This window comes from Nocardioides cremeus (assembly GCF_030518195.1).
Taxonomy (GTDB): Bacteria; Actinomycetota; Actinomycetes; order Propionibacteriales; family Nocardioidaceae; genus Nocardioides; species Nocardioides cremeus.
This window is the reverse complement of sequence record NZ_JAULSC010000008.1, coordinates 1-56731: the sequence shown is the minus strand read 5'-3', so window position 1 is coordinate 56731 and position 56731 is coordinate 1. Positions and strand designations below refer to the sequence as shown.

Sequence of the window (56731 nt, the reverse complement as noted above, 5' to 3'; positions counted from 1 at the left end):
TAGTGACTCGGGTGCGGAATCTGTAGGGGTTGTCGCTCATCGGCACGGAATCAGTCGTCGCGGACAGGCAGAACTGCCTGTCTCATCCTCCGTGGACCGACTCCCCGTCGACCCAGGTCGAGACCACCCGGGACGCGCCCACCTCGGCGGGAGGACCGGCGAAGGGGTCCCGGTCGAGCACCACCAGGTCGGCGACCGAGCCCGGACGCACCGTGCCGGCGTCGTCGCGGTGGCAGACCCAGGCGCTGCCGGAGGTGGCCGCCGCCATCGCGGTGGTGAGGTCGAGCGCCTGCTCGGGCAGGAACGGCTCGGAGCCGGCGGGACCGGGCTCACCGAGCGCCCACCGGTTGACCGCGACGTGGAGCGCCGCGAGGGGGTCGGGGGTCGACACCGGCCAGTCGCTGCCCGCGACCAGCCGCGCCCCGGCGCGGTGCAGCCCACCGAAGGGGTACTGCCAGGTGGCCCGCTCCGGGCCCAGGAACGGCAGGGTCAGGTCGACCATCTGGTCGTCGAGGCAGGCCCACAGCGCCTGGATGTTGGCCGCGACACCGGCAGCGGCGAAGCGGGGCAGGTCGGCGGGGTGCACGACCTGGAGGTGGGCGACGTGGTGGCGCAGGTCGTGGACGTCGGGGCCCGCCGCCTCGAACGCGTCGAGCACCTCGCGCACGCCACGGTCGCCGATCGCGTGCACGTGCACCTGGAAGCGCTCGGCCGCCAGGGCCGCCACGGCCGCCGCCAGCGCCTGCGGCGTCAGGAACGAGTGGCCGGCGTCGGCGGTGGCGTGCCCGCAGCGGTCGAGGTACGGCGCCCCGAGCGCGGCCGTGGCGTTCTCCGCCACCCCGTCCTGCATGATCTTGACGCTGGTGGCGCGGAAGCGCCCGTGCGTGTACGCCGCCCGTCGCTCGACCAGGTCGCCCACCTGCTCGACGCCGCGGGTGCGGTCCCACCACAGCGCCCCGACCACCTGGCCGGTCAACGCGCCCCGCTCGGCGGCGCGCCGGTAAGTCGGCCCGGGGTCGTCCATGCCGGCGTAGGCGCCGACGATGGCGTCCTGCCACCCGGTGACCCCCAGCGAGTGCAGGTAGGACTGGCCCTCGACCAGGGCGGCGTCGAGCTCGGCGTCGGTGACCGGCGGCAGCAGCCGGGTCACCAGCTCCATCGCCCCCTCGTGCAGCGTGCCGGTCGGCCGCCCGTCGGCGTCGCGCTCGATCCGGCCGTGCGGCGGGTCGGGGGTGTCGCGGGTGATGCCGGCCAGCTCGAGGGCGCGGGAGCTGACCCAGGCGCCGTGGTGGTCCCGGTTGGGCAGCAGCACCGGACGCTCACCCACGACGCGGTCGAGGTCGGCCGCGACGGGGGTGCCGCCGGGGAAGGCCGCCATCGACCAGCCGCCGCCGAGGATCCACTCCCGCTCGGGGTGGTCGGCGGCGTAGCGGTGGACCCGGGCCAGGTGCTCCTCGCGGGTGGACAGCTCGCTCAGGTCGCAGCGGATGCGCTCGAGGCCGCCCTGCACGGCGTGCACGTGGGCGTCGACGAAGCCCGGCGCCAGCAGCCCGCCCGCCAGGTCGACCTCCCGCGCACCCCGGGGCACCTCGACACGCTCGCCACCGGTCGCCACGGCCGCGACCCGCCCCGCGGTCACGAGCACCTCGGCAGGGCCGGCGTACCGGTGGCCGTCGAAGAGGGTGCCGTCGCGGAACACCGTGGACGTCATGACCGCTTTCTATCAGAGCGCTCCGATCCGCGTTTGACTGCGGATTCAGTGTCCTCCAAAGGATATGACCACTGATTCGCTTGCAGAAGTGCGTTCGGTCAGCGCACCATGGGCCCATGGACCACGACCACCTGCAGCAGGCCGCCAAGGACCACCTGTGGATGCACTTCACCCGCCACGGGCAGTACGACGAGTCCGACGTCCCGATCATCGTCAAGGGTGAGGGCGCCTACATCTGGGACGCCAAGGGCCGGCGCTACCTCGACGGCCTGGCCGGGCTCTTCGTCAGCCAGCTCGGCCACGGCCGCACCGACCTCGCCGAGACGGCCGCCAAGCAGGCCTCCGAGCTGGCCTTCCACCCGTTGTGGTCCTACGCGCACCCCACCGCCATCGAGCTCGCCGCCAAGATCGCCGAGAAGGCCCCCGGCGACCTCAACCGCGTCTTCTTCACCAGCGGCGGCGGCGAGGCGGTCGAGACCGCGTGGAAGCTGGCCAAGAACTACTTCAAGCTCACCGGCAAGCCGATGAAGCACAAGGTGATCAGCCGCGCCATCGCCTACCACGGCACCACCCAGGGCGCGCTGTCGATCACCGGGCTGCCGGGGCTCAAGGCCCAGTTCGAGCCGCTGGTGCCCTCGACCTTCCGGGTGCCCAACACCAACGCCTACCGCGCCGACGAGATGACCGGCGGCTTCCTCGACGGCAGCGACCCCGAGGCCTTCGGGCGCTGGGCCGCCGACCAGGTCGGGATCGCCATCGAGAACGAGGGCGCCGACACCGTCGCCGCGGTCTTCCTCGAGCCGGTGCAGAACGCCGGCGGCTGCTTCCCGCCGCCCCCGGGCTACTTCCAGCGGGTCCGCGAGATCTGCGACGAGCACGACGTGCTGCTGGTCTCCGACGAGGTGATCTGCGCCTTCGGCCGCCTCGGCCACATGTTCGGCGCCGAGCGCTACGGCTACCAGCCCGACATGATCACCTGCGCCAAGGGCCTGACCTCCGGCTACTCCCCGCTCGGCGCGATGATCGCCTCCGACCGGCTGATGGAGCCGTTCCTGCACGGCTCCGAATCCTTCGCCCACGGCTACACCTTCGGCGGCCACCCGGTCTCCACGGCGGTGGGCCTGAAGAACCTGCAGATCTTCGAGGAGGAGCAGGTCCTCGAGCACGTCCGCGACAACGAGGGCGCCTTCCGCTCCACCCTCGAGCGCCTCAAGGACCTGCCCATCGTCGGCGACGTGCGCGGCGACGGGTTCTTCTACGGCATCGAGCTGGTCAAGGACAAGGCCACCAAGGAGTCCTTCACCCACGAGGAGTGCGAGCGGCTGCTCTACGGCTTCGTCTCCAAGCAGCTCTTCGCCGAGGGCCTCTACTGCCGCGCCGACGACCGCGGCGACCCGGTCGTCCAGCTCGCTCCCCCGCTGATCTGCGACCAGTCGCACTTCGACGAGATGGAGCAGGTGCTGCGCGTGGTCCTCGACAAGGCCGGCACCCTCGTCTAGCCCTGACCCGGCCCGAACTTCCCGCCCACCCGGCCCGAACTTCGCGTCGACCCGGCCCGAACCTCCCCCAGGAGTCCTGTGAGCACCCTCGTCCCGCACTGGCACGCCGGAGCACGCTGGCCGGGGCTGGGCCCCGAGCCCGAGCGGTACGCCGACGTGCACGACCCGGCGACCGGCGCCACCACCGGCCGCGTCGCCCTGGCCTCGGGGGCCGAGGTCGACGAGGTCGTGACCAACGCCGTGGCCGCCGGCCGCGAGTGGGCGCAGGCCTCGCTGTCGCGGCGTACGTCGGTGCTGTTCGCGTTCCGCGAGGCGCTGCACCGCCGGCGCGAGGAGGTGGCCGCGGTCATCACCGCCGAGCACGGCAAGGTCCTCGACGACGCGCTCGGCGAGGTGCAGCGCGGCCTCGAGGTCGCGGAGTTCGCGTGCGGGGCGCCGCAGCTGCTCAAGGGCGGCTTCAGCGAGGGCGTCTCCAGCGGGGTCGACGTGCACTCGATGCGCCAGGCGCTCGGCGTGGTCGCGGTCATCTCGCCCTTCAACTTCCCCGCGATGGTGCCGCTGTGGTTCGTGCCGGTGGCCATCGCGTGCGGCAACGCGGTGGTGCTCAAGCCGTCGGAGAAGGACCCGTCGACGTCGCTGCTGCTTGCCGAGATCTGGGCCGAGGCGGGCCTGCCCGACGGCGTGCTCAGCGTCGTGCAGGGCGACAAGGTCGCCGTCGACGCGCTGCTGACCCACGACGACGTGAAGGCCGTCTCCTTCGTCGGCTCGACCCCCGTGGCGCGCTACGTCTACGAGACCGCCACCGCGCACGGCAAACGGGTCCAGGCGCTCGGCGGCGCGAAGAACCACATGGTCGTGCTCCCCGACGCCGACCTCGAGGCCGCCGCCGACGCCGCGGTCTCCGCAGGCTTCGGCTCCGCCGGCGAGCGCTGCATGGCGATCTCGGCCCTGGTCTGCGTCGACCCGGTCGCCGACCGGCTGGTGCCGCTCATCGCCGAGCGGATGGCCGGGCTGGTCACCGGCGACGGTCGGCGCGGCAGCGACATGGGCCCGCTGGTCAGCGCCACCCACCGCGACAAGGTGGCCTCCTACGTCGACGCCGGCGAGAGCGAGGGCGCCACGGTGGTGGTCGACGGCCGCGAGGTCCACCCCGACGGCGACCGGGGTGGCTTCTGGCTGGGCCCCACGCTGCTCGACCACGTCCAGGCGACGATGTCGGTCTACACCGACGAGATCTTCGGGCCGGTGCTGTCGGTGCTGCGGGTGCCGACGTACGACGCCGCGCTCGCGCTGGTCAACGCCAACCCCTACGGCAACGGCACCGCGATCTTCACCCACGACGGCGGTGCGGCCCGGCGCTTCCAGCACGAGGTGGAGGTCGGGATGGTCGGCGTCAACGTGCCCATCCCGGTGCCGATGGCCTACTACTCCTTCGGCGGCTGGAAGAGCTCGCTCTTCGGCGACTCCCACGCCCACGGCACCGAGGGCGTGCACTTCTTCACCCGCGGCAAGGTCGTCACCTCGCGCTGGCCCACCCCCGACCTGCCGCGCGCCGGCATCGACCTGGGCTTCCCCCAGCACCACTGACCACACCCCGACCCGGCCCATACTTCGCGTCGACCCGGCCCGTACGTCGCGGTGAGCCGGCCCGGACCGTCACAGGTAGTGCCGTCGACGGTTGCTGGTGATGCTCTCGTGCAGCGCCCGCAGGCGACGCTGGACGTCCTGCTCGGGGCCGAAGACGCAGCGGCGCCGGAAGACCTCGATCGTCCACGCGGCCTGGTGCAGCCAGGCGCGCCGGCCCAGGTCGTGCTCCCGCTGCTCGGGCGAGGAGTGGAAGTCCTCGCCGTCGTACTCCGCACCGGTCTTCTCCTCGGCCAGCCCCATGTCGACCCGGTACGCCGCCCCGTCGTCGCGCGCCACCTCGAGCTGCGTGACCGGGCGCGGCAGCCCGGCCTCGTGCCACCGCAACCGCAGGGCCGACTCGCCGAACGACTCGGACCCGCCGTCGGCCATCCGGACCAGGGCCCGGAGGGCGACGACGCCGCGCTGGCCGGCGAAGCGGTTGACACCGGCCAGCAGCTCGTCGTGCTCGAAGACGCCGAGCGAGAGCATCGAGTCCATGCCGTGCAGGCGCACGTCGTTGGACCTGGGCAGACGCCCGAGGTCGAGCGCAGTGCGCAGCGGCGTGGTCGTGACCAGGCCGTGGACCTCGACCAGGTCGCTGTCGCGCACGGCGCGCTCGCCGCTGCGCACGGTCGACCGCTTCAGGCGCCCGGCCCGCCGGAAGCAGGCGAGATCGGGGGTGGCGAGGTGGTCGTTGGGCGCCAGCGCACGGTCGCCCGCGTGCAGCCAGGCCGCGGTGTGGTCGCAGAGGAACGCGTCGTCGGGCACCACGAGCCTCAGCACCGCGCACCTCAGCTCGAGGGTGTCCTCGAGCGCGCCGACGACGTACACGCCGCGCGCGGGTCGACGCAGCCACCCGTGCTCGACCATCCGCCGCAGCTGGCGGTCGCCGAGGCCGCGGTCGTAGGCCTCAGCGGTGGTGAAGGGACGGTCCAGCGGCAGCGAGTGCCCGAGGTCGATGATCTGTGCCATGCCCCCAGGCTGCGCCTGCGGTGACCCGGGCGCCAGCGGCCCTGCCCCGACCTGTGGAGAACCAGGAGCGGCCCGGAACGTCCGGGCCGGCTCGACGGGAAGTTGAGGCCGGGCCGACGGGAAGTTCAGGCCGGGTCAGCGGGAAGTTCAGGCCGGGTCAGCGGGAAGTTGGGGCCGGGTGGGCGGGAAGTTGGGGCCGGGTGGGCGGGATGTTGGGGCCGGGTCAGGAGTCGAAGCCGAGGCCGGCGGCGTCGAGGCCGCGCAGCCACAGGTTGCGCCGCCCGCCGCGGCGGTCGGCGCGGTCGAGCGACCAGCGGGTCAGGTTGATGCCCACCGAGCGCAGCGGCTCGGGCGGGAAGGGCAGCGGGCGCTCGCGCACCATCCGCAGCCGGGTCCGCTCGGTGTCGGCGCCGTCGAGGAGGTCGAGCACCACCTGGGCACCGAACCGGGAGGCGCCCACGCCGAGCCCGGTGTAGCCCAGCGCGTAGCCGACCCGGCCCGAGACCGCGGTGCCGAAGAACGCCGAGAAGCGGGTGCAGGTGTCGATGACCCCGCCCCAGCGGTGCGTGAAGCGGATGCCGGCCAGCTGCGGGAACGTCTCGAGGAAGTGCTCGGCCAGCATCCGGTGCGTCTGCTCGCGCTGCTCGAGCGAGGCGTCGATGCGGCTGCCGAAGTGGTAGACGGCGTCGTAGCCGCCCCACAGGATGCGGTCGTCGCGGGTCAGGCGGTAGTAGTGGAACTGGTTGGCCGCGTCGCCGATGCCCTGGCGCCCCGACCACCCGATCGAGGCGAGCTGGTCGGCGGTGAGCGGCTCGGTCATCAGCACGTGGTCGTAGACCGGCACGGTCATCAGCCGCAGCCGGCGCAGCAGCGGCGGGAAGGCGTTGGTGGCCAGGGCAACCCGCCCCGCGCGCACCCGCCCCGCCCCCTGCGGCCCCAGGGTCGCCAGCTCGACGCCGACCCCGGAGCGCTCGAGGCCGACCACCCTGGTCGACTCGTGCACGACCACGCCGGCCTCCAGGCACGCGCGCCGCAGCCCCCACGCCAGCCGGGCCGGCTCGACGAGCGCCAGGCCGGTGGGCTCGCTCAGCGCCCCGAGGTACGTCGGTGACGCGACCTGCGCCTGCGCCTCGGCGGCGTCCAGCCAGCTCGCCTGGCCACCGTGCTCGACCAGCGCGGCGGCCAGCTCCTGCAGCTCGGCGACGTGGTGGGGCCGGGTGGCGACGCTCAGCTCGCCCACCTCGCGCCAGTCGCAGTCGATGCCGAGCGCGGCGATGCTGGCCCCGATCTCGCGCAGGTTCTCGGCCCCGAGCCGGTCGAGGACGTCCAGCTCCTCGGGCCAGCGCTCGAGCCCGTTGCCGAAGCCGTGGGTCAGGCTGGCGGAGGCGAAGCCGCCGTTGCGCCCACTGCCCTGGCCGCCGCACTCGCCCGCCTCGAGCAGCAGCACGGTCGCGGAGGGGTGGCGGGCCCGGGCCAGCAGGGCGGTCCACAGCCCGGTGTAGCCGCCTCCCACCACGACGAGGTCGGCGCGGGCCCGCCCGGCCAGCGGTGGCGCCGTCGTCGGGCGTGCGGGGTCGTCGAGCCAGTACGTCCGCGGCTCGGCGTGCGCGAGGGCCCGCTCGGCGGTGGTGCTCACCGCCCGGCCCGCCTCCGGCTGCCGAGCTCGCCGACGAGCACGACGCTCATCGCGACGAGGAACATGATCGTGCCCACGACGTTGATCTGCGGCGGGATGCCGCGTTGCGCCGCGCCCCACACGAACATCGGGAAGGTGACCTCCTGCCCGGCGTTGAGGTTGGTGATGATGAAGTCGTCGAAGGACAACGAGAAGCTCAGCAGCGCCGCCCCCAGGATGCCCGGGAAGACCAGCGGGAAGCTGATCCGCCAGAACGTCTGCCACTCGTTGGCGTACAGGTCCATCGCCGCCTGCTCCAGGCGCGGGTCGAGCCCGGCCAGGCGCGCCTTGACGGTGACCACGACGAAGGACAGGCAGAACAGCACGTGCGCGACCAGGATGGTCCAGAAGCCGAGGAAGCCGGCCACGCCGACATTGACGAACAGCGCCAGCAGCGAGGAGCCCATCACCACCTCGGGCGTGGCCATCGGCAGGAAGATCAGCAGGTTGGCGGCGCTGCGGCCCCGGAAGCGGTGCCGGACCATCGCGAAGGCCATCAGGGTGCCCAGCAGGGTCGCGCCCAGGGTCGCCAGCAGGCCGATCTGCAGGCTGGTCACCAGTGACTCGCACAGCTGGTAGGGCCCGCAGACGTCGGTCCAGTTGGCGAGGGTGAACCCGTCGAAGCTGTAGCTGTTGCGGCTGGCGGGGTCGTTGAACGACATCAGCATCACCACGAGCACCGGCACGGTCATGTAGACCAGCACCAGCAGCCCGAGGACCAGCACGAGGTGGTCGGCCAGCCACCGGCCCGGACCCCGGCCAGCACCCCGGCCAGAGCCCCGGCCGGTGCGGCGCGCGGTCGCGGTCGCGGTGCTCACACCAGCTCCTCGGTGCCGGAGCGGCGCACGTAGACGAAGACCAGCAGCACGATGGCGGCCATCAAGGTGACCGACAGCGCCGAGGCCGTCGGGTAGTCACCGGCGGCGAAGAGGTCCTGGATCTCGTTGCCGACCATGCGGGTCTGCGGGTTGCCGAGCAGCTCGGAGTTGATGTAGTCGCCGGCCGAGGGGATGAAGGTCAGCAGGGTGCCGGCGACCAGCCCGGGCATCGCCAGCGGCAGGGTCACGGTGCGGAAGGCGGTGAACGGCGAGGAGTAGAGGTCGGCCGCGGCCTCGAGGAACCGGTGGTCGATCTTCTCCAGCGAGGCGTAGAGCGGCAGCACCATGAACGGCAGGAAGTTGTAGGTCAGCCCGGTCACGACCGCGAACGGGGTGGCGAGCAGGTGCCCGTCCTCCCCCAGCACCCGGACCGCGCGCAGGAACGAGACCAGTGCCTCGTTGTCGCCGAGGATGTACTGCCACGACAGGGTGCGCACCAGGAAGCTGGTGAAGAACGGCGCGATGACGGCGACCAGCATCAGGTTCTTCCACCGCCCGGCCTTGAACGCGATCGCGTAGGCCAGCGGGAAGCCGAGGACGACGCAGGCGAGCGTCGCGGTGCCGGCGTACACGAAGCTGCGCACCAGCTGGGGCGCGTAGTCCTGCAGGGAGTCGGCGTAGTTCTGCACGTGCCCGGTCATCCGGTAGCCCAGCTGCAGCGACCCGCTCGGGTCGTAGAGGCTGGTCGCGACCAGGGTCGCGGTGGGCACCACGAAGAAGAGCGCCAGCCACACGCCGCCGGGCAGCAGCAGCAGATAGCCGCTCAGGCCGCCGCGGCGTCCACCGGGCGCGGGTGGTGGCGCGGACGGCTCGGCGGTGCGCAACGGTCCGGCCACGCTCACCGGTCCTCGGGCTCGACGCCGGCGGCGGCGTCCTGGGAGGCGTCGAGGCAGAAGGTGTGCGCCGGCGACCAGTGCAGGTCGACCGCCGCGCCGGTGCGCAGCCTCTCGTGGTGGCCGGAGTTCTGGGAGAAGGCCGTGAGCTCCTGGCCCCACGGCATCCGCACGAGGTACTGGGTGCTGACCCCGACGAAGCTGACGTCGCTGACGACCCCGCCGCGCAGGCAGTTGCCCGCGGGCTCGGGCGGCGCGACGCCGGCCGGCGCCAGGACCACCTTCTCGGGCCGTACGCCGACCCAGACGTCGCCCTGCGCGACCACGGCGCGGGCGCGGTCGGCGCGCACCGTGGCGCCGTGCACGTCGAGGACGACGTCACCCCCGTCGCCCCCGCCGCTGACGCCGCTCCCGCCGACGACACGGCCCGCGACCAGGTTGGACTGTCCCAGGAAGTTGGCGACGAAGGTGGTCGCCGGGCACTCGTAGAGGACCTCGGGCGGACCGAGCTGCTCGATGCGCCCCGCGTTCATCACCGCGACGGTGTCGGCCATCGTCATGGCCTCCTCCTGGTCGTGGGTGACGTGCACGAAGGTCAGCCCGACCTCGGTCTGGATCCGCTTGAGCTCGATCTGCATCTGCCGGCGCAGCTTGAGGTCGAGCGCGCCCAGGGGCTCGTCGAGCAGCAGCACCCGGGGCTGGTTGATCAGGGCGCGGGCGAGCGCCACCCGCTGCTGCTGGCCACCGGACAGCTGGGCGGGGCGGCGGTCGGCCAGGCCCGTGAGCTCGACCAGGTCGAGCATCCGCTCGACGTCCTCGGCGACCTGCTTGCGACCGCGCCGCCGCAGGCCGAACGCGACATTGGCGGCGATGCTGAGGTGCGGGAAGAGCGCGTAGCTCTGGAAGACCGTGTTGACGGGGCGCTTGTAGGGCTTGAGGTGGGTGATGTCGTCGGTGCCCAGCGTGATCGTGCCCGCGGTCGGCTCCTCGAGGCCGGCCACCATCCGCAGCGTGGTGGTCTTGCCGCACCCCGAGGGCCCCAGCAGGGCGAAGAAGGAGCCCTGGGGCACTCTCAGGTCGAGGTCGTCGACGGCGGTGAACGTGGCGAAGCGCTTGGTCAGGCCGCTCAGCACCAGGTCGGCACCGGCCCCCTGCGGTGCGCTCTCCTGGCTCATCGTGCCTCCGCTCGGGACGCTCGTCCGGATCGCCATCAGGCCCCGATCACCCGGGCGAAGTCCTTGTCGTACTGCTGGCGCGTGGACTCGTCGAGCTCCATGAACCCGTAGGCGTTGGCCAGGAAGTCCTCGTCGGGGAAGATCAGCGGGTTGTCGACGAGCGAGGGGTCGACCTGCTCCATCGCCTCCTGGGCGCCCTCGACGGGGCAGATGTAGTTGACCCAGGCGGCGAGCTGGGCGGCGATCTCGGGCTGGTAGTAGAAGTCCATCAGCGCCTCGGCGTTCGCCTTGTGCTCGGCCTTGTTGGGCACCAGCATGTTGTCGGACCACAGGGAGAGCCCCTCCTCGGGCACCACCCACTTGATGTCGGGGTTGTCGTACTGCATCGCGATGACGTCGCCCGACCAGGCCTCGCAGGCCACCACGTTGCCGGCGTTGAGGTCGCGGATGTAGTCGTTGCCGGTGAACCGACGGATCTGCCCGGAGCCGACGTACCCCTCGAGCCGGCCGAGCGCCCCCGACCACTGCTCCTCGGTGAAGTCCTCGGGGTCGGCGCCCTCGAGCAGCAGCATGAAGAGCATCGTGTCGCCCATCTCCGAGAGCAGGCTGACCTTGCCCTTGAGGTCGCTGCGGGTCATCAGCTCCTCGAAGCTGCCGACCTCACCGGTGTACTTGGCGTTGTAGGCGATCCCGGTCAGCCCGCTCTGCCACGGCACGCTGTAGCTGCGGTCGGGGTCCCAGGTGGGCGAGCGCAGGTCGGACTTGAGGTTGGCCTCCACGTGGGGCATCGCGCCCATGTCGAGCTCCTGCACCCACCCGAGCGCGACCATCCGCGCGGCCATCCAGTCGGTCATGGTGATGATGTCGCGACCGATCGGCTCACACCCGCCGAGCTGGTCCTTGACCTTGCCGAAGAACTCGGTGTTGTCGTTGATGTCGGTGTTGTAGGTGACCGAGATGCCGCTGGTGGTCTGGAACTCCTCGAGCGTGGGCATCTTCTTGCCCTTGCGGTCGATGTACTCGGGCCAGTTGGAGAAGACCAGCGCCTTCTCCGCGGCCGAGCGGTCCTCGGACGTGCAGGACTCGGCGGTCTGGACCTGGGACTCGGTGCCGCAGGCGGCGAGCAGCCCCGGCACGCCCACCGCCAGCGCCGAGACCGAGGCGCCGCGCAGGAAGGAGCGGCGTCCGACACCGCGCACACCGCCGGCACGGGCGGCACGCACGAGCTCGTCGAGGCGGTCAGGATGGACGGTCATCTGGTACCTCCAGGGTCGGGCTGGACTCGGATCGTGTCACCGCAGACGCCCCCAGGACAAGGGAAACGGTTGATCTGAAACAAGTCTGCAACGAAATCCATCGCCAACGGCGGCGCACCGCACCGTTCCGTTCCTCGACCACCGCGATAGGTTGCTGGCATGAGCCCCCGCAGCGAGCGCACCACCACTCCCCTCGACGACGTCTCGAAGGCCATCATCGAGCAGCTGCAGCAGGACGGACGACGCTCGTACGCCGCCATCGGCAAGGTCGTGGGCCTCTCGGAGGCCGCCGTGCGCCAGCGGGTGCAGCGCCTCGTCGAGGGTGGGGTGATGCAGGTCGTGGCGGTCACCGACCCGCTCGAGCTCGGCTTCGCCCGCCAGGCGATGGTGGGCATCCGCGCCAGCGGCCCCCTCGAGCCGGTGGCCGACGCGCTGGCCGAGATCGCCGAGGTCGACTACGTCGTCATCACCGCCGGCTCCTACGACCTGCTCGCCGAGGTGGTCGCCGAGAGCGACGAGGGCCTGCTCGAGCTGATCTCGCAGCGGATCCGCACCATCGAGGGCGTCGTGGCGACCGAGACCTTCATGTACCTCCGGCTGCGCAAGCAGACCTACTCCTGGGGTGTGCGCTGAGCAGGCCCGTCTCCCCCACCGAGGACTACCGGTCGCTGTCGTTGTGGCACGCCACGGCCGGCGACGACTGGGCGCCGCGGGCCCCGCTGCGCGGCGACCTCGACGTCGACGTGGCCATCGTGGGCGCCGGCCTGACGGGGCTGTGGACGGCGCACTACCTCGCCGAGGCCGACCCGGCCCTGCGGATCGCGGTGCTGGAGGCCGAGGTCGCCGGCTACGGCGCGTCGGGACGCAACGGCGGCTGGTGCTCGGCGCTCTTCCCCGCCTCGCTCGACACCCTGGCGGGGCTGCACCGCCCCGACGGACGCCGGCACGGGCGGGCGGCGGCCCTGGCCCAGCACGCCGCGATGCGGGCCAGCGTCGACGAGGTCGCCCGGGCCGCGGCCGGGGAGGGCATCGACGCCCAGCTCGCCAAGGGCGGCACCATCGACCTGGCCCGCAGCCCCGCGCAGCTGGCCCGGGCCCGCACCGAGGTCGAGCACGCCCGCGCCTGGGGCCGCGGTGACGACGACCTGCGCCTGCTCGACCGGGCCGGGGCCGAGGCGGTCGTGCGGGCCAGCGGCACCGTGGGCGCGACGTACACGCCCGACTGCGCCGCGCTGCACCCGGCGCGGCTGGTGCGCGGCCTGGCACGGGCTGTGGAGCGCCGCGGTGTGCGGGTGCACGAACGGACCCCCGTCACCGCGATCGCGCCCGGGCGCTGCGAGACGCCGTACGGCGTGGTGCGCGCCGACGTGGTCGTGCGCGCCACCGAGGGCTACACGCCGCGCCTGCCCGGGCACGAGCGCGACGTCGTGCCGGTCTACTCGCTGGTGATCGCCACCGAGCCGCTGCCCGAGGCGGTGTGGGAGGAGATCGGCCTGGCCCGACGCGAGACGTTCAGCGACCACCGCCACCTCGTCGTCTACGGCCAGCGCACCGCCGACGGCCGCCTGGTCTTCGGCGGCCGGGGCGCGCCCTACCACCTCGGCTCGGCGATCCGGCCCGGCCACGACCGCGACCCGCGCGTGCACGCCCGGCTGCTGGCGACGCTGCACGAGATGTTCCCGGTGCTGGGTCGCGGGGCCGGGGTGCGGGTCACCCATGCCTGGGGCGGCGCGCTGGGCATCCCGCGCGACTGGTGCGCCTCGGTGGGCCTGGACCGCGCCAGCGGGCTGGCCTGGGCGGGCGGGTACGTCGGCGACGGCGTCGCCACCGCCAACCTCGCCGGGCGCACCCTGCGCGACCTCGTGCTGGGCCACGAGACCGCCCTGACGGCGCTGCCCTGGGTGGGCCACCGCTCACCGCGGTGGGAGCCCGAGCCGCTGCGCTGGCTGGGCATCAACGCCGGCCTGCGTGCGATGACCGCCGCCGACGCCGAGGAGTCGTTGACGCGGCGTCCCTCGCTCGTGGCCCGGGCCGTCGCGCCGCTGCTCGGCTGAGCAGCGGTGCCGGGGCAGGATGGGCCCATGAGGAAGCTCGCCCTGGTCCGCCGTCCCGGCCCGCGCCTGGCCGACGGCATCGTGACCCACATCGACCGCTCCCCCGTCGACCTCGACCTGGCGCTGCGCCAGTGGGAGGCCTACGTCGCCGCGCTGCACGACAAGGGCTGGGAGAGCATCGAGGTCGACCCGGCCGACGACTGCCCCGACGCGGTCTTCGTCGAGGACACCGTCGTGGTCTACGACGACCTGGCGGTGATCGCCCGTCCCGGCGCCGACGAGCGCAGGCCCGAGACGCCCGCGACCGAGGACGCGCTGCGCCGGCTCGGCTACCGCATCGCCCGCATCGAGGCGCCCGAGACCCTCGACGGCGGCGACGTGCTCAAGCACGACGGCACCGTGTGGGTCGGGCTCGGCGGGCGCACCACCCCCGGGGCCGTCGACCAGCTGCGGGCCCTGCTGGCCCCGCTCGGCGCCCGCGTGGTCGGCGTACCGCTGGCCAAGGTGCTGCACCTGAAGTCGGCGGTCACCGCGCTGCCCGACGGCACCGTCGTGGGCTGGGACCCGGTCGTCGACGACGCCTCGGTCTGGGCCTCCTACCTGCCCGTGCCCGAGGAGCCCGGCGCCCACGTCGTGCTGCTCGACGAGGCCACGGTGCTGATGTCGACCAGCGCACCGCGCACCCGGGCGCTCCTCGAGGAGCGCGGGCTGCGGGTCGTCGCGGTCGACATGAGCGAGTACGAGAAGCTCGAGGGCTGCGTGACCTGCCTGTCGGTGCGCCTGCGCGGGGCGCCGACGGCCTGAGTCGGCGGCTGCGGCCTCGGGACCGGGACCCCCTTCCAGGTTCGTCGACCGGTTGACCAACGCGCGGACCCGTTGATCAACCGGTCGACGAACCGGCGACGGGGGGTCCCGGGCGGGGTGGAGGCGAAAACCCGTTGCACCGCGCCGGCCCGACCATCCACCCTGGACCGGAGCAGCACGGCGTACGAGCCGTGCGACGTCGAGAGGAGCGTTACATGTCGACGACTGTCCCTGGCCTGCCCGCAGACCACCCCCTCTTCTCCCGATGGAGCACCCACCGTGACGTACGACGTCTCCCAGCAGACCCAGCACCCGCAGGACCGCACCACCACTGATCCCACCACCGGACCCACCCACCTGACCTTCGACTTCCGCCCGCTCGAGGACCTCGAGGACGACCAGCGCTGGTCGACCTGGCTCGAGGTCGAGCCGCTCTCGCGCGGGCCCCAGCCCCGACCCGAATGGGTCGTGAGTAGCCAGGCCGCCGTCGACACCGAGCTCGGCGCCCTGAAGACCGGCAAGGAGGCCGACGCGTTCCTGCTCGAGCGCGCCGTGCCCGCCACCGACCCGTCCTACGTGCCGGGCGCGCCCGGGCAGTCGGCCGTGATGGTCGCCAAGCGCTACCGCGGCGAGGAGCACCGCTCGTTCCACCGCTCCGGTGCCTACACCGAGGGCCGCCGGGTGCGGAACACGCGCGACGCCCGGGCGATGGCCAGGAAGACCGGCTACGGCCGCCAGGTGGCGGCCGGGCAGTGGGCGGGGGCCGAGTGGCTGGCGCTGACCCGGCTCTGGACGCTGGGTCTGCGCGGGGGGCTCGCCGTCCCCTACCCCGTGCAGGTCGACGGCACCGAGCTGCTGATGGAGTGGATCACCGTCGAGGGCGAGCACGGCCCCGAGACCGCGCCGCGCCTGGCCCAGGCGAGGCCCGCCCCGGCGCTGCTGGCGTCGTACTGGGAGCAGGTGCGCGAGGCGATGGCGCTGATGGCGCAGGAGGGCATCGTGCACGGCGACCTGTCGCCGTACAACGTGCTGGCCGCCGGTGACCGGCTGGTCGTGATCGACCTCCCGCAGGTCGTCGACCTGGTCGGCAACGTCAACGGGATGGACTTCCTGCTGCGCGACTGCCGCAACATGGCCACCTGGTTCCGCGCCCGCGGGCTCGACGTCGACGAGCACGAGCTCTTCGCCGACCTGGTGGCGCACGCGTTCTGAGCACCGAGCGACAGGGCTACCCGAGCACGGTGCGGGTGCTGGCGGCGTTCACCGCCCGGATGCGGGAGAACGCCGCCAGGTCGATGTCGAGGCCGGTGTGCGCGCCCCGGTAGACGACCGGGTCACGGTCGTGGTCGACCCCGCCGTCCTCGACCGCGGCGATGATCGCGGCCAGGAAGCAGCCGGCCACGGGACCGTTCTTGAACTGGTTGCCGCTGGTCCCCATGGCGACGTAGAACCCGTCGGCGTCGGTGCGGTCGTAGATCGGTGTCCAGTCGTCGGCCACGTCGTAGACACCGACGACCCCCGAGGGCCGGTTGGGCACCCGCAGCTCGGGCAGGCGGCGCGCGGCACGGGTCACCTGCGACTCGTAGCGGGCCAGCGAGACGTGGTCGTCGACGGCGTCGGGGTCCTCGATCCAGTCGAAGGGGTCGCACTCGGGCTCGGTGCCGCCGATCACCCACGCCTGCTGCGGGCCGGGGCGCATGTAGGTGCCGAGGTCGATGTCGAAGACCCCCGGGCCAGGCGCCTCCTCCGTGCCGTAGCCCACCGGCTGGGCCACCTGGTGCACCTCCTGGCGCAGCGGCCGGACGCCGACGGTGAACTCGGCCCCGACCCCGGCCATCCGGTTGAACGCCCCCGACCAGGGGCCGGCCGCGTTGACCACGACCGGTGCCTCGACGCGGCGGCCGTCGGCCAGCGAGAGGTGCCACACCGGGCCGCGCCGCTCGGCCGCGACGACCTGGGCCCGGTAGGTGGTGCGCGCCCCGTGGAGGCGTGCGGCGTAGGCCAGGTTGTCGGCGGCCAGGCGCGGGTCGTCCATGTAGCCGGCGTCGGGGGTGTGGATCGCGCCGAGCCGGGCGTCGGCGTCGTCCCAGAACGCGTCGTCGGCGACCGGCTTGTTGGGCCAGTAGGCGCCGGTGTCGAGGTGCGGGAACCGCGCGGCGAGCTCGTCGGGGCCGAGGTGCTCGCAGGGCACCCCGGCCGACTCCAGCAGGCGCATGCCCTCGGTCCACGGCACGGCCGGGACGTCGAGGTGCAGCATCCCGGTGCGGTGGAAGCGCGAGAGCACCGGCGGGTCGGCCAGCGGCTCGAAGCCGGGCAGCCCCAGGTGGTCGGCCCACTGCTCCCACATGAACTTGGCCTCCCACGACGTCGCGACCGTGTCGTAGGTGGAGTAGAGGAAGCGGATGACCGCGCTCGAGGCGCAGGTCGAGCCGTGCCCGGGCCCGCCCGCCTTGTCGAGGACGAGCACGTCGCGTCCGGCGCGGGCGAGCTCGAGGGCGACGGCCGAGCCGATCACCCCCGAGCCGACGACGACCGCGTCGGCGGTCAGGGTGGTGGTCACAGGTCTCTCCCTGGCTGGCTGGTCGGTGGGACGGCGGGGTCAGGCGTCGACGACGATGTCGCCGTCGGGGGTGGAGCAGCAGGGCAGGAACTTGTCCTGGGCGATCTCGCGGGGCCGGATGCCGCCCTGGTGCACCATGTCGACCCGGCCCTCGAGCAGGGTCGACTTGCAGGTGCCGCAGAGCCCGGCCGAGCACGACGAGGGCAGGCGTACGCCGGCCTGCCGGGCGGCCGCCAGCACCGTGGTGCCCGGCGGGCACACGACCTCGCGGTCGCTGCGCCCGAAGCGCACCCGAGCCCCGGGCACGACCTCGGGCACTGTCGCCTGTGGCGGCGCGGCCTCCTGCGCGACCGGGGCGCCCGGGGCGCCGAGCACGAAGCTCTCCTCGTGGCAGCGCGCCGGGTCGGCGCCGACCTCGGCCAGCACGGCCCGCACGCCGGCCATGTAGCCGGGCGGCCCGCAGGTCAGCGCCTCTCGGCGGGGCGCGTCGGGCACGGCGGCGAGCAGGATCTCGGCGTCGAGGCGGCCCCGCCAGCCGGTCCACGCGCCGGGGCGGCCCGGCGCGTCGTCCTCGCACACCCACACCACCCGCAGCCCCTCGTGGGTGGCGGCCAGGTGCTCGAGCTCGTCGCGGCGGACCAGGTCGTCGGGGGTCCGGGCGCTGTGCACGACCACGACGTCGAGGGCGCCGTCCCCGATCTCGGCCAGGTCGGCCATCGTGCGCAGGGTGGCGAGGGTCGGGGTGATGCCGCTGCCGGCCGAGAGCAGCAGGTAGCGGCCGGCCGGGTGCTCGGTGACGCTGAACCCGCCCAGCGGCCCGGTCGCGCGCAGCGGGTCGCCGACCGCGAGCCGGTCGTGCAGGTACGGCGACAGCGCGCCGCCGTCGACCCGCTTGACGCTCACCTGGAGCAGGTGCGGGCGGGTGGGCGGGGACGAGATCGTGTAGCAGCGCTCGACCTGCTGCCCGTCGACGTCGACACCGAGGGTCAGAAACTGGCCCGGGTGGAACGCGAAGGTGGCCGGCCGGGTCGGCTCGAGGACCAGCGACACCACGTCGTGGGTCTCCTGCACCCGGGCACGCAGCACCAGCTCGACGTCGAAGCCCTCCCCCTGCGACGGGTCGGGGAGGACCCCCTCGCCCAGCGGACGCACCGGTCGCCACGTGTCGGGCACCACCCGCAGCGCTGGGCCGGGCGGCTCGGGCGGCCCGGCCTGGACCTCGTGGGTCCGCAGGGTCGGCTGCATCTCGCTCATCGCCCGACCGCCTCGCGCACGCGGGCGTCGTACCAGGCCACGAACGCCTCGACCTGCTGCTCCGCCTCGGAGTAGGGGCCGGGCAGGTAGCCCGGGTCGGCGACCCCCGCCTGGGTGCCCGCGACGAACGCGGCGTCCTGCTCGTTGGTCGCGCGCCAGGTCGCGGTGAGCTCCTCGACCTCGTAGTCGACGCCCTCGACGGCGTCCTCGTGCACCAGCCAGGTGGTGCGCACCAGCGTGCGGTCGACGGCCAGCGGCAGCGCCGCGAACGTCACCACGTGGTCGGCCTGGAAGTGGAACCAGGCGTTCGGCTGGGTGTGCAGCCCCAGGTGGCCCAAGCGCGCCTCGGGGAGGTCGCCGAGCAGCCGGCGCACCAGCCGCGTGCCGTCGGGGCTGAAGGACTCCCCCGCACCGTCGAGCGGCTCGCGCTGGACCCGGAAGCCCAGGGGCCGCTCGACGAGGTCCTCGACGAGGCCGTGCGGCAGCCCGAGGTCGTCGCTGCGCCGCTCGAGGTCCACCAGGGCCGCGAGGTAGCGGTCGTGGTCAGCGCGCATCGCGTCGGGGACCTGGTCGTCGCTCAGCCCCCAGGTCGGGAAGAACGTGCAGCGCAGCTCGGGGTGGCCGTCGCAGTGGTAGCACTCCCGGTTGTTCTCCATGGTGAGCTTCCAGTTGCCGTCCTCGACGAGGTCGACCTGGGCGGCCACCTTGGTGCGGCCCAGCTGGTGCGGAGCGACGTACGGCGCCACGACGCGCGCGACGTCCTCGATGTCCTCGGGCGGCTCGTCGCCCAGGCAGACGAAGAGCAGGCCGGCGACCTCACGCAGGTGCACCGGGCGCAGCCCCAGCCCTCCCGGGTCGACGCCCGGCGGCAGCTGCGGGGCGTGCAGCAGCCGGCCGTCGGTGCCGTAGGTCCAGTGGTGGTAGCCGCACACGATGTTGCCCACGCAGCCGTGGGAGCCGCTGACCAGCCGCGAGCCGCGGTGGCGGCACACGTTGCGCAGGGCGCGCACCTGCTCGTCGTCGTCGCGCAGCACCACGACGGAGGCGGTGCCGACGTCGACGGTGAGGAAGTCGCCGGCCTCGGGCACCTCCGCGACCGTGCCGACGAAGAACCACTGCCGCTGCCAGACCAGGCGCAGGTCGACCTCGTGCAGGGCGGGGTCGGTGTAGCAGGGCCCGGGCAGCGAGTGCGCAGGCGCTCGCGCGTCGAGGAGCTCCAGCAGCCGGGCCTCGTCGGGCCGGGGCTCGTCGGGCCGTGGCTCGTCGGGGCTGGGGCGGACAGGACGTAGGTCGGGGGCCGGGCGGGTGATCGTCATCGGTTCCTCCTGCGCGGGCGGGTCAGACGGTGACGCACAGTCGCAGCGCGTCGTAGATGGCGGCGTGGATGGAGCGGCTCGCGACCGCGTCGCCGATGCGGAAGAGCTGGTAGGTCCCGTCGGGGTGGGTGGCGACCTCCTGGGCCCTGCCGGCGAGCAGGGCGGGGTGGTCGACCTCGCCGAGGTTGCGCGAGCCGGGCACCAGGTCGAGGTAGAGCTCGTCGTTGGGCACGGTGCCGTGCTCGACGACCACGTGGTCGACCACGCGCTCCTCGACCACGTCGGCATAGTCGCTGCCGAGCACCGCGACCAGCGGCCCGTCGCGGTCGGGCCCGGCGCGCCGCACCGAGCGCAGCCGGCGGGCCACCGAGAGCGCCACCCCGTGCTCGGCGAAGGCCCGCAGGTAGGCCGGGCTGTTCATCGCGCCGACCGAGATGCCGACCATCCGCTCCGGGGTGACCAGCTCGACCCGGGCGCCGCGGCGGGCCAGGTGCTCGGCGGCGTCGAGGGCCGGCTCACCACCGTGGTCGTCGTAGACCAGCACCCGCTCGCCCGCCTGCGGCCCGGAGCCGCCCAGCACGTCCCAGGTGTCGAGCACCAGCTCCTCCCCGCCCCCGGCCACCGAGCGGTCCGGCACCCCGCCGGTCGCGACCACGACGAGGTCGGGCTGCTCGGCCAGGACCGTGGCGGCCTCGGCGTACACGCCGTAGCGGACCTCGACACCGCTGTGCTTGAGCTCGGCGACCCGCCAGTCCACGATCCCGACCAGGTCGCGGCGTCGCAGCGTCGAGGAGGCCAGCAGCAGCTGGCCGCCGGGACGGTCGGCGGCCTCGAGGAGCACCACGTCGTGCCCGCGCTCGCCGAGCACCCGGGCGGCCTCCAGCCCGGCCGGTCCCGCGCCGACCACGACCGCGCGCCGACGACGGCCGAGCGTGGGGGTGATGACGTGCGGCAGCGACTGCTCGCGGCCGGTCGCGGGGTTGTGCACGCACTTGGCGTCGCCCGACTCGTAGATCGCGTCGAGGCAGAAGCTCGCGCCCACGCACGGTCGCACCCGGTCCTCCTCGCCACGCGCGACCTTGGCGACCAGGTGGGGGTCGGCGATCTGCGGGCGGGTCATCCCGACGAGGTCGAGCAGCCCGTCGCGGATCGCGTGGCGCGCGGTCGCGACGTCGCCGATGCGCGCGGCGTGCATCACGGGGACCCCGAGCTCGCGGCGCACGGTCCCGGCCAGCTCGAGGAAGGGCGCCGAGGGGGTGCCCATCGACGGGATCGTCGCGGCCAGCCGGGCGTCGCTGTCGAGCCCGCCCTTGATGACGGAGAGGAAGTCGACGCCGTGCTCGAGGTAGCGCCGCGCGATCGGCAGCGTGTCCTCGAGCCCGAGCCCGTCGGGCAGGTCCTCGTCCATCGCCATCCGCAGGCCGACCACGAAGTCGGGCCCGACGGCGCGTCGTACGGCGTCGAGGACGCGCAGCGGGAAGACCAGGCGCGCCTCGGGGTCGCCGCCGAACGCGTCGGTGCGCAGGTTGGTGGCCGGCGAGGCCCAGGCGTCGAAGAGGTGGCTGTAGGACTCGATCTCGATGCCGTCGAGGCCGGCGGCCTGGCAGCGGGCCGCGGCGTCGGCGTAGTCGCGCACGATCCGGTCGACGTCCCAGGCCTCGGCGACCTTGGGGAACGAGCGGTGCTGCGGCTCGCGCAGGCGGGAGGGGTAGACCAGCGGCAGCCAGTCGCCGCTGGCGCTGCTGGTGCGCCGCCCGAGGTGGGTGACCTGGCACATCACGGCCGCGCCGGCCTCGTGCACGTCGTCGCAGAGCCGGCGCAGCCACCCGACGACCTCGTCGCGGTAGAGCAGCATGTTGCCGAAGGCCGGCGGGCTGTCGGGCGAGACGACGGCCGAGCCGCCGATCATCGTCAGCCCGACACCACCGCGGGCCTTCTCGAGGTGGTAGAGCCGGTAGCGGTCCTTCGGCATCCCGTCCTCGGTGTAGGCGGGCTCGTGCGAGGTGCTGACGACGCGGTTGCGCAGGGTGGTCCCGCGGAGGAGGTACGGCTCGAGGAGCGGGTCCAGCTGGTGCACACGACCATGGTGTGGGTCACACTCGCTCAAAGAAAAGCGCACGATTTCCCCACTCATCGTGCAATCTGGTCACATGATCGATCGTCGCCTCAAGGTGCTCGGCGTCGTCGCCGAGCGGGGCACCGTCTCCGCCGCGGCCCAGCACCTCGGCTACACGGCCTCGGCCGTGTCGCACCAGATGCGCACCCTGGCGCGCGACCTCGGGGTGAGCCTGCTGGAGCCGGACGGGCGCCGGGTCCGGCTGACCCCGGCAGCCCTGACCCTGCTCGCCCGCTGCGACGACCTGTTCGCCCTGTGGGAGGAGATCCGCACCGAGGTGCAGAGCACCTCGAGCACCGGGACCGGGCAGCTGCGCCTCGCCGGGTTCTCCACGGCCGCCTCGGCCCTCCTGCCCGCGGTCGCCGTCGAGGTGTCGCGGGTCTTCCCCCGCTCGACGGTGCGGATCACCGAGGCCGACCCGCAGGTGTGCTTCGAGATGCTCCTGGCCGACCGGGTCGACCTCGTGGTGGTCGTGGTCACCGACCTGCTGCCCTCCACCGACGACGCCCGCTTCGAGCAGCACCCGCTGCTGGCCGACACCCTCGACCTGCTCGTGCCCACCGGGCACCGGCTGGCCGGCCGCGCCTGGGTCTCCCTGACCGAGCTGGCCCGCGAGGCCTGGATCATGGACCGTCCCGGCCGGCCGCACCACCAGATGGTGACCACGGCCTGCGCGGCCGCGGGCTTCACCCCGCACCAGGTCCACGAGGTCGTCGAGTGGGACACGGGCGCGGCGCTGGTCGCGGCCGGCTTCGGGGTCGCCCTGGTGCCTCGCCTGGCGCGGCTGCCGGCCGACGAGGACCTCGTGCGGGTGCCGCTGCGCGGGGTCGCCACACCGATGCGTCACCTGCGCACGGCGGTGCGCCGCGGCACCGCCGCCCAGCCCGAGATCGCGCTGGCCCTCGCCGAGCTGCAGCGCCTGGCCGCGGCGGTGGGCCGCGGCGAGCAGGTCGGCTAGGTTGCCGCGGTGAGGCACACCCGCGGACGCACCGTCGACATCACCACGCTCGAGGAGCTCGACCACCGGCTGCGGGCCGGGGCGCGCACCCTCTCGGGGTGGCGGGTGCGCTCGGTCGACCTCAGCGAGCGCGGCGCCGAGCTGGGCCGCTGCCGGCTCGCCGGCGCCACCTTCCTGGGATGCCGCTTCGCCGAGGGGGACGCCGCGCGCGTCGAGGCCGCCGGTGCGCTGGTGCTCCCGCAGATCCCCGACGTGCCGGTCGACGTCTACCGCCACGAGCTCTACGACGCCCGCGAGCTCTTCGACGCGCTGCGCTGGAGCGACTCCCTCGACGGCCGCGCCTACGCCTGGTCCAAGCCGGGTGCGGGCGAGGGCGCCGAGGTCTCCACCGAGGTGCCGCTGGCCCGCACCTTGCACGACCACGCCATCGACCTGGCGCTGGACCGCTGGCGCGAGGGCCGCCGCGTCGTCGGCGTGATGGGCGGGCACGCCGCCTCGAGGGGCACGACGCTCTTCGCCGACGCGGCTCGTCTCGGGCACCGGCTCGGCGCGGCCGGGCTGACGGTCGCCACCGGCGGTGGGCCCGGGGCGATGGAGGCCGCCAACCTCGGGGCGCGGCTCTCCTCCCGCGACGACGCGGTGCTGCAGGAGGCGCTGCGGATGCTGGCCGCGGTGCCGTCGTACCGGCCCTCGGTCGACGCCTGGGTGCTCTCGGCCTTCGACGCCCTCACCGCCCTCGACCCGCCCGACGCCGACGGCGGCCCGGTCGCCAACCTCGGCATCCCGACCTGGCACTACGGCCACGAGCCACCCAACGTCTTCGGCACCGCGATTGCGAAGTACTTCCGCAACGCCACCCGCGAGGCGATCCTGCTCGAGGTCTGCGACGCCGGCATCGTGTTCCTGCCCGGTGCCGGTGGCACGGTGCAGGAGGTCTTCCAGGACGCCTGCGAGAACTACTACGCCGACGAGGCGTCGGTCGCGCCGATGGTGCTCGTCGGGCGCGAGCACTGGACCGTCGAGCTGCCGGCCTGGCCGCTGCTGCAGGCGCTCGCCTCGGGACGCGCCATGGAGCCGCACGTGCACCTGGTCGACACCGTCGAGGAGGCGCTCGAGGTCGTGACAACGGCGCGGTAGTGCTCGACGAGGGCCTCGTCGAGCACCCGCCACGACCGGTGCCGCACGCTGCGGCGAGCCGCCAGCGCCGTACGCCGCAGTGCGAGGTCGTCGTGCAGCAGCCGGGCCACGCAGGCCTCGAGGTCGGCGGCGTCGCCTGGCTCGAAGAGCAGCCCGGCGCTGCCCTCGTCGACCAGGTCCTCGGCCACCCCGTTGCGCGGCGCGACCACCGGCACCCCCGAGGCGAGCGCCTCCAGGCCGGCCCGCACGAGACGCCCGCAGGTCTCGCGGCGGGCGGTGTGCACGAGCACGTCGAGCGAGGCGTACGCCGCCGCCAGCGCGTCGCCGCGCAGGTCGCCCAGGAAGTGCGCGTGCGGCAGCAGCCGCCGCAACCGGGCCTCGTCGGGGCCGCTGCCGACCAGCACCAGCCGGTAGCGCTCGTCGTGGTCGAGACCCGTCAGCAGGTCGACCTCCTCGACGCGCTCCAGCGGCCCGACGTGGCCGACCAGCCGCCGGCCGTCCGGAGCGAGCGAGCGGCGCCACGAGTCGCTGCGCCGGCTGGGGTGGAAGGCCGTGAGGTCCACCCCGCACGGCCACAGCGCCAGCCGCCCCACCCCGAGGGCCTGCACGTCGCGCAGGGCCGCCGTCGACCCGGCGAGCACCCGGTCGGCCCGCGCGAGCACCCGCGACGGCGGGCCGCCCTCCCCGGTGGGGCCGGTGGGTCCCACGTCGAGCACGACCGGCACCCCCAGGCCCGAGGCGACCAGCACCGCGCGTCGACCCAGCCGGTCGAGCCCGGCCACGTGCACCACGTCGGGTCCGAAGCGCCGCAGGGTGGCACGCAGCCGGGGCCCCGCGGGCCAGCCGTGGGTGCGCCGCACCGGGAAGCCGGCGTACGTCGTGGGGCCGGTGTGCGTGACGAGCTGCGCCTCGTGCCCCTGCGCGGCCAGGTGCGCCAGCACCCGGGGCACGCTGCCGGAGCCGGGCTCGAAGGTCTCCGCGACCACCAGCACCCGCAGCCGCACCGGGCGCGCGGCGGCGGGCCGGTCGGCTGCAGGTCGGGGCTGGCTCATGGGCCCACGGTGCTCCGCGCGCGCCAGCACACGGCGAGCACCCGGGGCGCGACGGTGGACCATCGGGTGAACAGCGCACCAACCGACCCGGCCGCCCGCGGCGCGATCCGCCTTCTCGCCTGGGTCATCTCGGACGAAAGCGCCACCTGACCCGCGTCGTCGGCCCTACTGTGTGCCCGACCGCCACGCCCCGGGGAGGGACCTTGTCGCCGGAGCCACGCGAGCCCGCCGCACCACGCACCGAGCACCACCCGCCGCTGCGCTCCGTCGGACGACGCCGCCTGCTGGGCGCCGGCAGCGCCCTCGCGGTCGCCGGCGCGCTCTCCGGCCTCGCGGGGCCGGCCCGTGGCGCCGCAGGTGCGCTGGCCGGGCAGGCCGTCGCGGGTGTGGCTCGTGCACGGGTCCGTGGGCGCACCACGCTCGACATCGTGCTGCGCCGCGGCGAGCCCGGCCCCACCGGCTGGCGCGGCATCGTCGCCGGACCCGGCGAGCGGCACCGGCTGCGCCTCGACCTGGCCGCGCGGCCACGACGCGGGCGGCGCCGTCGGCGCCGCCCGCTGCTGGGCTTCGTGCAGATCTCCGACGTGCACGTCGTCGACGCCCAGTCACCGCTGCGGGTGGAGTGGACCGACCGGTACGACGACCCCGACTCCCCGTTGGCCCCCGGGCTGTTCGGCTCCGCCTACCGGCCCCAGGAGATGCTGACGGCCCAGGTCGCCGAGGCGATGGTGCGCCAGGTCAACGCGATCCGGCGCGGCCCCGCCACCGGTCGTCGCCTCGACCTGGTCGTGCAGACCGGGGACAACTCCGACAACAGCCAGCTCAACGAGATCCGCTGGAACATCGACCTGCTCGACGGCGGCCGGGTGACCCCCGACTCCGGCGACAGGACCCGCTACGAGGGGGTCGCCGACGACGACCCGTCGTCCTACGACCGCAGCTACTGGCACCCCGAGGGCACTCCCGCCGGCGCCCGGGACGACCTGCCGCGCAGCCGCTACGGGTTCCCCGTGGTGCCCGGCCTGCTCGACGCCGCGCGAGCACCGTTCCGCGCCCAGGGCCTGCGCCTGCCCTGGTACACCTGCTTCGGCAACCACGAGAGCCTGGTGCAGGGCAACTTCCCGCACGCCGAGCTCTTCGACGGCGTCGCCCGGGGCGGCCTCAAGGTCATCACGCCACCACCGGGCCTGTCGTCCGACGACGTGCTCGAGTCGCTGTCCACCGGCCGGGTCGAGGAGCTGCTGGCCACGCTGGCCGCCGGCCCGGGCACCAAGCAGGTCACCCCCGACGACGCCCGGCGCCTGCTCTCGCGCGCCGACCTGGTCGAGGAGCACTTCCGCACCAGGGGCCTGCCGGTCGGCCACGGGTTCACCGCGCGCAACCGCGCCGACGGCACGGCCTACTACTCCTTCGTCCAGGGCCGGTTCCGCTTCGTCGTGCTCGACACCGTCAACCCCAACGGCGAGTCCGGCGGCTCGATCGATGCGACGCAATTCGCCTGGCTCGAGGCGCTGCTCGCCCGGTCCGGCGACCGCTACGTCGTGGTGGCCAGCCACCACTCCTCGACGTCGATGGACAACGCCCTGGTCGGCACCGGCGGCGACGTCGAGCCGCGGGTGCTGGGCCCGGAGGTGGTGGCCGCGCTGCTCGCCGCCCCGACCGTCGTGGCCTGGGTCAACGGGCACTCGCACCGCAACCGGATCACCCCGCACGCCCGCGAGGGCGGCGGCGGCTTCTGGGAGGTCAACACCGCCTCGCACATCGACTGGCCCCAGCAGTCGCGCATCCTCGAGGTCGCCGACAACCGCGACGGCACCCTGTCGATCTTCACCACGGTCCTCGACCACGCGGCGCCGCTGGGCGGCCCCGGGACCGACTCACCGCTGGCGCTGGCCGCGCTGTCGCGCGAGCTGGCGGCCAACGACTGGCAGGAGGCCACCGCCGAGCGCAGCGGCACGCCTCGCGACCGCAACTGCGAGCTGGTGCTGCCCCGCCCCCGCCTGCGCCGCTGACGGCTCAGACGTCGGTGGCGGCGAGCTGGCCGCAGGCCCCGTCGATCTCCGAGCCGCGGGTGTCGCGCACGGTGGTGGGGATGCCCTTGGCCTCGAGCCGGCGCACGAACTCGCGCTCGTCGGCGGGGTCGGAGGCGGTCCACTTGCTGCCCGGGGTGGGGTTGAGCGGGATCAGGTTGACGTGCACCCAGCCCCAGTCGCCGTAGCCGCGCAGCACGTCGGCGAGCAGGTCGGCACGCCAGGCCTGGTCGTTGATGCCGCGCATCATGGCGTACTCGATGGAGACCCGGCGCCGGGTGACCCGGGCGTAGTCCCAGGCCGCCTCGACGGTCTCGGCGACCGAGGAGCGGGTGTTGATCGGCACCAGCTCGTTGCGCAGCTCGTCGTCGGGGGCGTGCAGGCTCAGCGCGAGGGTGACCGGGATGCCCTCCTCGGTCAGCTGGCGGATGCGCGGGACCAGTCCCACGGTCGAGACCGTGATGCCGCGCGCCGACATGCCCAGCCCGTCGGGCGAGGGGTCGGTGAGCCGGCGTACCGCGCCGATGACGGCCTTGTAGTTGGCCAGCGGCTCGCCCATGCCCATGAAGACGACGTTGTTGACGCGGCCGCGGCCGCCGGGCACCTCGTCGCGGTCGAGGGAGCGCGCGCCCGCGACGACCTGCTCGACGATCTCGGCGGTGCTCATGTTGCGCTGCAGCCCGCCCTGGCCGGTCGCGCAGAAGGGGCAGGCCATGCCGCAGCCGGCCTGGCTGGAGACGCACATGGTGGTGCGGCCGGGGTAGCGCATCAGCACCGACTCGACCAGGGCGCCGTCGAAGAGCTTCCACAGCGTCTTGCGGGTGGTGCCCTTGTCGGCCTCGAGGGTGCGCAGCGGTGTCATCAGGTGCGGCAGCAGGGTGCCGACCAGCTCGGCGCGCTGGGCCGCCGGCAGGTCGGTCATCTGCTCGGGGTCGTCGACCAGGCGGCTGAAGTAGTGCGTGGAGAGCTGCTTGGCCCGGAAGCCCGGCAGGCCGTTGTCCTCGAGCAGCTGCTTGCGCTCGGCCGCGGTCAGGTCGGCCAGGTGGCGCGGCGGCTTCTTGCGGCCGCGGGGCTCCTCGAAGACCAGCGGGAGCGCGGTGACGCCCTCGGCCGGCTCGGGGGCACGGGGCGGGACGGCGGCGGAGGCGGGCACGGGGGCGGCGGTGTCGTCGGGCATAGCACGCCCAGTCTCCCACCCGCCCGGGCACCCGGGCGAACTCCCGGCCCGGCTCAGGTCAGCGGCACCACGTCGGGCGCCCCGAGGCGTGCCGCGTCGGCGGTCTCGTCGTCGGGCTGCTGCTGGCTCTCGCGCTCGGCCGCGACCCGCGCCCGGTAGTGCTCGATCTCGAGGTCGACCTGCTCCTTGCTCCAGCCCAGCGGCTCGCTGACCAGGCCCGCCACCTCCTCGACGACGCCCAGGCCGCGGTCGAAGGTCTCGATCGAGATGCGGGTGCGCCGGGTCAGGACGTCGTCGAGGTGCCGCGCGCCCTCGTGGGTGGCGGCGTAGACCGCCTCGACTCGCAGGTAGTCCGACGCCCCGGCCAGCGGCTCGCCCAGCGAGGGGTCCTCGGCGACCATCGCGAGCAGCTCGTGGACCAGCGAGCCGTAGCGCTGCAGCAGGTGCTCGATGCGCACCTCGTGCAGTCCCGACTGCGCCGCCAGTCGGTGCCGCGCGTTCCACAGCGCCTGGTAGCCCTCGGCACCCAGCAGCGGCACCTTCTCGGTCACCGACGCCGGCACCTGGCGGCCCTCGTGGCGCTCCAGGCCGTAGACCGCCTCGTCGACGACGTCCTTGGCCATCACCCGGTACGTCGTGTACTTGCCGCCGGCGATGACGACCAGGCCCGGCGCGGGGTGGCCCACCGCGTGCTCGCGCGAGAGCTTCGAGGTCGCCTCCGACTCCCCCTCCAGCAGCGGGCGCAGCCCGGCGTAGACGCCCTCGACGTCGTCGCGGGTCAGCGGGGTCTCCAGCACCGCGTTGACGTGGTCGAGCAGGTAGTCGATGTCGGCCTCGCTGGCCGCGGGGTGGGCCTTGTCGAGCTCCCAGTCGGTGTCGGTGGTGCCGATGATCCAGTGCCGCCCCCACGGGATCACGAAGAGCACCGAGGTCTCGGTCCGCAGGATCAGCCCGGTCTCGGAGCGGATGCGGTCCTTGGGCACCACCAGGTGCACGCCCTTGCTGGCCCGCACCCGGAAGGCGCCGCGCTGCCCACCCAGCGACTGCGTCTCGTCGGTCCACACGCCGGTGGCGTTGACGACCTGGCGGGCGCGCACGGTGATGGTCTCGCCGCTCTCGAGGTCGTCGACCACGGCGCCGGTGACCCGCTCGCCCTCGCGCAGCAGCTCCACGACGCGGGCCCGGGAGGCCACCTTCGCGCCGTAGGCCGCCGCGGTGCGGGCCAGGAACATCGTGTGGCGGGCGTCGTCGACCTGCGCGTCGTAGTAGTGCAGCGCCCCGACGAGGGCGTCCTTGCGCAGCGCCGGCACCAGCCGGCGCGCCCCGCGCCGGGTCAGGTGCTTGTGCAGCGGCAGCCCGGAGCGGCCCGAGATCCGCGAGAGGGCGTCGTACAGCGCGACGCCGGAGCCGGCGTAGAGCCGCTCCCAGCCGCGGTGCTGCAGCGGGTAGAGGAAGCCCACCGGGCGCACCAGGTGCGGAGCGAGGGTCTGCATCAGCAGCCCGCGCTCCTTGAGCGCCTCGGCGACCAGCGCGAAGTCGAGCATCTCGAGGTAGCGCAGGCCCCCGTGGATGAGCTTGCTGGAGCGGCTCGAGGTGCCCGAGGCGAAGTCGCGGGCCTCGACCAGGCCGACCTTGAGCCCGCGGGTGGCGGCGTCGAGCGCCGCGCCGCTGCCGACCACGCCTCCCCCGACCACCAGGACGTCGAGCTCCTCGGCGGCCATCTCCCTCAGGGACGACGCGCGCAGCTGCGGGGACAGGGCGACAGGTCTCATGGTCCTACTCTCCGTGGCGGGTCAAGGCGGACGCGCGCAGCTCAGTCGACGTCGACCCAGTCGAGGGTGCGCTGCACGGCCTTGGTCCACTGCGCGTGGCCCGCGGCGCGCTGCTCGTCGCTCCACTGCGGCGACCAGCGCCGGCCCTCGTTCCAGTTCTTGCGCAGCTCGTCGGTTCCCGACCAGAAGCCCACCGCGAGCCCGGCGGCGTACGCCGCTCCGAGGCAGGTCGTCTCGGCGAGCACCGGCCGGCTCACCTCGACCCCGAGGGTGTCGGCCTGGATCTGCATGCACAGCTCGTTGGCCGTCACGCCGCCGTCGACCTTGAGCACCTCGAGCTTCACGCCGGAGTCCTGCTCCATGGCCGCGGCCACGTCGCAGCTCTGGTAGGCGATCGCCTCGAGCGTGGCCCGGGCGACGTGGGCGTTGGTGTTGTAGCGCGAGAGCCCGACGATGGCGCCGCGGGCGTCGGAGCGCCAGTGCGGGGCGAAGAGGCCGGAGAAGGCGGGGACGAAGTAGACGCCGCCGTTGTCCTCGACCTGGCGGGCCAGCGACTCGCTCTGCGAGGCGCCGGAGATGATGCCGAGCTGGTCGCGCAGCCACTGCACCGCCGAGCCGGTCACCGCGATCGAGCCCTCCAGCGCGTAGACCGGGGCGTCCTTGCCGAAGCGGTAGCACACGGTGGTCAGCAGCCCGTGCTCGGAGCGGATCAGCTCGGTGCCGGTGTTGAGCAGCATGAAGTTGCCGGTGCCGTAGGTGTTCTTGGCCTCGCCCGGCTCGAAGCAGACCTGCCCGACGGTGGCGGCCTGCTGGTCGCCGAGGATGCCGGTCAGCGGCACCTCGCCGCCGAAGGGGCCGTTCGCCCGGGTCGTGCCGTAGCCGTCGGGCTCGCTGGAGGAGCGGATCTCGGGCAGCATCTGCCGCGGGATGTCGAAGAGCCCGAGCAGCTCGTCGTCCCACTCGCAGGTCTCGAGGTCCATCAGCATCGTGCGGCTGGCGTTGGTGACGTCGGTGACGTGCACCCCGCCGTCGGTGCCGCCGGTGAGGTTCCAGATCAGCCAGGAGTCGGTGGTGCCGAAGATCGCGTCGCCCGCCTCGGCTGCCTCGCGCACCCCGTCGACGTTCTCGAGGATCCACTGGATCTTGCCGCCGGCGAAGTAGGTGGCCGGCGGCAGCCCGGCGCGGTGCCGGATCAGGTCGCCGTGGCCGTCGCGCTCGAGCTTGGAGGCGATCTTGTCGGTGCGGGTGTCCTGCCACACGATCGCGTTGTAGTAGGGCCGGCCGGTCCTCCGGTTCCACACCACGGTCGTCTCGCGCTGGTTGGTGATCCCCACCGCGCACAGGTCGTCGGCCTGCACCCCGGCCTTGCCCATCGCCTTCTGGATCACCGAGCGGGTGCGCTCCCAGATCTCCACCGGGTCGTGCTCGACCCACCCGGCCTGCGGCATCACCTGCTCGTGCTCGAGCTGGTGGCGCGCGACCTCCTCGCCGCCGTGGTCGAAGATCATGAAGCGGGTGCTCGTGGTGCCCTGGTCGACGGCGCCGACGTACTCGATCTTGTCCTGGGCCTCGGTCACGGGTCTCTCCTCGTCGGTGCGGATCGGTGCGGGTCGGTGCGGGTCGGTGGGTCAGCCGGCGGCGGGCTGCGCCTGGCGCTCGGGCTGTGCCTGGGGCTCGGGGATGGGCTCGCCGACGGCCTCGCGGCCGCCGTCGGGGGTCACCTGCTCAGTCTGCTCCTCGTCGGGGTCGGTGAGGTGGTCATCCACCAGGAGCTTGAAGAGCGCGCCACCGACGAGACCGCCGAGCAGCGGCGCGACGATCGGCAGCCAGAAGTAGAGGTAGCCGTTCTGGTCGCGCATCGCTCCCCCGTAGCCGGTGATCAGCGAGGCGATGCGCGGCCCGAAGTCGCGGGCCGGGTTGATCGCGTAGCCGGCGTTGGCGCCCCAGGCCATCCCGATGGCCACCACGACCAGCCCGATCACGAAGGGCCCCAGGTTGGCCATCGGCGGGTTGTTCCACGCCGAGGTCAGCGCGAAGATCAGGAAGACCAGCAGGGCGGTGCCCACCACCTGGTCGACGAACGCGCTGGTGATGCTCACGTCGGCCACCCCGTTGCCGGGCAGGGTCGAGAAGATGCCCTGGGTGGCGATGGTGTGCTCGGGGTCGATGGCGGCGATCAGGTCGGCGTACGACGCACGCACGATCAGCGCGGCCACGAACGCACCCAGCGTCTGGGCGAGGGTGTAGGGCAGCACCTTGCGCCACGAGAAGCCCTTGAAGACCGCCAGCGCCAGGGTCACGGCCGGGTTGAGGTGGGCCCCTGACAGCCGCGCTGCGACGTAGACGCCGAGGGTCACGCCGAGCCCCCACGCCCAGGCGATCGAGTCGTGGTCGCCCAGCACCCCGTCCTGGCTGGTGGCGACCTGGGCGACGACGCCCACACCGAAGAGGATGAGGATCATGGTGCCGGCGAACTCGGCACACATCTCCCCCACGAGAGCGGGTCTCCTGCTGCGCGACATCGTGGCCTCCGAGTAGGGCGATGCAACCGGGTGTGGTGGTGGTCACACCCGTCTACCCACCCCGAGCACCGGTCACACCTGCCGCGAGCAGGGCGCGCTCAAGCGCGGCTGACCAGGAACCAGACCACCAGCGCGGCCACGCCCAGCACCACCACCGCAGTGGAGACCACGCCCAGCAGCATGTAGCGCCCGAAGCGGCGCGTGTGCGGCGCGATCGCCAGCCCCACCGGCAGGGCCAGCGCCACCAGGACGAAGGGGAACAGGCGCGAGGTCGTCTCGTCGTCGGCGAGCGCGCTGAGCACGCCCGCGTAGACCGACGGCACCAGCAGCACGAAGAGCAGGCCGGCGAAGAAGCCGGCCAGCGGCGTGAAGACCGGGTGGTCGCGGTGCCACCAGCTGGGCCGCGACGCCGTGTCGCCCGCCGGCGGCGCAGCCTGGTCGTCCGTGGTCACCATGACCTCATCCTCCCACCCGGGCGCTGCCGGGCCCCTCAGGCACGTCGGGCACCACCAGCACGTCGGGCATCGCGAGGTCGCGCCAGCGCTCGAGGTCGGGCGGGCGCCCGGTCAGCTCGGCCACCGCCAGGGTCCAGGCTGTGCCGTGCCCCACCAGCACGACGTCCTCGTCGCGGTGCACGTCGGCGATGCGGCGCACGGCGGCGCCCACCCGCTCGCGGCAGCGCGCCAACGGCTCCCACCCGTCGTACGCCGCCCGGTCGGGCTCGGCGAAGGCCCGCTCGACCGTGCCGGCGAAGTCCTCGACCCAGCCGGCCCCGCGCTCGTGCTCGCGCAGGTCGTCGACGACGCCGACCTCGCCCTCGGTGAGCAGCTGGGCGGTGGCCACCGCCTTGGGCTCGGGCGAGCAGAACCAGACCGCGTGCCGCGGCAGCCGGCCCGACTCGCGCAGCGCCCACACGTCGTCGAAGCCGGCCGGGTCGAGCTCCCAGCGGGCGGCGGGCAGGGCGGGCTCGACCAGGGGGCGCCCGTGGCGGACCAGGTGCAGGCTCACGCCCGGAAGACCAGGTGGTACAGCAGCAGCCACACCGGGGCGATCGTGGCCAGCAGCGAGTCGAGCCGGTCCATCAGCCCGCCGTGGCCGGGGATCACCTGGCTCATGTCCTTGATGCCGAGGTCGCGCTTGACGACCGACTCGCACAGGTCGCCGAGGGTGGCCATCACCGCGACGATGAGGCCGAGGAAGATGCCGACCCACCAGCGCCCGTCGAGCAGCCAGACCATCGCCACGATGCCGGCAGCGACACTGAAGACGACCGAGCCGGCGAAGCCCTCCCACGACTTCTTGGGCGAGATCACCGGGGCCATCGGGTGCTTGCCGAAGAGCACCCCGAAGGCGTACCCGCCGGTGTCGGAGAGCACCGTGACGGCGATGAAGACGATGATGCCGCGCACCCCGTCGTTCTCGAACCCGCCGCCGTAGAGCCCGCCCTCGCGCAGCAGCAGCGCCACGAAGGCGCCCAGGAACGGCACGTAGACCAGGGTGAACAGCGAGGCGGTGGCGTTCTGCACGTAGCCGTCGATGCCGCGGCGCAGCAGCCACAGCATGGTGACCAGGGCGGTGACGGCGGTGGCCGTCACCAGGGCGTCGGCCCCGAAGACGTAGGCGACCACGACCATCACCGCGCCGCCGAGCATCAGCGGCTCCTCGGGCAGGTCGATGTCCTTGGCGCCCAGCCCCCGGCCCAGCTCCCAGATGGCCACCACGACCGCCGCGACCACGATCACCATGAAGGCGGTCTTCCACAGCAGCAACGAGGCGAGGATCGCCCCGATCAGCAGGAAGGCCGAGGTGAAGGCGGCGCGCAGGTCACGGCCGGCCCGGCCGTGGTCCTTGACGGGCGGCGTGCCCGTGGGCGCGCCGGACGGAGGCGTGGGGTTCGTCATCGGCATCGGGAGCAGGGAGGTCTCAGACCTCCAGCAGCTCGGCTTCCTTGTTCTTGAGCATCTCGTCGATGGCGTCGGTGTGCTTCTTGGTGGTGACGTCGAGCTTCTTCTCCGCGCCCGTGACGTCGTCCTTGCCGACCTCGCCGTCCTTCTCGAGCTTCTCCAGGCCCTGCTTGGCCGAGCGGCGCAGGTTGCGCACCGCGACCCGGCCGTCCTCGGCCTTGGTGCGCGCGACCTTGATGTACTCCTTGCGGCGCTCCTCGGTCAGCTCCGGGAAGTTGCAGCGGATCACCTTGCCGTCGTCGGCGGGGTTGACGCCCAGGTCGGAGTCGCGGATAGCCCGCTCGATAGCCTTCATCGCGCTCTGGTCGAAGGGCGCGATCAGGATGACGCGCGCCTCGGGGGCGGTGAAGGAGGCCAGCTGCTGCAGCGGCGTCGGCGAGCCGTAGTAGTCCACGACGATCTTGGAGAACATCGAGGGATGGGCACGCCCGGCGCGGATGGCAGCGAACTCCTCGCGGGTCGCCTCCACCGACTTGCTCATCTTGGTGTCGGCCTCGTTGAGGATGTCGTTGATCACGGCTGCTCCTGGGTTCGTCGCGTACGTCGGGCTGGGCGGGAGAGGTCAGTCGGCGCTGACCAGCGTGCCGATCTTCTCACCCTTGAGCACGCGGGGGATGTTGCCCTCGGGCTCCATGCCGAAGACCACCATCGGCAGCTTGTTCTCCGCGCACAGGGTGAAGGCGGTCTGGTCGACGACCTCGAGGTTGCGCTGGATGGCGTCGGCGTAGGTGATGGTGTCGAACTTGGTCGCGCCCGGGTCCTTGCGCGGGTCGGCGTCGTACACGCCGTCGACGCCGCTCTTGGCGAAGAAGACCGCGTCGCAGCGGCTCTCGAGGGCGCGCTGGACCGCGACGGTGTCGGTGGAGAAGAACGGCATGCCCATGCCGGCGCCGAAGATGACCACGCGCCCCTTCTCCATGTGCCGGATCGCGCGGCGCGGCACGTAGGGCTCGGCGACCTGGCCCATCGTGATCGCGGTCTGCACCCGGGTCTCGACGCCCATCTTCTCGAGGAAGTCCTGCAGCGCCAGGCAGTTCATCACGATGCCGAGCATGCCCATGTAGTCGGCGCGGACGCGGTCCATGCCGCGCTGCTGCAGCTCGGCGCCGCGGAAGAAGTTGCCGCCGCCGGTGACGACGGCGATCTGCACGCCCGAGCGGGCGACCTCGGCGACGTCGGTGGCGATCTTCTGCACCACGTCGGGGTCGACACCGACCTTGCCGCCGCCGAAGACCTCGCCGGAGAGCTTGAGAAGAACACGCTGGTACTGCTGGGTCATCGGGGTTCCCTTCATAGGGGTGTGGGCACAGCACGAAGGCCGGCCCGTTGATCCATCTGGTGGGGGATCAAGCGGACCGGCCTCCTTGGCGTCAGGTGCAACCTAGCGGATCATGCGCCTCTCAGGCACCGACCTCGAAGCGGGCGAAGCGCTTGAGGGTGGTGCCGGCCTCCTTGAGGACGGCCTCCACGCTCTTCTTGGCCTCGGTCACCGACGGCTGCTCGAGCAGGACGACCTCCTTGAAGAAGCCGTTCACCCGGCCCTCGGTGATCTTGGCGATCGCCTGCTCGGGCTTACCCTCCTCGCGCGACTTCTGCTCGGCGATGGAGCGCTCCGACTCGACGACGTCGGCGGGGACCTCGTCGCGGCTGAGGTACTGCGGACGCATCGCGGCGATCTGCATCGCGGCGCCGCGCGCGGCCTCGTCGGAGCCGTCGTACTCGACCAGGACGCCCACGGCGGGCGGCAGGTCGGCGGCACGCTTGTGCATGTAGGTTACGACGGGGCCCTCGAAGTAGGCCACGCGACCGAGCTCGATCTTCTCGCCGATGGTGATGGCGAGCTGCTCGACGACCTCGCCGACGGTCTTGCCGTCGAGCTCGACGGCCTTGAGCGCCTCGGTGTCGCCGGCCTTGGCGGCGTCGGCGGCGGCGGCGATCTTCTCGGCGGCCGCGACGAAGTCGTCGTTCTTGGCGACGAAGTCGGTCTCGGAGCGCATCTCGACCAGCGCGTTGCCGGAGGTGACGACCAGGCCCGAGGAGGCCTCACGCTCGGCGCCGCGCTTGGCGGCCTTGGCCTCGCCCTTGACCCGCAGGATCTCGACGGCCTTGTCCAGGTCGCCGTCGGCCTCGGTCAGCGCCTTCTTGCAGTCCATCATGCCGGCGCCGGTCTGCTCGCGGAGCTTCTTGACGTCGGCCGCGGAGATGTTCGTCATTGACGTTCCGTCCCTCGAAGAGAAAGTGGTGGAGTAGCGGGGAGATCCCCGGCGTGCCGCCGTCCGCGAGCCCCGGAGGGCCCGCGGACGGCGGTCAGCACGGAGAGGTCAGGCCTTGGCCTCGTCCTTGGACTCGTCCTTGGTCTCGTCCTTGGCGGGCTCGGCCTCGGTGGCCTCGGGGGCCACGGGGGCCTCGGTCGCCTCGGCGGCGGCCTCGTCGGAGGCAGCGGCCTCGGACGACGCGCCGGTGGCCTCGGAGGCCGCGGTGTCGTCGGCCTTGGTGGCGCTCTCGGCGGCCTTCTCGGCCTCACCGGCGAGGAGCTCGCGCTCCCACTCGGCCAGCGGCTCGTCGGTGGTGCCGGAGGCGGCACCCTCGCTCTTGCCACCGCCGCGGGCGATCAGGCCCTCGGCCACGGCGTCGGCGATGACCCGGGTCAGCAGGCCGACCGCACGGATCGCGTCGTCGTTGCCCGGGATCGGGAAGTCGACCTCGTCGGGGTCGCAGTTGGTGTCCAGGATGCCGATGATCGGGATCCGGAGCTTGCGGGCCTCCTCGACGGCGAGGTGCTCCTTCTTGGTGTCGACGATCCACACGGCGGAGGGCACGCGGCCCATCTCGCGGATGCCGCCCAGGGTGCGGTCGAGCTTGTCGCGCTCCCGCTTCATCTGCAGGAGCTCCTTCTTGGTGCGACCCGAGCCGGCGACGGCGTCGAAGTCGACCTCGTCGAGCTCCTTGAGGCGGTTGATCCGCTGGTGCACGGTCTGGAAGTTGGTGAGCATGCCGCCCAGCCAGCGCTGGTTGACGTAGGGCATCCCGACGCGGGTCGCCTGCTCGGCGATCGCCTCCTGGGCCTGCTTCTTGGTGCCCACGAACATCACGGTGCCGCCCTTGGCGACGGTCTCCTTGATGAAGGCGTACGAGCGGTCGATGTAGCTCAGCGACTGCTGCAGGTCGATGATGTAGATGCCGTTGCGCTCGGTCATGATGAAGCGCTTCATCTTGGGGTTCCAGCGACGGGTCTGGTGCCCGAAGTGGACGCCGCTCTCGAGGAGCTGGCGCATGGTCACGACTGCCATGGTGGTGATCTCCTGTGCTGGAGCCGGCACCGCTGGTGGCGTCCTTGGTGCCTTGCGGCCAGGACGCACCGGTGTCGTGCTCCGGTGGTGGTTTACGGTTCGATGCGGCCGGCGGGTGCCGGTCGCCCTGACGTCTGCGCGCGACCCGACCCGGCTCTCCAGGCTCGCGCCTGTCGGTCCGGGACCGAGGATCGTCGCCCACGGGTGGCCACCCCTCCTCGCGGAGGCGTGTCGCGGTCTGCGGACGTGCGAAGTCAATCCCTGAGGATTGCGTCCGCCAGCGTACGCCAGCCCGGGCCCCACCAGCGAATCCGTCGCGGGCCGGCTCGCGTGCACAGCCCGACCATCCTGCCGCACCGTCCCCACCCCGGTCCCGGCCCCGCGCGGCCGGCGCTCCCCGCGCCCACCCTGGCCCGGTGATCTCGTCTCTTGTCGCCGCCCTGCTCGCCGTTCTCCTCACCACCCTGCTGCCCGCCGCGGGCCACGCCGTCGAGCCCGATCCGGTGGGCACCTGGCCGCTGCGCCCCGACCCCGAGGTGGTCGCCGGCTTCGAAGCCCCGTCCTCGCCCTACGGCCCCGGCCACCGGGGCGTCGACCTGCTGGGCCGGCCCGGCCAGCCGGTGCGCGCGGCGCTCGCGGGCGAGATCTCCTTCTCGGGACGGATCGCGGGCCGCGGCGTCGTCGTGGTCGCCCACGGACCGACGCGCACGACGTACGAGCCGGTGGCGGGCAGCCTCGCGGTGGGCGAGCCGGTGGCCGCCGGCGAGGTCCTCGGCCGGCTCGAGGTCGCCCCGTCGCACTGCCTGCCGCGCACCTGCCTGCACTGGGGCTGGATCGAGAGCGGCCCGGCCGGCGACACCTACCTCGACCCGCTGCGCCTGGTCGGCCTCGGCCCGGTCCGCCTGCTCCCCCTCTGGACCGCAGCCCCCGCGCCGGTTCCGTTCGACACCCCGTACCGAGCCGTCCTGGACCGCCTCGCTGCGCTCGGGTGACCGCGAGCCGGCACCAGTTCCTCGCGAGCCGGCGCCAGTTCCTGGAACTGGCGTCGGCTCGGCGGGAAGTAGCGCCGGCTCGGCGGGAACTGGCGCCGGGTCGGGGTCAGGCGCGCGGGTGGGCCTGGCGGTACGCCGCTCGCAGCCGGTCGGTGGTGACGTGCGTGTAGAGCTGGGTGGTGGCCAGCGAGGCGTGGCCCAGGAGCTCCTGGACCGAGCGCAGGTCGGCGCCGCCCTCGAGCAGGTGGGTGGCGGCGGTGTGCCGCAGCCCGTGGGGGCCGATGTCGGGGGCGCCGGGCACCTCGGCGATGCGCCGGTGCACCAGCGTGCGCACCGCCCGCTGGTCGATGCGCCCTCCGCGGGCGCCGAGGAAGAGCGCCGGGCCCGAGCCGTCCACCACCAGCCGGGGGCGGCCGTGACGGGTCCAGAAGTCCAGCGCGTGGGCCGCCGGGCGCCCGAACGGGACGCTGCGCTCCTTGCGGCCCTTGCCCAGGACCCGCACCACGTTGCGCTCCCGGTCGACGTCGTCGACGTCGAGCCCGACCAGCTCGCCGACCCGGATGCCGGTGGCGTAGAGCAGCTCGAGCATCGCGACGTCACGCAGCCCCACCGGGCTGCCGTCGTCGGCGAGCTCGGTGGCGGCGCGGATCAGGTCGTCGGCCTCGTCGCGGCGCAGCACGGGCGGCAGCGTGCGGTGCGCCTTGGGGCTGGCCAGGCTGGCCCCGGCGTCGTGCTCCGCGCGGCCGGTGCGCGCCAGCCAGGCGGTGAAGACGCGGGCGGCGGTGGCGCGGCGCGCGATCGTGGTGCGCGAGCGGCCCAGGCTCTGCTGCTGGGCCAGCCAGCTGCGCAGCGTGCGCAGGTCGAGCCGTGCCACGTCGTCGAGCCCGAGCCGCCGGGCGTGCTCGAGCAGACCGGCGACGTCGGTGAGGTAGGCGCGCACCGAGTGCGGCGTCAGGTCGCGCTCGATGGCGAGGTGCTGCTCGTAGTCGCCGAGGACCCGGACGAAGGCCTCGGGCAGCGCGTCCGCCTCCTGCTGCGCGTCGTCGGCCATGACCGGAGTCTAGGAAGCGGGCGTGCCGCTAGGGCAGAGCCGGCGCGGCGAGCCGCCACCCGTTGCCGTCGCCGCGCACCAGCCCGGCCTCCTGCAGCCGCACCAGGACCGCGTCGGTGGTCCCCGGGCCCACACCGGCGGTGCGCGCGATCGAGACGCTGGGCACCGCGCGCGAGACCGGGACGGCGTCCAGCACCTGCCGGTCGACCGGGTCGAGGCGGTCGCGCAGCGTCTCGGGCCCGCGCGGGATCTCGAGCAGGTACTGACCCGACTCGGCGACCATCTCGAGCACCTCGGGGCCGGTGGTCACCAGGCCGGCCGCCCCGGCCCGCACCAGCTGGTGCACGCCCTGCGACTGCGCCGAGGTCACCGGGCCCGGCACGCCCATGACCGGTCGGTTGAGCTGCTGCGCCCAGTTGGCGGTGTTGAGCGCGCCGCTGCGCAGCGCGGCCTCGACGACCACGGTGCCGGTGGTCAGCGCCGCGATCAGCCGGTTGCGGCTCAGGAACCGGACCCGCATGGGCGACCAGCCGGGCGGCGACTCCGAGACGACGGCGTGGTGGGCGGCGAGGTGCTCGATGAGGTCGCGGTGCGCCTCGGGGTAGATCCGGTCGGCACCACAGGCCAGCACCGCTAGCGTCGAGCCGTCGGTGCCGAGCGCTCCGCGGTGGGCGGCCTGGTCGATGCCGAAGGCGGCCCCGGAGACGACCGGGCGACCGGCGCTGGCCACCGCGGCGGCGATGTCGCCGGCGACGCAGGCGCCGTACCCGGTCGCGGTGCGGGCGCCGACCACCGCGACCGACCCGCCGAGCGTGTCGAGCCGTTGCGGTCCACGCACCCACAGCCCGACCGGCACTCCCCCGCGCCCCTGGACCCGTGGCTGCTCGAGGTCGCCCAGCTGCGCCGGCCACTCGTCGTCGGTCGGGGTGACGAAGCGGATGCCCTGCCGGGCCGCGACCGCCAGGATGCGCTCGGGGTCGAGCCCCTGGCTGCGGGCCTGGGTCTCGGCCTGCAGGTCGGCGAGGTCGGGGGCGCTGCGGGCCAGCTGCTGCAGCGTCTCGACCGGCCCGATGCTGCTGACGCTCGCCAGCAGGCGCGGGTCACCGGGCTCGACGATCCGCGAGAGCGCCACCCGGGCGAGCCGGTCGTCCTTACAGAGCGCCATCACGCACCCCGCTCGAGCGCGCTGACCAGCAGCGGGTGGCCGGAGCGCAGCCGCAGGGCGGTCTCGACCTCGGCTCCGCCCGGGCGCCGCTCGGGGTCGGCGGCGGGCAGCAGGTCGAGCACGGTCCAGGCCAGCCGGTGCACCCGCACGGCACCGCGGCTGGTGACCGCGGCGTCGTAGAGCGCCTTGTCGAGGATGCCCTGGCCGTCCTCGGTGAGCGGCCAGCGCTCGCGCAGCGCCGCCCCCGGCACCTGGGAGTTCAGCCGCCAGGTGCAGCCGCGGTAGCGCTCGGCCTGGCGTCGGCGGGCCGCGGTGACGCGCACCCGCACGTCGGCGGAGGTCTCGCGCACGGCGAGCGGGTCGCGGCGCTCGTGGGGCCGCACCGGGTCGACCTGGCGGGTGATGTCGATCCGGTCGGTGACCGGGCCGGTGACCTTGCGCCGGTAGTCGCGGCGCACGGTGTCGCGGCACGAGCACCGGTTGGCCCCGGCGTGGGCGCGGAACTCACCGCACGGGCACGGGTTGGCGGCGAGGACCACCATGCCGCGCGCCGGCAGCGTCACCAGCTCCTCGGCGCGGGCGACGGTGATCTCGCCGTTCTCGAGGGGCTCGCGCAGTGCCTCGATGACGTCGGCGCGGAAGAGCGGGAACTCGTCGAGCAGCAGCACCCCGCAGTGCGAGCGGCTCAGCTCGCCCGGCCGGACCTGCCCGCTGCCACCACCCACGATGGAGGCCTTGCTGGCGTCGTGGTGCGGGGCGGCGTACGGCGGGCGGCGCAGCATGCCGCGGCTGGGGTCGAGCACGCCGGCCAGCGAGTGGATCGCGGTCAGCTCGAGCGACTCCTCGGCGTCGAGGTCGGGCAGGATCGTGGGGATCCGCTCGGCCAGGGTGGTCTTGCCCGAGCCCTTGGGCCCCTCCAGCAGCAGGTGGTGGCCGCCGGCGGCGGCGACCTCGGCGGCGTACCTCGCATCGGCCATGCCGATCAGGTCGGACATGTCTACCTCGTCGTGGCGGTCGGAGCCGCGCCAGGACAGCAGGCTGGCCCCCGTGGACGAGGCCACGGGCGGGGCGTCGGGCACCTCCTCGCCCTTGAGCTCGGCGACCACCTGGCGCAGCGAGCGCATGCCGAAGACGGTGGTGCCGGGCACCATCGCGGCCTCGGCGGCCTGCGGCTCGGGCACGAAGACGGTGCGGACCCCTGCCTCGCGGGCCGCGAGCACCATCGGCAGCACCCCGGTGACCGGGCGCAGACCGCCGTCGAGGGTCAGCTCCCCGATGAAGAGGCACCCGTGGAGGGCCTCCTCGACGATCACGGCGTCGGCCGAGAGCACCGACAGCGCCATCGCCAGGTCGAAGTGGGTGCCGCGCTTGCGCAGGTCGGCGGGCGAGAGCAGGATCGTGATCCGCTTGGTGGCCGGCCAGCCCAGCCCGGAGTTGATGATCGCCATCCGCACCCGGTCGCGGGCCTCGCTGATGGCGATGTCGGGGCGCCCCACCAGGGTGGTGCCGACCTGACCGGGCGAGACGTCGGCCTGCACGTGGATGAGGTGGCCCACCGCGCCGTGCAGGGAGACGGTGCGGGCGGTCGCGAACGGCATCAGACCAGCCCCCGCACGTGCTCGACCTCGGCGGCGCCGCGGGGCGGGTGCACCACGGCGACCAGGTCGACGCGCAGGTCCTCGGCCCGCACGCCGTGCGCGAGCTGCCACTGCTCGGCCAGCCGTTGGATCCGCTGGAGCTTCTCCGGCGTCACCGCCTCGTGCGGGGTGCCCCCGGTCTCCCCGGCGCGGGTCTTCACCTCGCAGACGACCAGCACCTCGCCGTCCCACAGCACCAGGTCCAGCTCGCCGTCGGGGCAGCGCCAGTTGCGTTCGGCGAGCACCATCCCGCAGGCGGTGAGGTAGGCCGCCGCCACCCGCTCGCCGTAGGCGCCCAGCGCCTGCCGTGCCGGCCCACTGCTGGGCCCGCTCTCGGTGGTCCTGCTCGTCGTCTCGGTCATCGTCCACCTCCTGGGCCCCACCCTGGATGCACCGGGTCGGGCGGGGACGACGACAGCCCGCGGCTGTGGAACGCCGGCCGTGACCGGGCGCCTGTGGACGGGAGGTGGTCCGTCAGCCCCTCAAGTGCGGGACGTTGCACGCCGTCGACACGGCGAAGGCGTCGGCGCCACCGATGCGTATCCCCAAGAGCTCTGCCAGCGGCCCGACCAGCATCGAGTCGATGTTGGCGGCCAGCGGGGCCAAGGCCTTGTTGGCGAAGGACTGGTCTCCGGTGAGCAGGGCGTTGAGAATGGCGTTGGTCACCGCTGTGAGGTTCGAGAGGCTCAACGGCAGCCCGGTGAGGCTCTCTTTCGCCGTGATCGTGCTGATACTGGCCGTGAGGTTGCTCAGCGGGGCCACGGGGCTGCCCGTCTCCACCGGGGTGGTGTCGTTGGGAGGGATGCTGAGCGTGACTGTCGACGGCGCCCCGGTCGGGGGCGAGCTCAGGGAGACATCGACGACCGCGTCCACGTCGACGCCCAGCAGACCGACCTTGATCGATCCCGACAGCGTCACCTGGGTGCTGAGGGCATAGGTGGTGAGCCCGCTCGAGATCGACACTGCCATCGTGTGCGGGTCGGCGACGGTCCCCTCCCCGCAGTGGACGTCGGGGGGGTCGATGAGCTGCGACTGCGCCAGGCCCAGGTTCACCGACAGGGTCCCCGTGGCCTTGGCCGTCTGGAGGGTGCCCTTGACCAGTCCCAGGTCGAGCTCGTTCTTAAGCTGCACGGTCGGCAGGTTGACGAAGTCGAGGCCGACGTCACCGACGAGTTGACTCGTGCTCGCCCGAGCCTGCTCGGAGTTCGGAGCTCCGCACCCCAGCTTGGCGGGCTCCTGGATGTAGAGCTCACCGGTGAACTGGTTGCCCAGCCCGGGGACGCCGGTCTGGAGCATCGGGATCGCGACGGCATGCGCTCCGTTCGCCACCTGGATCGCCCCGGCGAGAAGGTCCAGCACGTTGAGATCTGTCTCGAGCGCCGCGGAGTCCGTTTGGCCCATGTTGAGGATCTGGCCCAGAGCCACCGCCGGGACCGTGCCTTGGATCTCGACCAGGGCGTCGAGCGCGGAGAGGGCAGCAGCGTAGCCGGACGGCTTTTCGGAGTTCAGGGCAGCGGCCGTCGCGCTGAGCAGGTCGGCGAAGGACGTGGTGGTGGTCAGCAGCGAGGTCGCTGTGCCGACCCGACCCGTCGCGACCAGGTCCGCGACACTGACCCCCACTCCCGCGAGGTTCTGGTAGGACAGGAGCGAGAGGTTGAGCCCCAGGAGGTCATTGAGTGGCGCGAGCAGCGCGGAGTCGCCGCTCTGCATGGCCACGGCCACGGAGCCGAGCTTGTGACAGGCGGTCGTCGAGGACTCGGCGTAGGCGGTGCGGGTGGCCCCACCGCGTCCGTTGGTGAAGGCGAAGCCCACGTCGGCGGAGGCCATGACGCGCACTGCGGTGGGCGGGTCGGCCGACGCGTCGAAGACGCTGCCGTCCCACGTCCCCCACGCCACCGTGACCGTCAGGTTGTCGCCCAGCGTGGTCGAGTTGCGACCCAGGCTCTGGCTCAACGCACTGTCGGGGTCCGAGAGCAGCGTCTCCGGCGCCAACGCGCTGTGGGTGCGCCCGTCGAGCTCGCGCGCGAGGTCGAGGGCCACGACGTCGGCCAGCGCCTGCATGTCGCGGCGCACGACCCGCTGCATGCCGAGGTCGACGGCGAAGGCGCCGACGATCACCAGCAGCGAGACGGTGACGGCGAGGAAGACCGCGACGGCACCCCGCTCGTCGCGGCGGCGGCCGCCGGTCAACTGACCCTCGCGGTCGAGGTGAAGGTGAGGGTGCTGGGTAGCGGGACGAGCGGGATCTTGGGGGTCAGCGGCTTCGAGCCGTAGGGGTAGGTCACTGCCACCTTCACGCACCGGGCGGTGCCGCAGGGCACGATCGTGACCGCGCAGGTCGCGCCCGAGGAGCAGCTGACCCCGTAGCTCTGCAGGGCCTCGTCGACGCTGGCCGTGGCGGCGGCCCGGCGCTGGACGTCCTGCGAGGCGTCGTACGCCGACGCCCACACCGCACCCGAGCGCGCACCCTCGGCCGCGCCCTGGCTGATCGCCTGGCGGAAGCTGAGCATGTAGCCGTAGCTGATGATGCCGAAGACCAGCACCAGCAGCAGCGGCACCACGAGGGCGAACTCGACCGCGGCCGCACCGCGCTCGCGCCCAGGCGCGCGACGAACCCCTCCAGCCATGCTCCCACCCCGTCTTCGACGCGGACTCCCGTTCCGCAGTCCCGAGCCTAGGGAGCCGGCGCGCCGCGAGGGGCCGCACTGGGGGCAGATGGCCCAGATGGACTAGTCATCCTGACCGCTCGACCCCCTCCGGGGCGCTCAGGCCTCGGGCGGCTCGACGTCGGAGGGCTGCAGCTCCTCGACGTTGACGTCCTTGAAGGTCAGCACCTTCACGTTCTTGGCGAAGCGCGCCGGGCGGTACATGTCCCACACCCACGCGTCGCTCATCGAGACCTCGAAGAAGACGTCGCCCTGCTCGGTGCGGGCCTTCACGTCGACCTGGTTGCACAGGTAGAAGCGGCGGTCGGTCTCGACGACGTACTTGAAGATCCCCACCACGTCGCGGTACTCGCGGTAGAGCGTCAGCTCCATCTCGGCCTCGTACTGCTCGAGCTCCTCGGCGCTCACACGTGCTCCTCACTCGACCGGCGGACCTGCTCGCCCACCCCCGCGGTGAGGTGGGCACTGGCATCGTAGACGCGTGCCACCCACCGCGAGCACGACTCCCCCGGGCCAGGGCCCGCCACTGCCCGGGCGCGCGATCATGGACCAGTGGTGGCGCGACATCACGTTCCTGCACTGGCCCGTCGACCCCGCCCGGGTGGCGCCGCTGCTGCCCCGCGGCGTGCGCCCCGACCTGTACGACGGTGCCGCCTGGGTCGGCCTGATCCCGTTCCGGATGGTCGACGCGGGGGTGGGCTCGGGGCACCCGGCGCCGTGGCTGGGCACGTTCCTCGAGACCAACGTGCGGCTCTACTCCACCGACGACCGGGGCCGGCGCGGCGTGGTCTTCTGCTCCCTCGACGCCGACCGCCCGGCCGTGGTCGCCGGCGCCAACGCCGGCTTCGGGGTGCCCTACAAGTGGGCCCGGATGTCGGCCGACCCGGTGGACGGCGGGTGGCGCTACGAGATGCGCCGCCGCACAGGCGGGCGCCCCCGCAGCGTCATCGACGTCGAGGTCGGGGAGCCGGTCGAGCCCGGCCCGCTCGAGCTCTTCCTCACCGCCCGCTTCGGCCTGCACACCTCCGTGCTCGGGCGCACCCTGTGGGTGCCCAACACCCACGGCCCCTGGCCGCTGCACCGCGCCCGGGTGCGCGAGCTGCACGACGAGCTGGTCACCGCCGCCGGCCTGCCCGGCGTCGCGACCAGCGCTCCCGCCTCGGTGCTGCACTCCCCCGGGGTGCGCACCCACTTCGGGATGCCCCAGGCGCTCTGACCGGTCGGCCTACGACGGCAGCCCGGCCGCGCGGCGTACGTTGACGAAGCGCATCCGGTGCACCGGCGAGGGGCCGTGCTCCTCCAGCGCCCGGGTGTGGGTGTCGGTGATGTAGCCCTTGTGCGTCCCGAAGTCGTACGCCGGCCACTCGCGGTCGAGGTCGCGCATCAGGCGGTCGCGGGTCACCTTGGCCAGCACCGAGGCGGCCGAGATGCAGGCGGCGACCCGGTCGCCCTTCCACACGGCGAGCCCGGGCACCCCGAGCCCGTCGACGGGGAACCCGTCGGTGAGCACGTAGTCGGCCGGCACGTCGAGCAGCGCCACGGCCCGGCGCAGCGCCTCGATGTTGGCCACGTGCATGCCGAGGCGGTCGCACTCCTCGTGCGAGAGCACCACCACCGACCAGGCGACCGCGCGCCGCACCACCTGGTCGTAGCAGCGCTCGCGGGCCTTCTCGGTCAACAGCTTGGAGTCGGCCAGGCCGGGCACCACGCCGCCGCGCCCCGGCGGCAGGATGCAGGCGCCGGCCACCAGCGGGCCGGCGCAGGCGCCCCGGCCGGCCTCGTCGACCCCGGCCACGGCCTCGAGGCCGTGGCGGCGCAGGGCTCGCTCGTAGCCGTAGAGCCCGGCGTCGCGCCGGACCGTGGACCCCTTCGGCAGCAACGACATCGTCGACCTGCCTAGGAGGCGTCCGGCACGTCGTCGAACGCGTCGGTGGCCTCGAGCCCGCCGAAGCGGTCGGTGGGCCACAGCAGCAGCCAGACCTTGCCGACCACCAGGTCGGTGGGCACGTACTCGTCGCCCGGCACGCACTCGGTCTCGTCCTCGAGGCACATGTGCACCGTCGAGTCGGCGGAGCGGCCACGGTTGTCGCCCATCACGAAGACGGACCCCTCGGGCACGGGGCCGGCCCTCCAGGCGCAGTTGCCGGTCATCGGGCCGCGGCAGCCGCGCACCCGACGGTCCTCGAGCACGTAGTCGTCCTCGTCGAGCGCGACCCCGTTGACCACGAGCCGCTTCTTGGCGTCGCAGCACACGATGGTGTCGCCCTCGACGCCCACGACGCGCTTGACCAGGAACCCGGTGTCGGGCAGCAGCCCGATGGCCGCCAGGGCCCCGGAGACCGGGTTGGACGGCTCGTCGACCTCGCCCCGGGTCAGCCAGCCGCCCGGGTCCTCGAAGACCACGACGTCACCGCGCTCGACCTCGCCGCCGAACCACCCGGACCACTTCTCGACCAGGATGCGGTCGTCCTCGACGAGGCCGGGCTCCATGGACTCGGAGGGGATGTAGAACGCCTGCACCACGAACGACTTCAGCAGCACCGCGAGCACCACGGCGAGCCCGAGCAGCAGCAGCGACTCCTGCCACACCGGCAGGCCACGACGGCTCTTGTCACGGGCCGCGGCGACGCGCTGGGCCGGGGACGGCACGACCCCGCCGGCCTCGTTCTTCGGGCCTGCGGGGTCGTGGTCGTCGCTGCTCACGCGGCGAGTGTAGAGAAGGGGTCGCGGATCAGGAGTCGCGGCGCTCCTTGATCTTGGCGGCCTTGCCGCGCAGGTTGCGCAGGTAGTAGAGCTTCGCGCGGCGCACGTCACCGCGGGTCACGACCTCGATGGTCTCGAAGATCGGGGAGTGCAGCGGGAAGGTGCGCTCGACGCCGACGCCGAAGGAGACCTTGCGGACGGTGAAGGTGCGGCCGACGCCGGAGCCCTGCACGCGGATGACGACGCCCTGGAAGACCTGCACGCGCGAGCGCGAGCCCTCGATGACCTTCACGTGCACCTTGACGGTGTCACCGGCACGGAAGTGGGGGTTGTCGTCGCGCTTGACGTCGTTGCCGATCTGGGCGACCAGGTTGTTGCTCATGGTGTCTCCTCGCGGGTGCCACAGACCAGCCGCGGAATCAGGTGGTGCAGGAATTGTCGCGGCCCGCCGTCTGCTCCGGTGGCGTGGGCCGCCCTCTGTGGCAGGCGTCCGACGCGGGCCCCCCGTGCGTTCCTCGGGGCTGCCCTCCGGTCCGGCAGGACCAGCGTCGAAGTCTGCCACAGCCGCGCCCGCGGGCCGTAATCAGCCGCGGCCCGGCCGCCGCCGCTGCTTGGTGAGCACCGCGGGCCCCGACGGCCCGTCGAGCACCTCGCGCACCCGGTAGCCCGCCCGCTTGTAGCGGCGCAGGTTGGCCTCGCTGTGCTTGCCCGTCACCAGCCGGTACGCCGCCGCCCCGGGCGGGGCGACCCGCTCGGCGTGCTCGAGCAGCACCCGGCCCAGTCCGCGGCCCTGCAGGTCGGGGGCCACCATCAGCCGGCCGATCTCCCAGGTGGTGTCCTCGAGCCGCCCGCGCACCGAGCCCACCAGGCGACCACCGACCCGCACGACGTAGGTGTCCCACTGCACCAGCGAGGCCGCGGTGTCGGCGACCGACTCGTGCAGCGGGGGGATCGTCAGGTCGCCGTTGACCAGGGCCTCGCCGACCCAGCAGGCCAGGGTCAGCACGTGCAGCTCGGCGGTGTCGCCGGCCGCTGCGGGCACGACCTCCCACTCCCCCGCCACGTGGCTGGCGTGCAGCAGGTCGGGGCGGCGCTCGGCGGTGCGCTCCAGCGACTGCGCGTGGCGCCAGGCCGCGATCGCGGCGTGGTTGCCGCTCAGCAGCACCGGCGGCACCTCGTGGTCGCGCCACGACGCGGGCTTGGTGTAGACGGGGTACTCCAGGAGCCCCTGCTCGTGGGACTCCTCCTCCAGGGAGGCGGCGTTGCCCATGAACCCCGGCAGCAGCCGCACCACGGCCTCGGTCACCGCCAGCGCGGCCACCTCGCCGCCGTTGAGCACGTAGTCGCCCAGCGAGACCTCGACGACCTCCTCGACGTCGTCGCGGCCCCGGGCGTGGTCGAGCACGCGCTGGTCGATGCCCTCGTAGCGCCCGCAGCCGAAGAGCAGCCGGGGACGGGTGGCCAGCTCGCGGGCCATCGCCTGGGTCAGCGGGCGCCCCGCGGGGCTGGGCACCACCACGGTCGCGGGCGAGCCGGGGCCGCCCAGCAGCTCGTCGAGCGCCTCGCCCCACGGCTCGGGTCGCATCACCATGCCGGCGCCACCGCCGTACGGCGTGTCGTCGACGGTGCGGTGCCGGTCGTGGGTCCAGCCGCGCAGGTCGTGCACGTGCAGCTCGACCAGGCCCTTGGCGGCCGCCCTGCCGGGCAGCGAGAGCCCGAGCGGGGCGAGGTAGTCGGGGAAGATCGTCAGGTAGTCCAGGCGCACGGTGCTCGTCCTCGCCGGCTCAGTCGTCGTCGGGCAGCGGCGAGACCAACCCGGGGCGGTCGGCCACCACGACGCGCCCTGCCGCGAGGTCGACCTCGGGCACCAGCGCCGCGACGAAGGGCACCAGGGTGTCGCGCCCGTCGAGGGCCTTGACCCCCAGCAGGTCCTGGGCCCCGTGGACCACCGAGGTGATCGTGCCGAGCGCGGTGCCGTCGGTGTCGACGACCGCGAGCCCCACGAGCTGGTGGTCGTAGAACTCCTCGGGGTCCTCCGGCCTCGCGTCGGCGGGCAGCTGCGCGTGCAGCACGATCCCGCGCGCGGCCTCGGCGGCGTTGCGGTCGGCGAGCTCCTCGAAGGTCACCAGCAGCACCCCCTGGTGCCAGCGGGTGCGGGCCACCTGCAGGCTCCGCCAGGTCGCGGCCGCGCCGCGCGGCGCCTCGGCCTCGAGCACCGCGCCGTCGGCGAAGCGCAGCCCCGGCTCGTCGGTGCGCACGTCGATGGTCACCTCGCCGCGCAGGCCGTGCGGCTTGCCGATCCTGCCCACCACCACGTCGATGGTCTCCACCGCTGTCTCCTGTCGAAATGACGCCGACCCGCCCGAGTGTCCCGGGCGGGTCGGTGTGTGTGTCTGGTGCTGCTCGGTGCTGGATCAGTGCCGGCGGTCGACGTCGACGAAGTCGACGCGCGCCCCACCGCGACCGGCGAGCGCACCGATGACGGTGCGGAACGCCGAGGCGGTCCGACCGCCCCGGCCGATCACCTTGCCGAGGTCGTCGGGGTGGACCCGGACCTCGAGCACCGAACCTCGGCGCAGCTCCTTGTCGCGCACGCTGACGTCGTCAGGGTTGTCGACGATGCCGCGCACCAGGTGCTCCAGCGCCTCTGCGAGCACGGGACTCAGGCCCCGGTCTCGTCAGCGACCTTGTCGGCCGACTTGTCAGCGTCGGCGGTGCCGGGCTCGCTGTCGGCCTTGGACTCGGCGGCCTCGATGGCCGCGCCCTCGTCCTCAGCACCCTCCGGCGACATGCCGGCGGTGACGGGAGCAGGCTCCTCCGCCTTGGCCTCGGCCTTGGCGTCGCTCTTCTTGGCGGCAGTCTTCTTGGTCGTCGCGGCGGCGCCGGACGAGCCGTGCGCCTCCTTGAGGGCCTCGTTGAAGATGTCGAGCTTGTCGCGCTTGGCGTCAGCGGTCTTCAGCGTGCCCTCGGCGCCCGGGAGGCCGTGGTACTTCTGGAAGTCACCGGTGATCTTGAGGATCGCGGCGACGGCGTCGCTGGGCTGCGCGCCGACGGAGAGCCAGTACTGCGCCCGGTCGGAGACGACGTCGATGTACGACGGGTCCTCCTTGGGGTGGTACTTGCCGATCTCCTCGATCACGCGACCGTCGCGCTTCTTGCGCGAGTCGACGACGACGATGCGGTACTGCGGCACCCGGACCTTGCCCAGGCGCTTCAAACGGATCTTGACGGCCACGGTTGTGGTGTCTCCTTGATGTCGTGTGTGGTGAGGACCGGGGCTCCAGGTGGGGACCGGGACTCGATTCCTCGATGGGCTCCACGCGTCCGGTTGAGAGGGGCCGCACGCGCAGGACTCAGCGTGGAATGATGCCAGACCCGAGGGGGTCGGGAGAAATCGCCTGCCGCTCAGGCGACCACGCGGCCGCGCAGCACCACGCAGGCGGGCTCCCACAGCGCCGTCAGGTCCTGGGCCGGGTCCCGGTCGTAGACGACGAAGTCGGCGCTCGCGCCCTCGACCAGCCCCTCGAAGCCCAGCCACTCGCGCGCCTTCCACGACGCCGCGGCGAGCACGTCGGCGGCCGGCATCCCCAGCTGTGCCATCGCCAGCACCTCGCCGGCCAGGTGGCCGTGGCGCTGGGCGCCGCCGCCGTCGCTGCCGACGTAGAGCGCCACGCCGGCCTCGTGCGCCGACATCAGCACCTCGCGGCGCCGGGCGTGCAGCTGGTCCATGGTGCCGGCGTACGCCGGGAACTTCTCGCGGCCCTGGGCGGCGAACTCGGGGAACTTGTCGGTCTGCATCACCGTGGGCACCAGCGCGACCCCGGCGACCGCCATCTGCTCGACCTGCTCGAGGGCGAGCCCGGTGCCGTGCTCGATGCAGTCGATGCCGGCGTCGAGCAGGCCCTGCAGCACGTCGTGGCCGAAGCAGTGCGCGGTCACCTTGGCGCCGTGGCGGTGCGCCACCTCGATGGCCTCGGCGAAGCTCTCCTGCGGGAACGACGGCGCCAGGTCACCGGCGTCGCGGGAGATCCAGTCCCCCACCAGCTTGACCCACCCGTCACCGGCCTGCGCCTCCTGGGCGACGTAGGCCGACAGCTCCTCGGGCTCGACCTCGTGGGCGTAGTTGCGGATGTAGCGGCGGGTGCGCGCGATGTGGCGCCCGGCGCGCACCAGCCGGGGCAGGTCGTCGCGCTCGTGCACCCAGCGGGTGTCGGCCGGCGACCCGCAGTCGCGCAGCAGCAGGGCGCCGGCGTCACGGTCGGCGAGGGCCTGGCCCTCGACCTCGTCGTCGCCCACCGCCCCGTGGTCCTCCATGCCCAGGTGGTTGTGCGCGTCGACCAGGCCGGGCACGATCCAGCCGCGCGCGGCGGTCTCGGCGCCGGGCTGGGGCTCGAAGGTGACCCGGCCGTCGACGACGTACAGGTCGCGGCTCCCACCGTCGGGCAGGACCGGGCCGGAGAACTTCAGCGCGCTCATGCCCGCGAGGCTAAACGGTCCGGGCCGACGGGGCGAGGAGGCTCAGCCGTGCTCGAGCTTGTCGAGCTGGTCGAGCAGCCAGGTCGGGCCCACCACGGTGGCGCCGGTGGCCGAGACGTTGGCGGCCAGGGCACGGTCGGCGGTGACGACCGTGACGGTGCAGCCTCGCTGGCCGGCGCGCTGGGCCTCGGCCAGGATGGTCGCGTCGCCCTCCTTGGGGGCGTGCACGATGCGCACGTGGGCGTCCTTGCCGGGCCGGGCGCCACCGCGGGCACCGCCCTCGAGGACCATCACGATCTCGTCGCCCGGCACGTCGGCCACCAGCAGCGCCTCGTGCAGGCGCCGGGTCGCCGCGGCGCGGTCCTTCCACCAGCCGTCGGGACGGCTGCCGATCACGTTGGCCGAGTCGACCACCACCACGGACCTCACTTGAGGAACTTCGAGAAGTCCTTGGGCAGGTCCAGGTCGGCTGCCGCCTTCTCGTAGTCGACCGGCTCACCGCCCGGTGTGCCGAAGGGGTTGGCCGGCGCGGCCGCCGCCTTCTCCTTGGCCGCCTGCTCCTGCTGCGCGGCCTTCGCGGGGTTGCCCGAGCGCTTGGCGCCCTTGCCCTTCTTCTGCTGCGGCTTGGCCTTGCCCCGCTTGCCGCCACCCATCCCGGGCATCCCCGGCATGCCGGGCATCCCCGGCATCCCGCCGCCGCGGGCCATCTGCATCATCATCTTGCGCGCCTCGAAGAAGCGGTCCACGAGCTGGTTGACGTCGGAGACCTGGCGCCCGCAGCCCTTGGCGATGCGGGCGCGGCGCGAGCCGTCGATCATCTTGGGGTTGGCCCGCTCGGCCGGGGTCATCGACTGGATGATGGCCTGGATGCGGTCGATCTCGCGCTCGTCGAAGTTCTCGAGCTGCTCGCGGAACTGCCCCATGCCGGGCAGCATCCCCATGATCTTCGACATCGAGCCGAGCTTGCGCACCTGCTGCATCTGCTCGAGGAAGTCGTCGAGGGTGAACTCGCCGCCCTGCCCGCTGAGCTTCTGCGCGGCCTTGAGCGCCTGCTCGGAGTCGAAGCTCTTCTCGGCCTGCTCGATCAGGGTCATCACGTCACCCATGTCGAGGATCCGTGAGGCCATGCGGTCGGGGTGGAAGAGGTCGAAGTCGGTCAGCTTCTCGCCGTTGGAGGCGAACATGACCGGCTTGCCCGTGATCGAGGCGATCGACAGGGCGGCGCCACCGCGGGCGTCACCGTCGAGCTTGGTCAGCACCACGCCGTCGTAGCCGACGCCGTCGAGGAAGGACTGCGCCGTGACCACGGCGTCCTGGCCGATCATCGCGTCGACGACGAAGAGCACCTCGTCGGGCGAGACGGCGTCGCGGATGTCGGAGGCCTGCTTCATCAGCTCGGCGTCGATGCCCAGGCGACCGGCGGTGTCGACGATGACCACGTCGTGCAGGGTGCGCTTGGCCTCCTCGATCGAGCCGCGGGCCACCGCCACCGGGTCGCCGACGCCGTTGCCGGGCTCGGGGGCGAAGACGGTCACGCCGACCCGCTCGCCGTTGACCTGCAGCTGCTTGACCGCGTTGGGGCGCTGCAGGTCGGCGGCCACCAGCATCGGGGACTTGCCCTGGTCCTTGAGCCACAGCGCCAGCTTGGCGGCCAGCGTGGTCTTGCCGGCGCCCTGGAGGCCGGCGAGCATGATGACGGTGGGGCCGTTCTTGGCGTAGCGCAGCCGACGGGTCTCGCCGCCCAGGATCGTCACGAGCTCCTCGTTGACGATCTTGATGATCTGCTGGGCGGGGTTCAGCGCACCGCTGACCTCCTCGCCGCGCGCTCGCTCCTTGACCGCGCCGACGAACTCCTTGACCACCGGCAGGGCGACGTCGGCCTCGAGCAGCGCGATGCGGATCTCGCGCGCGGTCGCGTCGATGTCGGCCTCGGACAGTCGACCCTTCCCCCGGAGGTTCTTGAAGGTGTCGGCGAGCCGGTCGGACAGTGTGGCGAACAAGGGCGTCCCTCGGTGAGTCGGCGGAGCGGGGGTAGAGGCTCCAGCCTAACGGGGCTCCACGGTGAGAGCCGCACGGACGGCGTGCGCAGCGTCCGCGGCCCGGGTCTCGGAGAGCGCACCGGCGGCGGCCTCCTGCAGGTAGAAGACGTCGACCGCCTGCGGCCCGAGGGTCTCGACGTGCGCGGAGCGCACCGCCACGTCGAGCTGGGCCAGCGCCGCGCAGACGCGGTGGACGACGCCCGGCTGGTCGGCGGCGCGCACCTCGAGCACGGTGGCCGAGCGCGAGGCGTCGGGGCGCACCTCCACGGTCGGGGCCAGCGCCCTCGGGTCGGGACGCAGGCGTCCGGCGGGGTCGACCCGGCCCTCGGCGATCGCCTCGTACCGCTCGCGCAGGTAGGGCACGTCGAGACCGGGCTCGGCGACCTCCCAGACCGACACGCTGTAGAGCTCCTGGGCCCAGGCGCGCGCCGAGCGCACGGGGATGCGCTGCAGGGCGAAGAGCCCCGAGAAGTCGGCCAGCAGACCGACCCGGTCGGGGGCGATCGCGGTGACGCGGGTGCCGTCCGGGGTGGGCTCGACACCGAAGTGGACGGCGCCGTTGCGGACCGCCCGGGGGATCTCGACCTCCTCGTCGGCGACGGCCGGCAGGCTGCGCCCGGTGTCGAGGGCGGTGTGCACCCGGCGCGAGAGCTCGGTCACCAGGCCCGCGCGCCAGCTCGACCACGCCTGGGGGGAGGCGGCCTTGGCGTCGGCCTCGGTCAGCGCGGTCAGCAGCGAGAGCGCCTCGGTCGAGCCCACCCGCGAGGCCACCCGCTCGATGGTGGCCGGGTCGTCGTGGTCGCGGGTGGTCGCGGTCTCCGCGAGCAGCAGGTGCCAGCGCACCAGCCCGGCGATGAGGTCGACCGAGGCCGGCTCGAAGCCCATCCGGGTCGCGATCTCGCGGGCGATCGGCTCCCCCGCGACGCTGTGCTCGGTCAGGCTGCCCTTGCCGATGTCGTGCAGCAGCGCGGCGACCATCAGCACGTCGGGCCGGTTGACCTGCCGGATCAGGGAGGACGCCTCGATGCAGGTCTCGACGACGTGGCGGTCGACGGTGAAGCGGTGGATCGCCGAGGCGTGCGGCAGCAGCCGGATGCGTTCCCACTCGGGCAGCAGCCGCGGCAGCGCACCGGTCTCCTCGAGGGTCTCCCAGACCGGCAGCAGCCCGCGTCCCGAGGCCAGCAGCCGCACGAGCTGCTGGCGCGCCTCGGTGGGCCAGGGCTGCGGCAGGTCGGCGACCTCGCGCGCCAGCCGCGCCGCGGTCGGCGGGGCCAGGACGGCGTCCATCTCGGCGGCCGCGGCCGCCGCGCGCAGCAGCAGCACGGGGTCGTCGGCGGGCCGGGCCTTGCGGTCCAGGACGATCTCGCGCCCGGCGAGCGCCACGCCGGGGGCGATCGGGAACAGCGCGGGCTTGCGGGCGGTGCGCACCGAGACCGGCCGTGCGAGGAAGTCGTCGACGCGGCGCCAGCTCAGCCGCGACAGGTGGGTGATGCGCCGGCCCAGGGTGCGCACGTGCACCTGGGCGCTGCGCGCGTCGGTCATGCCCAGCCCGGTGGCCAGCTCGCTCCACGTCTCGGGCGGGATGCGGTCGCTGGCGCGCCCGGCCCCGGCCTGCACGAGGTCACGGACGTCGAGGAGCGCCTGCCGGCCGCGCTCGAGGTCGGTGTGCGGCACGTCGACCAACCAGGTCGCCACCAGGGCGCGCAGCACGGTCGCGTCGCGCAGGCCGCCCTCGGCCTCCTTCACGTCGGGCACCGACATGTGCGCCAGCTCGCCCACCAGCTCGTGGCGGGCGCGCACCAGCTCGCGCAGGGCCGGGAGCCGCTCGCGGGCGTTGCGGCGCCACTGCGCCAGCACCGTGGCGCGCAGCCGCAGGGTCAGGTTGGCGTCGCCGGCCAGGTGCCGCACGTCGAGCAGGCCCAGCGCGACCCGGAGGTCGGCCTCGGCGGCGGCGAGCATCTGGGGCAGCTCGCGCACCGAGTGGTCGATCGTGGTGCCGGAGTCCCAGAGCGGGTACCACAGCCGCTCGGCCACCTCGCCGGACTCGACTCCCTCGTCGAGCACCAGCACGACGTCGAGGTCGGAGTGCGGGGCCAGCTCGCGGCGGCCGTAGCCGCCCACCGCCACCAGCGCCGAGCCGACGTCGGCGCCGCCCGCCTTCTCGTACGCCGCCGCGCACAGCGCGTCGGCCTCGCTCGTGCGCTGCTCCCGCTCGGTGGCCGTCACATCGGTCTCCTGGGGTCGGGGTGAGGGTGGGAGCGGGGCTGGTGGTGGCCCCCGATCATGCCGGACGTGACGACGGCCCGGCCCACCGCAGGGGTGGACCGGGCCGTCGCTGCTCTCACGGGCGCGTCACAGGCACGATGACGGG

At 73.4% G+C, this 56731-nt stretch carries 51 protein-coding genes and 1 pseudogene; 11 read left to right on the top strand and 41 right to left on the bottom strand.

Translation table 11 applies throughout. From position 1 onward, the window contains the following. Positions 1-82: 82 nt before the first annotated feature. On the bottom strand, positions 83-1711 hold the full coding sequence (locus QWJ41_RS10130; protein WP_302707873.1) for an amidohydrolase: 1629 nt from the start codon (positions 1709-1711) through the stop codon (positions 83-85). A 116-nt stretch (positions 1712-1827) separates the two neighbouring features. Here QWJ41_RS10130 and QWJ41_RS10125 point away from each other — a divergent pair, with 116 nt between their 5' ends. Together QWJ41_RS10125 and QWJ41_RS10120 are read left to right on the top strand one after the other, a co-directional pair. Next, positions 1828-3210 carry an aspartate aminotransferase family protein gene (locus tag QWJ41_RS10125; protein ID WP_302707872.1) on the top strand — a complete coding sequence of 461 codons (1383 nt, stop codon included), beginning with the start codon at positions 1828-1830 and terminating at the stop codon, positions 3208-3210. Between the two features lie 78 nt (positions 3211-3288). Further along, positions 3289-4797 carry a CoA-acylating methylmalonate-semialdehyde dehydrogenase gene (locus tag QWJ41_RS10120; protein ID WP_439117315.1) on the top strand — a complete coding sequence of 503 codons (1509 nt, stop codon included), beginning with the start codon at positions 3289-3291 and terminating at the stop codon, positions 4795-4797. A gap of 69 nt (positions 4798-4866) precedes the next feature. Here the strand turns inward: QWJ41_RS10120 and QWJ41_RS10115 are convergent, their stop codons facing one another. The 6 genes from QWJ41_RS10115 to QWJ41_RS10090 all read right to left on the bottom strand — a co-directional run bounded on the left by QWJ41_RS10115 (position 4867) and on the right by QWJ41_RS10090 (position 11625). Then, the gene (locus QWJ41_RS10115) at positions 4867-5808 is read right to left on the bottom strand and encodes a type IV toxin-antitoxin system AbiEi family antitoxin domain-containing protein (RefSeq protein WP_302707870.1); all 942 of its coding nucleotides are present in this window, start codon (positions 5806-5808) and stop codon (positions 4867-4869) included. 223 nt (positions 5809-6031) lie between these two features. Continuing rightward, positions 6032-7444 carry an NAD(P)/FAD-dependent oxidoreductase gene (locus QWJ41_RS10110; protein ID WP_302707868.1) on the bottom strand — a complete coding sequence of 471 codons (1413 nt, stop codon included), beginning with the start codon at positions 7442-7444 and terminating at the stop codon, positions 6032-6034. After that, positions 7441-8301, bottom strand: coding sequence for an ABC transporter permease (locus QWJ41_RS10105; RefSeq protein ID WP_302707866.1), 861 nt, complete (start codon positions 8299-8301; stop codon positions 7441-7443). The genes QWJ41_RS10110 and QWJ41_RS10105 overlap by 4 nt, the downstream gene beginning before the upstream one ends. Further along, entirely contained in the window at positions 8298-9197 is a 900-nt protein-coding gene (locus QWJ41_RS10100) for an ABC transporter permease (RefSeq protein WP_302707864.1), read from the bottom strand. The genes QWJ41_RS10105 and QWJ41_RS10100 overlap by 4 nt, the downstream gene beginning before the upstream one ends. Before the next feature lie 2 nt (positions 9198-9199). Further along, the gene (locus QWJ41_RS10095; protein ID WP_302707862.1) at positions 9200-10369 is read right to left on the bottom strand and encodes an ABC transporter ATP-binding protein; all 1170 of its coding nucleotides are present in this window, start codon (positions 10367-10369) and stop codon (positions 9200-9202) included. Positions 10370-10404: 35 nt separating this feature from the next. Next, entirely contained in the window at positions 10405-11625 is a 1221-nt protein-coding gene (locus QWJ41_RS10090; RefSeq protein WP_302707860.1) for a polyamine ABC transporter substrate-binding protein, read from the bottom strand. A gap of 159 nt (positions 11626-11784) precedes the next feature. On the opposite strand from QWJ41_RS10090, the gene QWJ41_RS10085 reads away from it, so the two are divergent. The 4 genes from QWJ41_RS10085 (at position 11785) to QWJ41_RS10070 (ending at position 15695) form a co-directional block, all read left to right on the top strand. Continuing rightward, positions 11785-12258: an Lrp/AsnC family transcriptional regulator gene (locus QWJ41_RS10085; RefSeq protein WP_302707858.1), complete on the top strand. Its 474-nt coding sequence runs from the start codon at positions 11785-11787 to the stop codon at positions 12256-12258. A gap of 41 nt (positions 12259-12299) precedes the next feature. Further along, a complete protein-coding gene (locus QWJ41_RS10080) occupies positions 12300-13679 on the top strand; it encodes an NAD(P)/FAD-dependent oxidoreductase (protein ID WP_302707857.1) in 1380 nt (459 codons plus the stop codon). 27 nt (positions 13680-13706) lie between these two features. Beyond that, entirely contained in the window at positions 13707-14483 is a 777-nt protein-coding gene (ddaH, locus tag QWJ41_RS10075) for a dimethylargininase (protein WP_302707855.1), read from the top strand. Between the two features lie 279 nt (positions 14484-14762). Beyond that, positions 14763-15695: a serine protein kinase RIO gene (locus tag QWJ41_RS10070; protein WP_302707853.1), complete on the top strand. Its 933-nt coding sequence runs from the start codon at positions 14763-14765 to the stop codon at positions 15693-15695. 16 nt (positions 15696-15711) lie between these two features. Here the strand turns inward: QWJ41_RS10070 and QWJ41_RS10065 are convergent, their stop codons facing one another. The 4 genes from QWJ41_RS10065 to QWJ41_RS10050 are packed head-to-tail and all read right to left on the bottom strand — an operon-like array spanning position 15712 to position 21690. Continuing rightward, positions 15712-17043 carry an NAD(P)/FAD-dependent oxidoreductase gene (locus tag QWJ41_RS10065; protein WP_302707851.1) on the bottom strand — a complete coding sequence of 444 codons (1332 nt, stop codon included), beginning with the start codon at positions 17041-17043 and terminating at the stop codon, positions 15712-15714. Between the two features lie 39 nt (positions 17044-17082). Next, complete coding sequence (locus tag QWJ41_RS10060) at positions 17083-18297, bottom strand: FAD-binding oxidoreductase (RefSeq protein WP_302707849.1); 1215 nt, start codon at positions 18295-18297, stop codon at positions 17083-17085. Further along, positions 18294-19613 carry an aromatic ring-hydroxylating oxygenase subunit alpha gene (locus QWJ41_RS10055; RefSeq protein ID WP_302707847.1) on the bottom strand — a complete coding sequence of 440 codons (1320 nt, stop codon included), beginning with the start codon at positions 19611-19613 and terminating at the stop codon, positions 18294-18296. Before QWJ41_RS10055 ends, QWJ41_RS10060 begins: the two co-directional genes overlap by 4 nt. Before the next feature lie 22 nt (positions 19614-19635). After that, a complete protein-coding gene (locus QWJ41_RS10050) occupies positions 19636-21690 on the bottom strand; it encodes an NADH:flavin oxidoreductase (protein ID WP_302707845.1) in 2055 nt (684 codons plus the stop codon). A 73-nt stretch (positions 21691-21763) separates the two neighbouring features. On the opposite strand from QWJ41_RS10050, the gene QWJ41_RS10045 reads away from it, so the two are divergent. Together QWJ41_RS10045 and QWJ41_RS10040 are read left to right on the top strand one after the other, a co-directional pair. Further along, on the top strand, positions 21764-22687 hold the full coding sequence (locus QWJ41_RS10045; protein ID WP_302707844.1) for a LysR family transcriptional regulator: 924 nt from the start codon (positions 21764-21766) through the stop codon (positions 22685-22687). 9 nt (positions 22688-22696) lie between these two features. Further along, positions 22697-23824 carry an LOG family protein gene (locus QWJ41_RS10040; protein ID WP_302707842.1) on the top strand — a complete coding sequence of 376 codons (1128 nt, stop codon included), beginning with the start codon at positions 22697-22699 and terminating at the stop codon, positions 23822-23824. A gap of 53 nt (positions 23825-23877) precedes the next feature. On the opposite strand, the pseudogene QWJ41_RS10035 reads toward QWJ41_RS10040, so the two are convergent. Beyond that, a pseudogene (locus QWJ41_RS10035) lies at positions 23878-24876 on the bottom strand (glycosyltransferase); the annotation flags it as partial. A gap of 203 nt (positions 24877-25079) precedes the next feature. Here QWJ41_RS10035 and QWJ41_RS10030 point away from each other — a divergent pair. After that, positions 25080-26888 carry a TIGR03767 family metallophosphoesterase gene (locus QWJ41_RS10030; RefSeq protein ID WP_302707840.1) on the top strand — a complete coding sequence of 603 codons (1809 nt, stop codon included), beginning with the start codon at positions 25080-25082 and terminating at the stop codon, positions 26886-26888. A 4-nt stretch (positions 26889-26892) separates the two neighbouring features. Here QWJ41_RS10030 and rlmN read toward each other — a convergent pair whose 3' ends face one another. The 11 genes from rlmN to rpsB all read right to left on the bottom strand — a co-directional run bounded on the left by rlmN (position 26893) and on the right by rpsB (position 37631). Next, on the bottom strand, positions 26893-28083 hold the full coding sequence (gene rlmN / locus QWJ41_RS10025; RefSeq protein WP_302707838.1) for a dual-specificity RNA methyltransferase RlmN: 1191 nt from the start codon (positions 28081-28083) through the stop codon (positions 26893-26895). Positions 28084-28136: 53 nt separating this feature from the next. Continuing rightward, positions 28137-29855: a glycerol-3-phosphate dehydrogenase/oxidase gene (locus QWJ41_RS10020; protein ID WP_302707836.1), complete on the bottom strand. Its 1719-nt coding sequence runs from the start codon at positions 29853-29855 to the stop codon at positions 28137-28139. A gap of 41 nt (positions 29856-29896) precedes the next feature. After that, positions 29897-31432 (bottom strand): glycerol kinase GlpK, encoded by a 1536-nt coding sequence (gene glpK / locus QWJ41_RS10015; protein ID WP_302707835.1) that lies wholly within the window; start codon positions 31430-31432, stop codon positions 29897-29899. A 51-nt stretch (positions 31433-31483) separates the two neighbouring features. Then, a complete protein-coding gene (locus QWJ41_RS10010; RefSeq protein ID WP_302707833.1) occupies positions 31484-32350 on the bottom strand; it encodes an MIP/aquaporin family protein in 867 nt (288 codons plus the stop codon). 125 nt (positions 32351-32475) lie between these two features. Continuing rightward, entirely contained in the window at positions 32476-32832 is a 357-nt protein-coding gene (locus QWJ41_RS10005) for a hypothetical protein (protein WP_302707831.1), read from the bottom strand. 4 nt (positions 32833-32836) lie between these two features. Beyond that, positions 32837-33385: a histidine phosphatase family protein gene (locus QWJ41_RS10000; RefSeq protein ID WP_302707829.1), complete on the bottom strand. Its 549-nt coding sequence runs from the start codon at positions 33383-33385 to the stop codon at positions 32837-32839. Further along, positions 33382-34284: a phosphatidate cytidylyltransferase gene (locus QWJ41_RS09995; protein ID WP_302707827.1), complete on the bottom strand. Its 903-nt coding sequence runs from the start codon at positions 34282-34284 to the stop codon at positions 33382-33384. Before QWJ41_RS09995 ends, QWJ41_RS10000 begins: the two co-directional genes overlap by 4 nt. A 16-nt stretch (positions 34285-34300) precedes the next feature. Further along, positions 34301-34855 (bottom strand): ribosome recycling factor, encoded by a 555-nt coding sequence (gene frr, locus QWJ41_RS09990; protein ID WP_204797358.1) that lies wholly within the window; start codon positions 34853-34855, stop codon positions 34301-34303. 48 nt (positions 34856-34903) lie between these two features. Then, positions 34904-35620: a UMP kinase gene (pyrH, locus tag QWJ41_RS09985; RefSeq protein WP_302707825.1), complete on the bottom strand. Its 717-nt coding sequence runs from the start codon at positions 35618-35620 to the stop codon at positions 34904-34906. A 121-nt stretch (positions 35621-35741) separates the two neighbouring features. Next, positions 35742-36554 (bottom strand): translation elongation factor Ts, encoded by an 813-nt coding sequence (gene tsf, locus QWJ41_RS09980; RefSeq protein WP_302707823.1) that lies wholly within the window; start codon positions 36552-36554, stop codon positions 35742-35744. Positions 36555-36662: 108 nt separating this feature from the next. Beyond that, the gene (rpsB, locus tag QWJ41_RS09975; RefSeq protein WP_302707821.1) at positions 36663-37631 is read right to left on the bottom strand and encodes a 30S ribosomal protein S2; all 969 of its coding nucleotides are present in this window, start codon (positions 37629-37631) and stop codon (positions 36663-36665) included. A gap of 416 nt (positions 37632-38047) precedes the next feature. Between rpsB and QWJ41_RS09970 the strand changes: the two genes are divergently transcribed. Next, a complete protein-coding gene (locus tag QWJ41_RS09970; RefSeq protein WP_302707819.1) occupies positions 38048-38623 on the top strand; it encodes a M23 family metallopeptidase in 576 nt (191 codons plus the stop codon). A gap of 106 nt (positions 38624-38729) precedes the next feature. Here the strand turns inward: QWJ41_RS09970 and QWJ41_RS09965 are convergent, their stop codons facing one another. The 7 genes from QWJ41_RS09965 to QWJ41_RS09935 form a co-directional block, all read right to left on the bottom strand. Continuing rightward, positions 38730-39674 carry a tyrosine recombinase XerC gene (locus QWJ41_RS09965; RefSeq protein WP_302707817.1) on the bottom strand — a complete coding sequence of 315 codons (945 nt, stop codon included), beginning with the start codon at positions 39672-39674 and terminating at the stop codon, positions 38730-38732. Positions 39675-39702: 28 nt separating this feature from the next. After that, positions 39703-40839, bottom strand: a complete 1137-nt coding sequence (dprA, locus tag QWJ41_RS09960; protein WP_302707815.1) for a DNA-processing protein DprA — start codon at positions 40837-40839, stop codon at positions 39703-39705. After that, positions 40839-42437: a YifB family Mg chelatase-like AAA ATPase gene (locus QWJ41_RS09955; protein WP_302707813.1), complete on the bottom strand. Its 1599-nt coding sequence runs from the start codon at positions 42435-42437 to the stop codon at positions 40839-40841. Before QWJ41_RS09955 ends, dprA begins: the two co-directional genes overlap by 1 nt. Continuing rightward, positions 42437-42838, bottom strand: coding sequence for a YraN family protein (locus tag QWJ41_RS09950; protein ID WP_302707812.1), 402 nt, complete (start codon positions 42836-42838; stop codon positions 42437-42439). Before QWJ41_RS09950 ends, QWJ41_RS09955 begins: the two co-directional genes overlap by 1 nt. 112 nt (positions 42839-42950) lie before the next feature. Further along, entirely contained in the window at positions 42951-44666 is a 1716-nt protein-coding gene (locus tag QWJ41_RS09945) for a Tad domain-containing protein (protein ID WP_302707810.1), read from the bottom strand. Next, positions 44663-45103, bottom strand: a complete 441-nt coding sequence (locus QWJ41_RS09940) for a TadE/TadG family type IV pilus assembly protein (RefSeq protein WP_302707808.1) — start codon at positions 45101-45103, stop codon at positions 44663-44665. The genes QWJ41_RS09945 and QWJ41_RS09940 overlap by 4 nt, the downstream gene beginning before the upstream one ends. Positions 45104-45241: 138 nt before the next feature. Next, positions 45242-45550 carry a DUF2469 domain-containing protein gene (locus QWJ41_RS09935; RefSeq protein ID WP_302707807.1) on the bottom strand — a complete coding sequence of 103 codons (309 nt, stop codon included), beginning with the start codon at positions 45548-45550 and terminating at the stop codon, positions 45242-45244. Positions 45551-45623: 73 nt separating this feature from the next. On the opposite strand from QWJ41_RS09935, the gene QWJ41_RS09930 reads away from it, so the two are divergent. Beyond that, entirely contained in the window at positions 45624-46358 is a 735-nt protein-coding gene (locus QWJ41_RS09930) for a YqjF family protein (protein WP_302707805.1), read from the top strand. Between the two features lie 9 nt (positions 46359-46367). Here QWJ41_RS09930 and QWJ41_RS09925 read toward each other — a convergent pair whose 3' ends face one another. From QWJ41_RS09925 to QWJ41_RS09875, 11 genes are all read right to left on the bottom strand, one after another. Then, on the bottom strand, positions 46368-47027 hold the full coding sequence (locus QWJ41_RS09925; protein WP_302707804.1) for a ribonuclease HII: 660 nt from the start codon (positions 47025-47027) through the stop codon (positions 46368-46370). 11 nt (positions 47028-47038) lie between these two features. Then, a complete protein-coding gene (gene lepB / locus QWJ41_RS09920) occupies positions 47039-47845 on the bottom strand; it encodes a signal peptidase I (RefSeq protein ID WP_302707802.1) in 807 nt (268 codons plus the stop codon). Positions 47846-47873: 28 nt separating this feature from the next. Next, positions 47874-48227: a 50S ribosomal protein L19 gene (gene rplS, locus QWJ41_RS09915; RefSeq protein WP_302707800.1), complete on the bottom strand. Its 354-nt coding sequence runs from the start codon at positions 48225-48227 to the stop codon at positions 47874-47876. A 201-nt stretch (positions 48228-48428) separates the two neighbouring features. Then, positions 48429-49610 carry a tRNA (guanosine(37)-N1)-methyltransferase TrmD gene (gene trmD, locus QWJ41_RS09910; RefSeq protein WP_302707799.1) on the bottom strand — a complete coding sequence of 394 codons (1182 nt, stop codon included), beginning with the start codon at positions 49608-49610 and terminating at the stop codon, positions 48429-48431. Between the two features lie 19 nt (positions 49611-49629). Then, a complete protein-coding gene (gene rimM, locus QWJ41_RS09905) occupies positions 49630-50175 on the bottom strand; it encodes a ribosome maturation factor RimM (protein WP_302707798.1) in 546 nt (181 codons plus the stop codon). Positions 50176-50259: 84 nt separating this feature from the next. Beyond that, positions 50260-50502 (bottom strand): RNA-binding protein, encoded by a 243-nt coding sequence (locus tag QWJ41_RS09900; protein ID WP_302707796.1) that lies wholly within the window; start codon positions 50500-50502, stop codon positions 50260-50262. A gap of 5 nt (positions 50503-50507) precedes the next feature. Beyond that, complete coding sequence (rpsP, locus tag QWJ41_RS09895; protein ID WP_302707794.1) at positions 50508-51080, bottom strand: 30S ribosomal protein S16; 573 nt, start codon at positions 51078-51080, stop codon at positions 50508-50510. Positions 51081-51250: 170 nt separating this feature from the next. Then, on the bottom strand, positions 51251-52321 hold the full coding sequence (locus tag QWJ41_RS09890; protein WP_302707793.1) for an amidohydrolase family protein: 1071 nt from the start codon (positions 52319-52321) through the stop codon (positions 51251-51253). Between the two features lie 42 nt (positions 52322-52363). Next, positions 52364-52750 (bottom strand): NYN domain-containing protein, encoded by a 387-nt coding sequence (locus QWJ41_RS09885; protein WP_302707791.1) that lies wholly within the window; start codon positions 52748-52750, stop codon positions 52364-52366. Then, the gene (ffh, locus tag QWJ41_RS09880) at positions 52747-54321 is read right to left on the bottom strand and encodes a signal recognition particle protein (RefSeq protein WP_302707789.1); all 1575 of its coding nucleotides are present in this window, start codon (positions 54319-54321) and stop codon (positions 52747-52749) included. Before ffh ends, QWJ41_RS09885 begins: the two co-directional genes overlap by 4 nt. Positions 54322-54366: 45 nt before the next feature. Continuing rightward, complete coding sequence (locus QWJ41_RS09875) at positions 54367-56586, bottom strand: [protein-PII] uridylyltransferase (protein ID WP_302707787.1); 2220 nt, start codon at positions 56584-56586, stop codon at positions 54367-54369. Positions 56587-56731: the final 145 nt, after the last annotated feature.

Excerpts from the sequence above, each read along its gene's own strand:
- QWJ41_RS10130 (WP_302707873.1), bottom strand. The coding sequence starts at position 1,711 with ATGACGTCCACGGTGTTCCGCGACGGCACCCTCTTCGACGGCCACCGG.
- QWJ41_RS10125 (WP_302707872.1), top strand. The coding sequence starts at position 1,828 with ATGGACCACGACCACCTGCAGCAGGCCGCCAAGGACCACCTGTGGATG.
- QWJ41_RS10115 (WP_302707870.1), bottom strand. The coding sequence starts at position 5,808 with ATGGCACAGATCATCGACCTCGGGCACTCGCTGCCGCTGGACCGTCCC.
- QWJ41_RS10095 (WP_302707862.1), bottom strand. The coding sequence starts at position 10,369 with ATGAGCCAGGAGAGCGCACCGCAGGGGGCCGGTGCCGACCTGGTGCTG.
- QWJ41_RS10090 (WP_302707860.1), bottom strand. The coding sequence starts at position 11,625 with ATGACCGTCCATCCTGACCGCCTCGACGAGCTCGTGCGTGCCGCCCGT.
- QWJ41_RS10085 (WP_302707858.1), top strand. The coding sequence starts at position 11,785 with ATGAGCCCCCGCAGCGAGCGCACCACCACTCCCCTCGACGACGTCTCG.
- ddaH (WP_302707855.1), top strand. The coding sequence starts at position 13,707 with ATGAGGAAGCTCGCCCTGGTCCGCCGTCCCGGCCCGCGCCTGGCCGAC.
- QWJ41_RS10060 (WP_302707849.1), bottom strand. The coding sequence starts at position 18,297 with ATGAGCGAGATGCAGCCGACCCTGCGGACCCACGAGGTCCAGGCCGGG.
- QWJ41_RS10055 (WP_302707847.1), bottom strand. The coding sequence starts at position 19,613 with ATGACGATCACCCGCCCGGCCCCCGACCTACGTCCTGTCCGCCCCAGC.
- QWJ41_RS10045 (WP_302707844.1), top strand. The coding sequence starts at position 21,764 with ATGATCGATCGTCGCCTCAAGGTGCTCGGCGTCGTCGCCGAGCGGGGC.
- rlmN (WP_302707838.1), bottom strand. The coding sequence starts at position 28,083 with ATGCCCGACGACACCGCCGCCCCCGTGCCCGCCTCCGCCGCCGTCCCG.
- QWJ41_RS10020 (WP_302707836.1), bottom strand. The coding sequence starts at position 29,855 with ATGAGACCTGTCGCCCTGTCCCCGCAGCTGCGCGCGTCGTCCCTGAGG.
- QWJ41_RS10005 (WP_302707831.1), bottom strand. The coding sequence starts at position 32,832 with ATGGTGACCACGGACGACCAGGCTGCGCCGCCGGCGGGCGACACGGCG.
- QWJ41_RS09995 (WP_302707827.1), bottom strand. The coding sequence starts at position 34,284 with ATGCCGATGACGAACCCCACGCCTCCGTCCGGCGCGCCCACGGGCACG.
- pyrH (WP_302707825.1), bottom strand. The coding sequence starts at position 35,620 with ATGACCCAGCAGTACCAGCGTGTTCTTCTCAAGCTCTCCGGCGAGGTC.
- tsf (WP_302707823.1), bottom strand. The coding sequence starts at position 36,554 with ATGACGAACATCTCCGCGGCCGACGTCAAGAAGCTCCGCGAGCAGACC.
- rpsB (WP_302707821.1), bottom strand. The coding sequence starts at position 37,631 with ATGGCAGTCGTGACCATGCGCCAGCTCCTCGAGAGCGGCGTCCACTTC.
- QWJ41_RS09965 (WP_302707817.1), bottom strand. The coding sequence starts at position 39,674 with ATGGCCGACGACGCGCAGCAGGAGGCGGACGCGCTGCCCGAGGCCTTC.
- dprA (WP_302707815.1), bottom strand. The coding sequence starts at position 40,839 with ATGGCGCTCTGTAAGGACGACCGGCTCGCCCGGGTGGCGCTCTCGCGG.
- QWJ41_RS09955 (WP_302707813.1), bottom strand. The coding sequence starts at position 42,437 with ATGCCGTTCGCGACCGCCCGCACCGTCTCCCTGCACGGCGCGGTGGGC.
- QWJ41_RS09950 (WP_302707812.1), bottom strand. The coding sequence starts at position 42,838 with ATGACCGAGACGACGAGCAGGACCACCGAGAGCGGGCCCAGCAGTGGG.
- QWJ41_RS09940 (WP_302707808.1), bottom strand. The coding sequence starts at position 45,103 with ATGGCTGGAGGGGTTCGTCGCGCGCCTGGGCGCGAGCGCGGTGCGGCC.
- QWJ41_RS09925 (WP_302707804.1), bottom strand. The coding sequence starts at position 47,027 with ATGTCGTTGCTGCCGAAGGGGTCCACGGTCCGGCGCGACGCCGGGCTC.
- rplS (WP_302707800.1), bottom strand. The coding sequence starts at position 48,227 with ATGAGCAACAACCTGGTCGCCCAGATCGGCAACGACGTCAAGCGCGAC.
- QWJ41_RS09890 (WP_302707793.1), bottom strand. The coding sequence starts at position 52,321 with ATGAGCGCGCTGAAGTTCTCCGGCCCGGTCCTGCCCGACGGTGGGAGC.